Here is a 50,838-nt window from a genome sequence, read left to right on the forward strand (position 1 = left end):
CGACCGCGAGGTCGGTGCCGAGGGTGAGCGCCTCGGCGCCGGTGGCCTTGAAGTCGGCGAACACGCGCCACGTCCCGGGCGTCAGCGCGAGGTCGGTGGACCAGGTGCCGTCGCCGTCGAGGGTCGGGTGCACGTGCTGGAAGCCACTGAAGTCCCGTCGTACGGCGATCAGGTGGAGCCGCTTCTCGTGCTGGACGTCGTACGACGTCACGGGGGCGCCGTCGGGTCCGGTGATGGTGAAGCTCACCGGGACCGCACTGCCGGCAGCAGCCTGCGCGTGGTCGAGGGTGAGGGTGTAGCCGTCCTGCGACGTCATGAGTCCTCCCGGTATCTCGGTCGTCGCCCCGGCGGTCTCGTGCTCGGCGTGGCCCCCGGTGGCGTCGCCTGCGTGCGTGTCGTGGGTCGGCTCCTCCACGTCGACCGGGCCGAGGGCCCGGCCACCGAGGAGGGCGACGCCGAACACGACCGCGGCGACGGCACCGAAGCCAGCCAGCCGCGTCGGGGTATTCATGCGAGCTGGTAGCCGGCCTCCTCGAGGGCCGCCTTCACGGCGGACTCGTCGAGGGGGGCGGCGCTGGTGATCGTGACCGCACCGGTGGGCAGGTCGACCGCGACGTCCTCGACGCCGGAGATCTCCTGCACCTCCTCGGTGACGGAGGCGACGCAGTGGCCGCAGGTCATGCCGGTGACGGTGAAGGTCTGGGTGGTGCTCATCGGAGGATTCCTCTCGTTGGGGATGGACGGGACCGGGACGCGTCAGGAACGGACCAGGCGGGCGATGGCGTCGGAGGCCTCCTTGAGCTTGATGTCGGCCTCCTCACCTCCCTCTCGGGCGGCGTTCACGACGCAGTGCGCCATGTGCTCGTCGAGCAGGCCGAGGGCGACGGACTGGAGGGCCTTCGTCATCGCGGAGACCTGGGTGAGGATGTCGATGCAGTACTGCTCCTCCTCGACCATCCGCTGCAGGCCCCGCGCCTGGCCCTCGATGCGACGCAGCCGCTTGAGGTAGTCGTCCTTGGTGCGGTTGGCGATGTAGCTGTGCTGGTGCTCCGCGCCGGAGTCGCTGTGTGCCATGGCCCTCTGGTCCTTCGTGTGCTGGGAATCGACCTACCTCGGAAGGATACCCCCCTGTGGTATTCCGTGATAGCGTCCCGATCTGTCCGATACCGTACCCCCCTAGGGTACCAAACGCAAGAGGAGATGGAGATGTCAGTCCTCACCCCACCGCAGACCGGTCGCGGCAATCGCCGCTGGCTCGGCCTCGCGGTCATCGCCGCCGCCCAGTTCGTGGTCATCATGGACACGTCGATCATCGGCGTGGCCCTGCCCGGGATGCAGCGCGACCTCGGCTTCACGCCGGAGAACCTGTCATGGGTGTTCAACGCGTACGTCGTCGCCTTCGGCGGCCTGCTGCTCCTCGGCGGCAAGGTCTCCGACGTGCTCGGCGCACGCACCGTCTTCGCCGCAGGCTGGGTCGTGCTCGCGGCCGGCTCACTCGTGGCCGCCGCGGCCGGCAACGTCGAGGTCGAGCTCGCCGGCCGCGCCATCCAGGGCGCCGGCGCCGCGCTGATCGCACCCTCGGCACTGACCCTGCTGATGATGCTGTTCGGCGGCAATCCGCGCGAGCTGACCAGGGCGCTCGCCCTGTACGGCGCCGCCGCACCGGCCGGAGGCACGGCTGGCGTCTTCCTCGGCGGCGTGATCACTGAGTACCTCAGCTGGCCGTGGGTGTTCGCGATCAACATCCCGATCGCACTGCTAGTCCTCGCGCTCGTCCCCTTGTCCATGCCCGCCGGCGCCACGGGCGGCTCACGTCGCGTGGACGTCCTCGGCGCCGCCACGGTGACCGCCGGCCTGGCGGCACTCGTGTACGCCGTCGTCCAGGCCCCCGAGGTCGGCTGGGGCGCCGCTCGCACGTGGTGGGTCCTCGGGGCCGGCGCCGCGCTGCTCGCCGTCTTCGTCGTCCAGCAGGCCCGCGGCGGCGACCCGCTCCTGCGTCTGGGCATCCTCAGAGCACCCGGCCTCGCCGCTGCGAACCTCACTCAGCTCCTGCTCGGCGCCGCGTGGATCCCGATGTGGTTCTTCCTGAACCTCTACCTCCAGCAGGTGCTCGGCTTCACCGCCTTCCCCAGCGGAGCGGCGTTGCTGCCGATGACCCTGCTGATCATGCTCGGCATGGTGGTGCTGGCACCGAAGGCCCTCGCCGCGCTCGGCGTACGCACCACCACCGTCACCGGTCTGGTCCTGCTCGCCGCGGGCATGGCGTGGCTGGCGATGATCGACGCTGACGGCAGCTACGCCGTCGACGTCCTCCCCGCCTCGCTGGCCGCTGCTCTCGGCATGTCCCTGGCCTTCATCCCGACCCTCGGCACCGCGATCTCCGCCGCCCCGCCGGAGGAGGGTGGTCTCGCCTCGGGCATCGTCAACACCAGCTACCAGGTCGGCTCGGCCCTGGGCCTCGCCGTGATGACCGCCGTCGCAGCGGGAGCGGGCGCCGACCAGCTCGGCGACGCCGTGGCGCTGACGGAGGGCTACTCCGCGGCCTTCGTCGGCGCGGCCATCGTCGCGGCGGTTGCAGCACTGGCCACCGCCGCGCTGCTGCGCGGCCCGAAGAGCTGAGTCGGCGACGTCAGGCGGGCGGGCGCGAGACGCCCAGGATGCGATCGATCTCGTCGAGCGGGAGCCGCTCGTCGGAGGCGCTGGCCGCGATGATGAGGTTGGTGGTCAGCTCGACCTCGACCAGGAGGTCGCGGTCCTCGAGGGTCACGTCGAACTGATCAGCCATCAGTTCCTCCCTCGGGCCCAGACCGGAACGGTCAACTGATCCCATCTTCCCCCCTCGACCAACCCCTAAACCTCAAAGTTCAGCAAAAATTCGTGGAGCCCCGCCGACCGGCGGGGCTCCACGTGAAGACGAGGGTCTCCTCGATCAGGCTGGGCCTGGATCAGAGGGGACGAACGTTCTCCGCCTGCGGGCCCTTCGGGCCCTGGGTGACGTCGAACTCGACCTTCTGGTTGTCCTCCAGCGACTTGTAGCCGTTGGTCTGGATCGCCGAGTAGTGGACGAAGACGTCGTCGCCGCCACCCTCCTGCTCGATGAAGCCGAAGCCCTTCTCGGCGCTGAACCACTTCACGGTGCCCTGAGCCATTGTGCTCGTTACTCCTTGTGTCGGGGCGAGAGCCGCCACCTCGGCGACCCACAGCAGATGGAATGACACGTCGCTCCGACCCGTGATGGACACCACAAACCAGAATCGCCGTCGGCCACAATCTCCGCAGGCGTTGAACCTTCCGAAACTGCATCCGCTGCAAACACGACATTACCAATCCGCGCAGACAACGGAAGTCTCCCGCTGCATCGATCTCGCGATCTGCGATGAAGGTTCTGCTACGCAGCCGTGACGACGGCGGAAACAAGGGACGGGGTAGGCCGTGTCGGGCTCGAACCGACGACCCTCGGATTAAAAGTCCGGTGCTCTACCAACTGAGCTAACGGCCCGGGGGAACTCTAGTTCCCCGCCTTCGCGGCGCTGCAGTCGGCGCACAGGCCGACCAGCTCGACGGTGTGCGCGACGTCGGTGAAGCCGTGCTCGTCGGCGACCGCGTGCGCCCACCTCTCGACCGCCGAGCCGGTGATCTCGACGGTGCGCCCGCAGGAGCGGCACACCAGGTGGTGGTGGTGCGAGGTGCTGCAGCGGCGGTACGTCGCCTCGCCGGCCGGACTGTGCCGGACGTCGACCTCGCCGGAGTCCGCCATGGCCTGGAGGGTGCGGTAGACGGTGGCCAGGCCGACCTTCTCCCCCGACTGGCGGACGGCGTCGTGGACCTCCTGCGCGCTCTGGAAGTCGACGGACTCGCGCAGCGCCGCGGTGATCGCGATCCGCTGACGGGTCGGCCGCAGCGCGGTCGGTCGCTCGTCGGTGTCGGTCACGCGCCCTCCTCTGGGAGCCGGAAGTTTGGGAATCACTCTCAATCTACCGCGTCGCGCACGGTCCGTCCGGGTGGTGCCCACTGGCCCGAACGAACCATCGAACCGGGGACGGGCAACCGGGGACGCAGGACCGGGCGCCGGAGTACGCTCGAGCGCGGGAGAGGGAAAGGGAGGACTCTGCCCATGGGGAGCAACGACGAGTTCGGGCCGGACACGGAGACCATCCGGGCCTGGCTGGCGAAGCGCGCCACCTACGCCAAGGACGCGCGCGTCATCGCCGCACCCCGCGGCACCCTCGGCACCCTCGGCACCGACGTCCCGCGCGACCCCGGACCCTCACGCCCGACCCCCTCCCCCGTCGCCGAGGCGGAGCCCGAGGAGCAGGCGGACCCGCCCGCCGAGGTGGTCGACGCGCTTGCCGTACGCCGCCGGGCCGACGGCCCGCGCCCCGACAGCCGCGACGCCGGCCGCTCCGTGCTCGACGCCCTCGGCGCGAGCCCGCCGAGCCCGCCCACGCCGGCCCCCTCCGCCACGCCGACCGATGCCACCGCGGCCGGCCGCTCGGTCGTCGACGCCCTCGGCACCGACCAGCCGCCGGCCCGCAAGCAGCGCCGCGACCGCGCGAAGCCGGCGACTCCCCCCGTGCCCGCTGCCCCCGAGCCGCCGCGCACCACGGTGACCCGCCCGTCGAGCACGGTCCGGGTCAGCGCTCCGGCCGCCCGGTCGTCGTACCAGCCCTCGACGCGGAGCGCGCCGACGCCGCCGCCGCGCCAGGAGCAGCCGGTGCGCCGCGGCCGCTGGACCGAGCCCGAGGAGCACCGCCAGGCGATCGAGGCCACCACCGACGTCGAGTTCCCCGTCCGCAGCGGCATCCGCAGGTTCCTCGGCTTCGTGCTCCTCGGCGCGCTGCTCGCCACCGGCGCGGCGTCGTACTTCGCCAACAAGGACCGCAGCATCGCCGCGATCGGGATCGCCGGCGTGCTGGCCTTCCTCACGCTCGTCGTGTGGGCTGTCCGGGCGAGCTGCGTGACGACGAAGCTGGCCATCCAGCGCGGTCAGCTCATCGTGACGCGGGCCGGGCACGCGCAGCGCGTCGACATCAGCGGCGGGCACACCGTGATCGCGATCGTCGGCGAGCCCGGCGACCGTCGCTGGACCGTCCTCTTCGAGCGCCCCGGCCTGCCACTGGTCGTCGTCAACGCCGGCATGGTCGACCCGCACTGGTTCACCAGCGCGCTCTACCGACTCCGCCCCGAGCTGCGTCCGGGGTGGTCCGACCCCGAGGTGTCCGACGAGTACGCCGGGGTCACGCCGTAGCGATCCAGTAGCGCCGCTTGCCGTTGCGCACGTCCTCGAGGACGCCGCCGTTGGCCTCGATCGTGCGCCGGGACGCGTCGTTGTCGTCCTCGCAGGTCACCAGCACGCGGTCGATGCCGAGGCGGGCGGCAGCGGCGACCGCCAGGGCCAACGCGGCCGAGGCGTGGCCGCGGCGACGGGCGGCCGGCCGGATCGAGTAGCCGATGTGGCCACCCTCCTCGAGGAGGAAGTCGTTGAGCACGTGGCGCAGGTTGAGGAAGCCGACCACCTCGTCGTCCGGCCCGCCGTCCCCGTCGGTGATCCAGAAGTACGACGACGGCACCCGGGTCCCGTCGAGGTCGCCGGGCGCGGTGAGCTCGGTCATCAGGACGAACGCGGCGCAGCCCGCCTCGGTCGGCACCGGGTCGCCCTCGAGGAACCAGTGGCCGGAGCCGTGCATCTCCGTCGTACCGCCGAAGTCCTCGACCATGGCGGCCCAGCTCTGCCAGCGGGCGGTGTCGGGGTCCACGAGTGCCGTCATGGCACCCATCCCACCATCGGCCGGGCGGTCCCGGCGAACGGGATTCCGGCCCACCCAGAACAAGAACGTGTTCTACCCTGAGTGCCATGAACTGGCCGTTCCCGCCTGACGAGACCCCCGACCACGTCGTCGAGCACGAGACGGCCATCTGGGGTCCGCTGGCCGAGGCGGCCCGCGAGCTCGTCGACCTGTGCGTCATGTCGGACGTCGACCCCGAGGAGGTCGCGGCCGCGACCGCCGACGTCGAGGCCGCCGTCGCCCGCCTGCGCAAGGTACGACGCACGCAGACCCTCGGCCAGGAGCACCTGCCGGCCGGGCGTCGGCGCCCGTGGGGCAACCCCGTCATCGGGCTGCGGAACCCGATCGCTCCCCCGCTGCAGGTCCACAGCGTCCCCGAGGGCCGCTCGGAGAGCGACTTCCACTGCGGTCCCGCGTACGAGGGCCCGCCGGGGCTCGTCCACGGCGGCGTCGTGGCGCTCATCCTCGACCAGGTGCTCGGCCATGCCGTCGGCGCGAAGGGGCGCCCCGGCATGACCGGGACGCTCACGATCGTCTACCGGCAGGGCACCCCGCTCGGCGACCTGCGCGTCGAGGCGTGGGTCGAGCGCGAGGACGGGATCAAGACCTGGGCGAAGGCGCAGATGATCGGGCCCGACGGCGTCACCGCGGAGGCCGAGGGCGTGTTCATCCTGCCCCGGGCGATCCGGGAGCAGCTCGCCTGACTTGTCAGGCTGTTCCTGCACTTGTCAGGCGTTGCAACGCCTGACAAGTGCAGGAATCCCCGGTCGACCGGGGATTCATGCAGCAGCCGCGGGTTTCGACCCCGCGGTCACAGGCGCCCGCAGGCTCAGACCTTGACCCCGCGCTTGTTCTCGTCGCTGAGCCGGGCCTCCTCGGCCGCCTGCGCCTCGAGCTCGGCGCGGCGACGCTCGGCGTCGGCGTACTCACCGGGCTCGGAGACCAGGTCGGTCGCGCCACGGGCGAGCCGCTGGAGCGCGACCCGCGCGAAGATCTGCTGCTCGGTCGAGGTCCGCTCGGAGCGGCCCTTGCCGAGGAAGGAGACGGCCCACCGGATCACCGCGGTGACCCGGTTCTTGAAGCCGGTGATGTAGAAGAGGTGGACGACGAGCCACATCAGCCAGGCGATCACGCCGGTGAGGCGGAGCTTGCCGACCATCGCCACGGCGCGGAAGCGGCTGATGATCGCCATCGAGCCCTTGTCGAAGTACTTGAATGGCGGCTGCGCGGGCTTGCCCTTGAGGCGGCCGTCGATCTCCTTCGCGGCGTACTTGGCGCCCTGGATCGCGACCTGCGCGACACCCGGCAGGTTGTCGAGGGAGATCATGTCGCCGACGACGAAGACCTCGGGGTAGCCCGGCAGCGTCAGGTCGGGGTTGACGCCGATCCGGCCGGCGCGGTCGAGCGGGGCGCCGGTCTGGGCGGCGAGCTGCTGGCCGAGCGGGTTGGCCTGGACACCGGCGGCCCACACCTTGGCGACGGCCTCGATCCGCTCGGAGCTGCCGTCCTTGTACTTCACGGTCAGGCCACGCTCGTCGACCTCGGACACCAGCGCACCGAGCATGACCTCGACGCCGAGCTTCTCCAGCTTCTCCTGGGTCCACTTGCCGAGCTTCGCGCCGAACGGCGGCAGCACCTGCGGCGCGGCGTCGACGAGGATGACGCGGGCCTGACGGCTGCTGATGGCCCGGAAGTCGCGGGTCAGCGTGCGGTGGGCGAGCTCGGCGATCTGGCCGGCCATCTCGACACCGGTCGGGCCGGCACCGACGACCACGAAGGTCAGCAGGTGGTCGACGTTCTCACCGCGGGCCGCACCGAGCTCGGCCATCTCGAAGGCGCCGAAGATGCGGCCCCGCAGCTCGAGGGCGTCGTCGATGCTCTTCATGCCGGGGGCGAACTCGGCGAAGTGGTCGTTGCCGAAGTACGACTGGCCGGCTCCCGCGGCGACGATGAGCGAGTCGTACGGCGTCACGAGCTCGCGTCCGAGCACGTGCGAGGTGATCTGGCGGTTCTCCAGGTCGATCGCCGTGACCTCGCCCAGCAGGACCTGGGCGTTCTTCTGGTTGGCGAGCACCTCGCGGGTCGGGGGCGCGATCTCGCCCTCGGAGAGGATGCCGGTCGCCACCTGGTAGAGCAGCGGCTGGAAGAGGTGGTGCGTCGTCTTCGCGATCATCGTGACGTCGACGTCGGCGTGGCGCAGCGCCTTGGTGCCGAACAGGCCACCGAACCCGGAGCCGATGACCACCACCTGGTGCTTGTCGGACCGGGGGACGATCACGCGGTCGGACTGCTCCGGCTGGGTGTCGCCTGCTGCCATGACTTCCTCCTGGACGGCGTGGACGGATGTCGACGGCCGTCCACGGGGGTGCTTCGCGAGCGGCCTCGGTGCCGCTCGGTACCCATTCTCCCGCTTCCTCTCCGCGGGTCCCAACCCGCGACGACGGTCTGGTCGGTCACACTCCTTGGTGAGCCCTTCACGACCGTCACCAAATCAGCTCGGATCTGTTGGTTTGGTTGCGAGTTCAACCGGGTATCGCACTCGGGATCAGGCCTCACCGTCGACCACCACCCCTCGGGCACTGACACCGCGAAAGGTTCCTCCGTGCAGCACCGGCAGACCCTGGAGCTGGCCCCCGGGCCGCGCAGCGTGCACGACGCACGCCGCTGGGTCGTCGCCACCTGCCGCGAGATCGGTCGCGAGGACCTGGTCGACTGCGCCGAGCTGGCGATCTCCGAGCTGGTCACCAACGCCGTGCTGCACGGCGAGCAGCCCGTGCGGATGCAGCTGAGCGGGACCGCCGAGCACCCCCGCTTCGAGGTCCACGACGGCTCCACGATCCCGCCGCAGCCGGTCACGCAGGCGGGCGGCTTCGACATCGACGCCTTCGACCTCGACGCCTTCGACGCCCTCGACGAGGAGCAGCTCGCCGCGCTGACCACTGTCGGCCGCGGCCTCGACATCGTCGCCCGCGCCTCGTTCGTGTGGGGCGCCGAGATCGACGACGAGGGCAAGGCGGTCTGGTTCGAGCCGGCCACGGAGCTCTCCGAGACCGGTGGCACCGACATCCAGATCACCTACGCCAGCAGCCCGTTCGCGGAGGACCACACCCGCGTCGGCGAGGTCGCGGTCCAGATCAACGGCGTGCCGGTCGTCGCCTTCGGCCGCTTCCAGCGCCACTACCGCGACCTGCGCCGTGAGATCCGGCTGCTCGCCCTCGCCCACGAGGACGACTACCCGCTGGCCAAGGTCCTCTCCGAGCACTTCGACGCGCTCGAGCGGCCGCTGCGCTCCAACATGGGCCGCGAGCAGGTCGACGAGGCCAGCGGCGAGGGCCGCAACAGCGTCGACCTGCGCCTGCGGATGCCGCGCGAGACGGCGCGCCAGATCGGTGGCCTGATCGACCTGCTCGACGCGGCCGACGAGTTCAGCCGCGCCCAGCGCCTGTTGACGGCGCCCCGCGGCGCCGAGCAGCGCGCCTTCCAGATCTGGTTCCTCGGTGAGTTCCGGCGGCAGTCGGCCGGGGCCCCCCCGGTGGCTTGGCAGGGCGGCGCCGGGTCCGGCGCCCCGTCCCGCGCACTCTGACGCCGCGGCACTAGCCTCGGCCCATGACCCCGGGACCGCGGCACTTCCTCGCCGTGGCCGCGGGCGGAGCCTGCGGAGCCGTCGTCCGGTACGCCGCCACGCAGGCCCAGCCCGACGGGGCCGGGTTCCCGTGGACCACCTTCGCGATCAACGTCGTCGGGTCGGCGCTGCTCGCGGGCCTGCTCCTGCTGCCGGTGGCCCGCCGCTCGCCGGTCTGGGCCGCCGCGCTCGGCCCCGGGGTGCTCGGCGGCTTCACCACGTTCTCGGCCACGTCGGAGCAGGCGCGCTCGCTGCTCGCCGACGGCCGCACTGGGCTGGCCGCGGCCTATGTCGTCGGCACCCTCGCCGCCGGGCTGGTCGCCGTGGTCGTCGTGGGTGGGCTCGCCCCGTCACTGCCGGCGGAGGACGAGCTGTGACGGCGCTCCTGGTCGCGCTGGGCGGCGCTCTCGGCTCGGCGCTGCGCTACGCGCTCGGCCAGCGGTACGACGACCGGTGGCACCACGGGACCCTGGCGGCCAACACCGTGGCCAGCCTCCTGCTCGGAGCCTGCGCGGGCTGGGCCCTGCACGGCAGCGCCCTCGCGCTGGTCGGCACCGGGTTCTGCGGCGGCCTGTCGACGTACTCCTCGCTGATGGTGCAGTCCCGCGACCTGGGTCCGGCGCGCGGGGCGGCGTACCTCGTCGGGACGATCGCGCTGGGCCTCGGTGCCGCCACGCTCGGATTCACCCTCGCGGGGTAGTCCGCAGCTCGTCAGGCGTAGCCGAGGTCGTGCAGGCGGTCGTCGTCGATGCCGAAGTGGTGGGCGACCTCGTGGACGACGGTGATCCGGATCTCCTCGGTGAGCTCCTCGACGTCCTCGCACATGTCGAGCAGCGGGCCGCGGAACAGGAAGATCCGATCGGGCAGCTGCGGGAGCAGGCCGCCCTCGCGCTCGGTGAGCGCCACGCCGTCGTACAGGCCGAGGAGGTCGTCGGGCTCGCCCTCCGGCGGCTCGTCCTCCACGAGGACGACGACGTTGTGGACCAGCCGGGCCAGCTCCTCGGGGATCTCGTCGAGGGCGGCGTCGACGATGGCGTCGAACTCCTCGGGGCTCATCTCGACCGGCACGCGCGCCATTCTCGCCGACCGCGCCAACGACGCGACCCGCGCGCTGGCAGGATGCGTGCCATGTCGTCCTACGAGCCCCCGGCGGAGTATCCCGGCTACCCGAACCAGCCCGGCTACGGACAACCCGCGTACGGCCAGCCCGCCTACGGACAGCCCGGTTACGGACAGCCCGGTTACGGCTACGGGCCGCCGGCGGGCCCGTGGCAGGCCGGCGCCCAGCTGGGCCTGCCCGACGGCGTGGTCATCGCCTCGCAGGGGCGCCGGGTCGGCGCGTACTTCCTCGCGATCCCGCTCGCGCTGCTCACCTGCGGCATCGGCTACCTGGTCTGGGGCGCGATCGTGTGGGGCAAAGGCACCAGCCCGGCGCTGCAGGTGCTCGGCATGCGGGCGTGGAAGCCGGAGCGGCGCGGCGTGGCCGGGTGGGGCGACATGGCCGCGCGCAACGGGCTCGACTGGCTGATCTCGATGATCACCTGCGGCATCTCGAGCATCGTGTCGTTCGTGATGTTCCTCAGCGACGAGCCGCTGCACCGCACGTTGGCCGACCGCGTCGGCGGCACGGTCATCGTGCACGACCCGCACCGCCGCCTCGGCTGAGCACGGCGGCCCGGCGCAGAACGGGCGAAAACGACAAGAACCGCTCCGGTGATCCGGAGCGGTTCCTCTCTTCTGCGACCCCGACGGGACTCGAACCCGCGGCCTCCGCCGTGACAGGGCGGCGCGCTAACCAACTGCGCTACGGGGCCAGGTGCTCTCCGTGCAGTTTCCTGCGCGGCGAAGCGGATGGAACTCTAACCCATGGCCGTCCCCGGCTCCCAATCGGGAGCGAACCCGGCGCACGACCCGCACCCCCAACCGGATTCGAACCGGCGTACCCGCCGTGAAAGGGCGGTGTCCTGGGCCGCTAGACGATGGGGGCCCTCCGCTGCGGGACGAGGCCCGCAACGGCTCGGTCAGCATAGTGCGCGAGTCCCGGCACACGCCCATCCACACGGGCCCGCGGGACACCTGCCGTCCACGAGGTGCCGCCGCTTTCGTGACTTCCGAGTCCCTCCGGTAAGGTGTGCGACTGCCCGGCCAGGTAGCTCAGTTGGTACGAGCGACCGACTGAAAATCGGTAGGTCGGCGGTTCGACCCCGCCCCTGGCCACGCGCAACCGAAGGGCCCCGCAGCAGTGCTGCGGGGCCCTTCGGCATTCCCGGCCGGACGCCGGCTCGCCGCCCCTTGGACGGACTGTGCGCGCTCACAGTCGGCATCCCTATTATCTCGATCGTCTTGATCGACTAACAAGGAGATGCACCCATGCCGGACCCGTCCCCCCGTCCTGCCGGCCTGTCGCGTCGCGGGCTCGCCGGCGCTGCCGTCGGCGCGCTCGGCGCCGCTGCCGTGGTGAGCGCGACCAGCGAGACCGCCCACGCCGAGCAGCCGTTCCAGGCCATCGCCCGCAAGGGTCCCCGGCCGCGGCCGAACTTCCTCGTCATCCTCGCCGACGACCTCGGCGCCGCCGACCTGAGCGTCTACGGCTCGCCGGACATCAAGACCCCGAACCTCGACGCCCTGGCCGCGACCGGCGTGCGCTTCACGCAGGGCTACTCGGCCGGCGCGGTCTGCTCGCCGACCCGGATCGCGCTCTACACCGGCCGCCACCCGGGCCGGATCCCCGGCGGCCTGCAGGAGCCGATCGGCCAGGTCAACGACCGCGACGGCATCCCGCCGGAGCACCCGACGCTCGCCTCGCTGCTCAAGGGCGCCGGCTACTCCACCCACATGGTCGGCAAGTGGCACGGCGGCTTCCTGCCGACCTTCGGCCCGCTCAAGTCCGGCTGGGACAGCTTCTACGGCAACTACTCCGGCGGCATCGACTACTTCAGCAAGTACGCCCACACCGGCGCCTACGACCTGTACGACGGCGAGCAGCTCGTCGAGGACCCGCGCTACTACACCGACATCCTCACCGAGAAGGCGATCGGCGTGCTGCGCTCGGTCAAGGACCAGCGCGAGCCGTGGCTGTTCAACCTCAACTTCACCTCGCCGCACTGGCCGTGGGAGGGCCCGGGCGACAAGGCGGTCAGCGACGAGATCACCGCGAAGGTCAAGGCGGGCAACCCGCAGGCGCTGTTCCACTACGACGGCGGCTCGCTGGAGAAGTACAAGGAGATGGTCGAGAACCTCGACAGAGCGATCGGCAAGGTGCTCGCCGAGCTCCGGCGCACCGGCCAGGACCGGGACACGGTCGTGCTCTTCGCCAGCGACAACGGCGGCGAGCGGTACAGCTACAACTGGCCCTTCACGGGCGTGAAGGCGAGCGTCAACGAGGGCGGCATCCGGATCCCCGCGATCCTGTCGTGGCCCGGCCGGCTCCCGAAGCGGACCGTCGACGACACCCCCGTCTCCACGACCGACTGGACCGCGACCTTCCTCGAGCTCGGCGGCGCGGAGCCGGACGCGGCGTACCCGCTCGACGGCACCAGCCTCGTGCCGCACCTCTTCGAGGGCGAGGAGGTGCCCGAGCGCGACCTGTTCTGGCGGACCCGCAACGGGCGCGCGCTGCGGCGCGGCGACCTCAAGTACGTCCGGTCGGGCAGCACCGACTACCTCTACGACCTCGGCGTGGACGCACGGGAGCAGGCCAACCTGGCCGCCAGGCGACCGGCGGACCTCGCCGAGCTGCGGACCGCGTGGGAGAAGGTGAACGCGACCCTGCTCGCCTACGCCTGAGCGGTGGCGGCGCCCGCCCTGCGCAGCGCGGGGCGGGCGACCAGCCAGTAGAGCAGGGTGCCGAGCAGGCCCAGGAGCACCATCAGCAGCACGTAGACCAGCTTGCTCTGGTCGGCGGCCTCCCACGTGGAGTCGGGGATCCGCAGCGCCTGGACCAGCACGGCCAGCCAGAGCACGAAGAGCCCGACGACCGCGAGGCCGATCAGCAGCCCCCCGAGGACGACGGCGAGGCCGAAGGCGTCGCCTGAGCGGTCACCGCGCTCCTCGGCGGCGACGGGGACCAGCAGGGTGAGGGAGCTCGCGATCACGAGCCGCATTCTGCTCCTCAGCGGGCCGGGAAGGCACGCATCTCGGCCAGGACGGCGGCGCGGTCCTCCGCCAGCACGAAGCCGGCGGCGATCGCCGCCTCCGTCGCCGCCGTGTACGACGCCCGGTAGTCCTCCGGCGAGGCCCACCGCCGACGCAGGTCGGCCTCCGGCAGGGCCAGGGTCCGCCCGAACAGCCCGCAGATCACGGACGCACCGGGCGCGTCGCCGGCCAGCACCTCCACGGCCGCCTCGACGACCGGCGTGCGGACGCCCCCGCGGACGTTGCCGACCTCGTCCCTGACGAACGCGCCGTCGCGCACCTCGATCGGCGTCGCGGACGGCGCCGCCGGGCCACCGCGCGCCCAGACCACCAGGTGGCGCAGGGCCGCCCGGACGACGTACACCTGCTGGCCGCGGTTGACCGGGTCGGGGCAGCCGAGGAAGGCCTCGAACTCGCCGATCTGGAAGAGGTCGGCGTGCGCGGCGCCCGCGACCTCCCAGACACGCAGCAGCGGACCGTCGGGCTGGCGCGCGGGCAGGTAGTTCATCCGGCCGAGCAGGTCGCCCTCGGTCTGCACGACCATGACGGGCACGTCGAGGTCGCGGCGGATCGGCGTCGGGACGCCGCTCTCGCGGGCGGCCAGCAGGTCGATGCCGCAACCCGCCTTCCCTGCCGGTGCCGCGACGTCGCCGCGGCTGTGGATGAGGAAGCCGTCGAAGAAGCGGTCGTGCGGGTGGACCTCGTTGACGTGCGTCGTGAGCAGGTACGCCGACTGGGACTCCCCGATCGCGAGCACCTGGTCCGCGCCGACCAGCGCCGCGACCGCGCGGGCGGTCTCCGTGAAGATGCCGTGCGCGTGGAGGTCGCCGGGGTGGTGGAGCCCGCCGTAGCGGTCCGGGTCGACGCCCTTGAGCCCCTGCAGCGCGGCGCCCTCGACGGCGACCACGGCGGAGCCGCCCTCCACGCCGTTGAACTGCGCCGAGACGCCGGCCCACGCGTGCCCCTGCCGCACGAGCTCGTCGGCGAGATAGGTCCAGTCCGGAGCCGCGTCCGCGCCCGAGCTGACGTTGAGCCACTCCACGACGAGGGTACCGCTCGCGGGCGCGGACTCCGGTCGCCGGAGGACCACGCGGGTGCTGAACGGGGCGGGAGTGGTGCCGCTGGCGGCGTACTCGACCTCCGACCAGCCGGCGGCCGCGAGGTCGGGTCCGGGGCGCGCGGAGGTCAGGGCGAGACCGTTGCCGCCGGTGAGCGGGGTGAGGGTGACGCGGGGCACGGGGAGATCATGCTGCATCGCCGCCTGCATGGGATCCTGCGCGGGTGCTGCCCGCGTTCGAGATCGTCGCCCGCCACCGCCCGGTGGAGGTGGTCGGGACCCCGCTCCTCACCGAGGTGTACGACGACCCGGCGGCTCAGCAGTCGAGCACCGGGAAGCTGCCCCTGCTGGCGCCGTTCGCGGCGGTCGAGGTTTCGCTCTCGTCCCGCGGCGGCGGGACCGCGGCGAGCCTCGCCGGCCCGGACGGCTCCCAGTTCTCGTCGGTGATCGACCAGGGCCGGGTCTGCATCACGGTGCGCTCGGGCGACCGGGAGAGCATCCACCGCAGCCGGCGCCACGGCAGGACCCGCTCCCCCGGCCGCCTCGCGCTCGCGCTGACCGGCACGCACGTCTCGGCGCTGACGCTCGAGGGCGGCGCCTGGGTGGTCCGGGCGCGGGTCGACCTGTCGGCGTCCGGCACGGGCGCGATCCCCGACGTGCGCGACCCCGGCTGGCTGGCCGGGGTGACGGCCTCGTGGTCGTCCACGGAGCCCGGCGCCGTCACCGGCTGGACGGCCGGGACGTTCGGGCAGCTCGGGTTGCGCGACATCAGGCTGGTGACCTGGGCCGACGGCTCGGCGTACCGCACGGACGACGGCTCGGTGCTGCTCTCTGCGACCGCTGCGGGACCGGGGTTCTTCGGCACGGCACACACCTCTACGTGGACTCTCAACGCACAAGGGGGGGTGCGGCGCGGTGCCGAGCTGTACTTCCAACGACCCGACCGTCCGGGAGGCTACGGCGACCATGCGACCCACGTGGTCCGCGACGGCGACCGGTGGCTGGTCGCCACCAGCACGTGGTCGGACTTCCCCGCCGACCCGGGGGCGCGCGCGGACGCGCGGGTCGCGGTCACGCTCGCCGAGACGACCGCCGACCTCACCCGCGGCCAGCACCTGCTGACGACCCGGGCGCTCGACCTGCCGACCGACGGCCCGAGCGTCGGCGTCTGGGACCCGCACCTGGTGCGCGACGACGACGGCTCGTGGCTGGTCGGCTACGTGAGCGCGCGGCGGTTCTTCGACTTCCACCCGGTGCTCGCGGCCGGACCGTCGCTCGACGAGCTCACCCTGCGCGGTGCCGCGACCGACCGTACGGCGACCGAGGGCACCACGCTGGCGCGCCTGGACGGCGCGTGGCGGGTCCTCGCCAGCGACGGGCGCGACAACAGGCGCGCCGTGCGCGGGCGGTTCCCCGTGTTCGACACGTCGATGCGCGAGGTCGGCACCGTGGACGCGCCGTACCCGACGAACATCCCGTGGCCGACCATCGTGCCGCCGGACCCCGACGAGCCGGGAGACCGCTGGCGGCTGGTGACCTTCGACGGGACGCCGTCAGGAGGCGCGCTCGTGGGCTACGGGACCCACGGTGACCTGCTGGTGCTGCGGGGCACTCGATGAGTGCCGCCACGCATCACTTGCGCGGGTCGTAGTCCGCCCACTTGTCGAGCACCTCGTCGTCGACCTCGTCCTCGACGCGGTCAACGGGCTCACCGTGGAGCTCAGCGGCCAAGGCCGAGAGGTCCGTGTCGTGAGTGCGGTACTTCAGGTCGCGTGCGACCTTCGTCTGCTTGGCTTTCGCTCGGCCGCGGCCCATAGGGTCCAGCCCCCTCGCACACTTGGCCGGGAACCCTCCGGGCCCCGGACTGCTGAATCAGAGTCTCGTGGGCACAACGGTACATGGCCGGTGGCTGTTCCCGCACGTCAGGGCGCCCGTTCGGACGCGCCGTGCGGCGAAGGTCACCAGCGGGGTCACCAGCCGGGGTGCTGACCCACCAGCTCGACGGTGCCCTGCTGCGCCGGGTCGACCCCGACCTCGCCCGCGACCCAGCTGTCGATGCCGAACTCGCCGAGCCGCGCCAGGGCCGCGTCGACGGAGTCCGGCGCCACCAGGGCGACCATGCCGACGCCGCAGTTGAGGGTGGCCTCGAGGTCGGGCTGGGCGACCTCGCCGACCCGGCGGACCACGTCGAAGACGGGCGCCGGGGTCCAGGTGGAGCGGTCCAGGGTCGCCTTCAGCTCCGGCGGCATGACTCGCGCGAGGTTGTTGGCGAGGCCACCACCGGTGATGTGGGCCATCGCGTGGGTCTCGGTCTCGCGGGCGATCGCCAGGCACGGCTTGGTGTAGATCCGGGTCGGCTCCAGGAGCTCCTCGCCGAGCGTGCGGCCGAACTCCTCGACGTGCCGGTCCACGGTCCAGCCGGCCTGCGTGAAGAACACGTGGCGGGCCAGGGAGTAGCCGTTGGAGTGCAGGCCGCTCGCCGCCATCGCGATCACGACGTCGCCCTCGCGGACCAGGGAGGCACCGAGGAGCGCGTCGGCCTCCACCACGCCGGTAGTGGCGCCGGCGACGTCGTACTCGTCGGGGGCGAGGAGGCCCGGGTGCTCGGCCGTCTCCCCGCCGACCAGCGCGCAGCCGGCCTCGACGCACGCCTCCGCGATGCCCTTGACGATCGCGGCGATCCGCTCGGGCACGACCTTGCCGGTCGCGATGTAGTCGGTCATGAAGAGCGGCTCGGCGCCGCAGACGACGAGGTCGTCGACGACCATGCCGACGAGGTCGAAGCCGATCGTGTCGTGCTTGTCGACCATCTGCGCGACCGCGACCTTGGTGCCGACGCCGTCGGTGGAGGTCGCCAGCAGCGGACGCTTGTACGACGTCAGGGCGCTCGCGTCGAAGAGGCCGGCGAAGCCGCCGAGGCCGCCCAGCATCTCGGGCCGGCGGGCCTTCTCGACCCATTCCTTCATCAGGTCGACGGCGCGGTCCGCGGCCTCGATGTCGACGCCGGCACGGGCATAGGCGTTCTCAGCCACGGTTCCCCTTGGTTCGCTCACGGGTTGTTGAAGACAGGAAGCGCCTCGCCGTGCGTGCTCGGCTTGAGCGTCGCCTCCAGGAGGTGCTTGCCGAGCAGGCTCTCGTCGGGCAGCTCGATCGGGTACTCACCGGTGAAGCAGGCGGTGCACAGCGTGCTCTGCTGCTGGCCGGTCGCCTCGACCATGCCGTCGAGCGAGATGTAGCCGAGGCTGTCGGCACCGACACTGGCGGCGATCTCGTCGACGTCGAGGCCGTTGGCGATCAGCTCGGCGCGGGTGGCGAAGTCGATGCCGTAGAAGCAGGGCCACTTGACCGGCGGGCTCGAGATCCGCACGTGGACCTCGGTCGCCCCGGCCTCGCGCAGCATCCGGACCTGGGCGCGCTGGGTGTTGCCGCGCACGATCGAGTCGTCGACGACGACGATCCGCTTGCCGCGGATCATGTGCTCCAGCGCGTTCAGCTTGAGCCGGATGCCGAGCTGGCGCAGCGTCTGGCTGGGCTGGATGAAGGTGCGCCCGACGTACGCGTTCTTGACGAAGCCCTGGCCGAACGGGATGCCGCTCTCGAGCGCGTAGCCGGAGGCAGCGGGCGTGCCGGACTCGGGGACCGGGATGACCAGGTCGGCGTCGACCGGGAACTCGCGGGCCAGCTGCCGGCCCATCTCGACGCGCGCCTCGTGGACGCTGCGGCCGGCGATGGTGGCGTCGGGACGGGCGAGGTACACGTACTCGAACACGCAGCCCTTGCGGCGCGGCTCGGCGAACTTGTGGGAGCGCAGGCCGTCCTCGTCGATGACGAGGAGCTCGCCCGGCTCGACCTCGCGGACCACGCTGGCACCGACGGTGGCCAAGGCGGCGTCCTCGCTGGCGACGACCCAACCGCGGTCGAGGCGGCCGAGCACCAGCGGGCGGATGCCCTCGGGGTCGCGGGCGGCGTACAGGGTGTTCTCGTTCATGAAGACGAACGAGAACGCACCCTCGACCTGCGGCAGCAGCTCCAGGGCGCGCGACTCCAGCGACTGGTCCGGGTGGTGCGCGAGCAGCGCGGTCACCAGGCTGGTGTCGTTGGTCGACGTCTCGAGGTTGCGGGCGTGGATGTCGAGCTCGCCGTCGTCGCTCGGCAGGTCCTGCACCATCTCCGCGAGGGCGGCGGTGTTGATCAGGTTGCCGTTGTGGCCGAGCGCGATCGAGCCGTCCTCGGTGGGCCGGAAGGTCGGCTGGGCGTTCTGCCACGTGCTCGCACCGGTGGTGGAGTAGCGGCAGTGGCCGACCGCGAGGTGGCCCGCGAACGACTCGAGGGTGTTCTCGTCGAAGACCTGGGACACGAGGCCCATGTCCTTGTAGACGAGGATCTGGCGCCCGTTGCTGACCGAGATGCCGGCCGACTCCTGCCCGCGGTGCTGCAGGGAGTAGAGGCCGAAGTAGGTCAGCTTGGCGACGTCCTCACCCGGGGCCCATACGCCGAAGACTCCGCACACGGCTCCAGCGTACCGGCGAAGTGGCCCCAGACCTCAGTTGGCGAGGCTGCGGCGAGACGAGCGCTCCACCACGGCCGTGGCGACCTGCGCGGCCTGGGCGCGGATCTCGGGGATGGCGGTCGACTCCCACAGCGTGCCCTTGCGCGGCGGACCGACGAGGTGGAGGTCCGGGACCGGGTTGCCGGCGGCGTCGACGACCTGCCCCTCGGCGGTCGTGTCGAGGCCGAGCGCGAGGCGGTCGGGACGGACCGTGCCGCGCGCGAGGAGCGACTGGAGCAGGGGGTCCGCGCTCTGGCGGACGTCGGAGAGGGGGCCGGTGCAGTTGACGACCGCGTCGACGTCGTACGACGTGGCGTCGGTGGTCGTCACGCGACATCGCTCGCCCCGGTCCTCGGCCGTCGCGATGCTGCTGGCGCGGACGTGGAGGCGGCCCTCGTAGCGGTAGCGCTGCAGGCGCAGGGCGACGTCGGGCGCCATCCGGTGGCGGCGCACCTCCCAGTCCCGGGCGTAGACCTCGAGGAAGCGGACCCGCTCGGCGTGCGGCAGCCGGCGCCACAGGTCCTGGGTCGCGGGCCGGACGCCGTCGACGACGGCGCGCCAGTTCACGCCGCGCTCGGCGGCGGCCGCGCACTCCTCGGCCAGCGCCGTGGCGATCTCGTCGGCGCTCACCGGGCCGGGCCCCTCGGGGACCTTCGTGACCCACGCCGTGTGCGCCTGGCCGACGTGCGGCTTCGGCAGCAGGCCGTTGCGGCTCAGCATGGTGACCTCGCGTCCGGGGCCGTCCTCGAGCAGCGTGATCACGGTGTCGACGGCGGTCAGGCCGGTGCCGACGACCACGACGGAGGCATCGGCGGGCAGCGCCCGCAGGCGGGCCAGCTCCCACGGGTTGGCGACATGCCACGGCGCCTCAGGGAGGGCCTCGCCCGTGGTCGAGGCGACCAGCGGACGGGGCGGCTGGTTGCCGTGGGCCAGCACGACGGCGGAGGCCTGGCTGCGCGAACGCTCGGTGACGATCTCGAAGCCGGTCTCCGTCGGCACGACGTCGAGCACCCGGCCGGCACGCACCCGGAGCCGGTCGTCGGCGACGTCGGCCAGCCGGTCCTGGAGGTAGATCGCGTAGTCGGCCCGGGGCAGGAAGCCCTGCGGGTCGCTGCTGCGGCCGGTCCGCAGCGCCCAGTCGAGGAGGTCGGACGGCGAGTCCGGGAAGGCGCTCATGTGCCGCGCCCGGACGTTGAGCAGGTGACGTTGGTCGTTGGTGCCGTAGGCGATCCCGCGCCCGACGATGCCGCTGGCCTCGTGGATGACCACCTCGAGGTCCGGGTCGTCGGAGCGCACCAGCAGGTTGATCGCGGTCAGCACGCCGCTGGCGCCGCCACCGATCACCGCCACCCGGTTGCGCTGGCCGACCTGCCCGGGCTGCGGCGTACCCGCCTCCGTCACCGTCATGCGAGTGAGTCTAGCGAATCACTTGACTTTGGGCCGAGTTGCCAGTTTGGCGCGTTGACTTGCCGATATGGCGGCTTGAGTTGCCAGTTCTGTCGACCCACGCAGGCAGAACCGGCAACTCGGCGGACCAGACCGGCAAGTCGACCGGCCAGACCGGCAACTCGGCCGGCCAGACCGGCAAGTCGGCGGGTGGGGGTCAGGCGCCGAGGTTGCGGAGGAGGAGGGCCTCGGCGAGCAGGACCTTCTCGAACTCGGCCAGGTGCAGGCCCTCGTTGGGGCCGTGGGCGCGGGTGTCGGGGTCCTCGACGCCGGTGACCAGCACCGACGCGGCAGGGAAGCTCTCGAGGAACTCCGCGATGAACGGGATCGAGCCACCGACGCCCATGTCGACCGGCGGGGTGCCGTCCCAGGCCTCGGTGAAGGCGGCGCGGGCGGCGTCGTACGCCGGGCCGGTGGCGTCGATCGCGATCGGCTCGCCGGTGTCGACCACCTTGGTGGAGAGCTCGGCGCCCCAGGGGACGTTCTTCTCCAGGTGGGCCTGCAGGCAGGCGACGGCGTTCTCGCCCGTGTCGCCCGGCGCGATCCGGACGGTGACCCGGGCGCGGGCGACGGGCGAGAGCGTGTTGGAGGCGCCGTCGACCTTGGGGGCGTCGAAGCCGGTGACGGTCACGGCCGGCTTGGTCCACAGCCGCTCGACGGCGGGGCCGCTGCCCACCCAGGACAGGCCGGGGATGGCGCCGGACTCGGCGCGCAGCCGCTCCTCGGGGTAGTCGACGTCGGCGGCCGGGCCGCTGACGAGGCCCTCGATGGCGGAGCCGCCGTCGGCGTCCCAGAGCGTGTCGAGCAGGCGGACGAGCGCCATGATCGCGTCGGGCTCGAGGCCACCCCACATGCCCGAGTGGACGGCGTGGGTGAGCGTGCGCAGCTCGACGTCGACGCGGATCAGGCCGCGGAGGCTGGTGGTCAGGGCGGGCACGCCGATGTCCCAGTTGCCCGAGTCGGCGATCACGATGACGTCGGAGCGCAGCCGGTCCTCGTACTTCTTCAGCAGCTGCGGCAGGGTCGCCGAGGCGACCTCCTCCTCGCCCTCGATGAAGAGGCGGACGGTCACCGGCAGCTCGTCACCGAACGCCCGCAGCGCGGCGAGGTGGGTGATGATGCCGGCCTTGTCGTCGGCGGCACCGCGGCCGTAGAGGCGGCCGTCGCGCTCGGTGGGCTCCCACGGCGGGCTGTCCCAGTCGGCGTGGTCGTTCTCGGGCTGGACGTCGTGGTGGGCGTAGAGGAGCACCGTCGGCGCGCCCTCCGGTCCCTTCTTCTCGCCGATCACGGCGGGCGGGGCGCCGTCGAAGGCGCGCACGATCTCGACGTCGACGCCCTCGGCGGCGAACAGCTCGGCAGTGACGCGAGCGCTCTCCTCGACCTGGTCGAGGCGGGCGGGGTCGGCGCTCACGGACTGGATGCGGACAAGTGCCTCGAGGTCCGATCGGACACCCGGCATGAGGCCGGCGAGACGCGTACGCAGGTCGGTGGTGGTGACAGGTCCGGTCATGGGCCCAACCTATGACAGCCCCGTCCTCGCGCCACATCCGGCATGATCGACCGATGACGCTTTCTCGGGGCATCATCGCGACCGCCGTCGGCACCCTCCTCCTGCTGGGCCAGACGGCCTGCTCGGGCGGCGAGGACAGCACCGACGACGACGGCGACGGGGACCGCGGTCCGACCTCCTCCACCGCCGGCGACCAGGAGCCGGCGCAGTTCCGCAAGGTCGTCGCCGCAGGCGATCCCTCGGCCTGTACGACCAGCCCGACCGCCCAGCCCGCGCCGGACTCGACGACGACCGCCTGCGACCTCGAGGGAGTGGCCCACCAGCTCGGCCCCGCCGAGCTCGTGGGCGGTGTCGACCGGGCCGAGGCCGCCGAAGGACCCGACGGCGGATGGCTGATCACGATCGACCTCGACACCGAGGCGGCGGCCACCTTCGCCGACCTGACGACCGAGCTCTCGGGCACCGGCCAGCAGGTCGCGATCGTCTCCGGCGGCACGATCATCAGCGCACCGACGATCCAGGCCCCGATCACCGACGGCCGGGTGCAGATCGCCGGCCCCGAGATCTCCCAGGTCGAGGCACTCACGCTCGCCGACGCCCTCGAGGCCGACTGAGCGACCCGTCAGAGCGGGAAGTACGACGACAGGTCGGTCCGCTCGCCGCTCGCCCGGACCCCGCCGGACTCGACCGCGGTCGGCCAGGCGAGCGCGCCGGTCGCCAGCGCGATCCACGTCGCGGCGTCGGTCTCGATGACGGCGGGCGGCGTACCGCGGGTGTGGCGGACGCCCTCGATGACCTGCACCGCGGCGTAGGGCGGCACCCGGACCTCGACGGACCGGCCGGGCGCGCGCTCCTCGAGCACGGCCAGGAAGTGCTTCACGAGCAGCTTGAGGTCGGCCCGCTCGGCGGCGCCGGCAGCCACCCGGTCGAGCGCCTCGGCGACGGCAGCGGGGTCGGCGGGCTTGAGTCGCGCGGGCATCAGTCACCCTCGGGGAGGTCGGGATAGGGCTGCACGAGCAGGAAGACCGAGTAGGTGTCGCGGTCCTCGCCCTGCGGCGCGGCGCGGCCGGCGTCCCGGAACCGCTCGACGACCTCCTCGACCTCGCGGGCGAGCTGGTGGGCCTCGTCGGCGGTCAGTCGCACCGACCACTCGGAGATGTTGCGGCGCTCGCTCTCCCCCTCCGTCTCGGCGAAGGCCCGCTCCACCAGGTGCTGGCCCCACTCGACGGCGTTGCGGCGGAACACGGTGTACGCCGCCCGCCCGCCCGGCTGCGCGAGCATGTCGGCGGTCCGGAACCGGATCCCGTCGGGGTCGACCAGCCGCCAGACCCGGTCGCGGCGGTCGCGGCCGGCCTCCGGGTCCTCCTCGACGAGGCCGTACTTCGCGAGCTGGCGCAGGTGGAAGCTGGCCTGGTTGGCCGGCACGTCGATGCGGCGGGCGATGTCGGCGGCGCGCAGCGAGCCCGCGGCTGACAGCTCGTGGAGGACCCGGTTGCGCGTGGGGTGCGCGATCGCGCGGAGGATCCGCGGGTCGTCGTACAGGACCATGGCGGCAGCCTACCGGCGATGCGCACCACTAGTTGCGCAACAACTCTTGCGCAATTGTTGTTGCGCAACATACGGTGCGGGTATGCCGTCGTACCGGACCCTCGCCCGCAACCGCGACTTCACCGCGCTCTGGGTCGGGGCGACGGTCTCCGAGCTCGGCAGCCGGGTCACCACCTTCGCGATGCCGCTCGTCGCCTACGCGATGACCGGGTCGGCGCTGTGGGCGGCGGCGGCCGAGGCCGTCTTCCTGCTCGGCATGGTGGCCATGCTGCTGCCGGCCGGGGTCCTCGCCGACAGGCGGCACCGGCTGCGCATCATGCGCTTCTCGCTCGGGTCGGGTGCCCTGCTCTACGCCTCGCTCGTCGTCGCGGGCGCGACCGGACTGCTCACCCTCCCCCACCTGCTCGCGGTGGCCCTGCTGACCGGGATCGCGACCGGCCTCTTCGCCCCCGCCGAGTACGCCGCCATCCGCACCGTCGTGGCCACCGACGAGCTGCCGACCGCGCTGAGCCAGCAGCAGGCCCGCCAGCACGTCGCCGCCCTCGTCGGCGGCCCGGTCGGCGGCGCCCTGTTCGGCCTCGCCCGCTGGGCGCCCTTCGCCGCCGATGCCGTCACCTACGTGCTCGGCTGGCTGCTCCTCGGCCGGGTCCGCGCCGACCTCTCCCCGACCTCCCCGACCTCCCCGACCTCCCCGACCTCCCCGGCCGACCGGGCGCGCCCCCTGCACGACCTCGGCGACGGGCTCCGCTTCCTCTGGGGGCGCCCCTTCCTCCGGGTCCTGCTGCTGTGGTCGCCCGCGGCCAACCTGGCGATCAACGCCCTCTTCTTCACCGCCCTGCTGCGGCTCGTCGAGGCGGGCTTCCCGGCGTGGCAGATCGGCCTCGTCGAGACGGCGATCGGCGCCTGCGGGATCCTGGGCGCGATCGCGGCACCTTGGCTGATCGACCGCTTCCGCACCGGCCGGCTGACCGTCGCGATCGCGTGGAGCTTCGTGCCGCTCTCGCTCCCGCTCGCCCTGTGGAACCATCCGTGGGCGATGGCGCTCGCGGCGTCGTTCGGCCTGTTCCTCAACCCGGCGGGCAATGCCGGGGTCGGCTCGTACCGGTTGGCGATCACGCCGCCGGAGCTGGTCGGCAGGATGCAGTCGACGATGCAGTTCGCCTCGATGGTCACGATGCCGCTCGCCCCGGCCCTGGCCGGTGGCCTGCTGGCGGTCATCGACGGCCGCGACGCGGTGCTGGCAGTGACCGGCCTGACCGCCCTGGTCGCGCTGATTCCGACGCTCTCGCGGTCGGTCCGCTCGGTCCCGCGCCCCGCCGAGTGGCCGCGGCTGCCCGATCCCGAACCGGCGCCCGAACCGGCGCCCGTACCGATCGGCTGAACCCACCCGGACACCCGCACCGTTGCTGCCACAATGACGCCCATGCGTCTCCGTCGCCCCGCTGCAGCCGTGCTCGGCCTGCTTGCCGTCCTGCCCACCCTCGCCGCCTGTGGGAGCGACGGGAGCGAGGTCAAGGTGGGCGACATCGTGGACGCGCGCACGGACGACCAGTTCGTGTCCGACGGCAAGGCATCGTCGATCGCGCTGCCGATCGGCCGGCTCGAGGTCAGCGCCGGGCGGCCCACGACCAAGCTCGCCGCCAACGACACGGCCCAGCTCGAGGCGGTCGACGCGCCCGACGGCAGCACCTTCGTGCCGATCACCTGGCAGTACGACGCCGGCACGTTCGGCGACTACGACGACTACCTCGAGTCGGACGCCACCCCGGTCGTCGACCTGGTGGCCGACAAGGTGACCTACCGCATCCCCGCGCCGGAGCCGAGCGGGACCGGGGCCGACTCCTTCTACGTCCTGGTGGAGGGCGACGGCAAGGACGCCAGCCTGGAGGTCGACTTCGACGGCGTCAGCCAGAGCGTCGACCTCGCCACCGGCGACCGCGACGAGGGCGCGGCGGCCGGCCTCTACGACCTCAAGCCCCGCCGGGAGCGCACGGCCTCCTGCACGGCCGACTCCGAGTTCGACATCGAGCCGCCGTCCCGGCTGTCCGACTACGCCTGCAGCGTCACCCGCACCGCGCGACTCCCGTACGCCGGCGGGCAGTGGGCCGAGGACGGCGAGACCTGGCTCGCCGTGACCGTGCGCACCACCCTGCGCCGCTACGACCAGATCAACACCGACCGGCGCTCGGGCGCGGTCTACCTCGCCGGGTCGGTCGAGAGCACCTTCCGGATCGGCAAGACCAAGCCGACCGCCGTCCTCGAGGACAAGTCACTGACGACCTGCCCGGACGAGGTCCGCGGCGGCTGCGTCGTGGTCTACCACCTGATCTTCAAGGCCGGCGAGGACACCCCGTCCCGGCTGAGGATGGACCAGACCTACGTCCTCGCCCTGAGCGGCGTCTGGGGCGGCTCCGAGGGCAAGGACTCGGTGAAGCTGACCAACGAGGCCAGCATCAAGCTGCGCTGACGGATCAGCCGGCCGGCCAGGTCAGCTGCAGGACCACCGGCCCTGCCGACGAGGCGAGCTCGAGCTCGGCGTCGATCGGACCGCCGTCGGGTGTCCAGCCATCGTCCTGGGGCCACGGGATCGGGCTGGCACCAGCGCCACCCACACCGGCGACGGTCTTCGTCGTCCAGTGCTCGCAGGCGGGGCACTCGTTGCTGCCCGAACCGGTCCCTCCCAGTGCGACCGTGCTTCGCCGGAACTCGAAGTACTGACCCGGATCCGGGTAGACGACCGCGATCAGCGCGGCCTCGACACGGTCCCGCACCTGCTGGACGTCCAGTCGCACGCAGGCCCGCCCGGCGGCAGTCTCCGCGCAGGTGACGGCCGCTCGCGCCTCGGCGACCCCCGTCCGCACCGAGCTGGCGAGAGCGAACTGGCGCAGCCCCCGGTCGGTCTGGACGACCCAGCCGTCGACCATCCGCGCCGACGAGGCACGCCAGGGCCCGACCCAGCGCGCCGTCGACCGCGGGCAGGCCGACGCACCGCAGGCGGGCCGGTCGACGCTCGCCCCGGGACTGCGTTGGCGCAGCGTGAGCGGCTGCGCCCAGTGTCCGGCGGACGGTGTGACGCTCACCCGGCTCCGGTAGTGCCAGGCACCGCCGTAGCGGGCCTTCTGCTTGACCGCGCAGATCTGCATGCCCGGCTCGCTGGCGCACCGGTAGTCGGAGACGTCCCAGCGAACGGCCGCCTGGGCTGCCGCGGCCGGCAACAGGAGGGCGACGAGCGGCAGCAGGAGGACGACGAGCAGACCGGGACGGCGACTCACACCACCACGATAGCCTCGGTCAGCGGCCGAGCGCCGCCGGCAGCGTCGCGGTCCAGGCGGCCCGCAGCTCGTCGAGGGCGACCTCGAACTGACCCTCGACCGCGAGCAGGTCGCCACCCGTCGTACCGAGCTCGGTGGCGGGCACGCCGTGGCGGGCCGCGACCGTCATGAGCTCCTCGACCTTGTCGGCGGGCACGGTGACGATCGCGCGGGCGGTCGACTCCGAGAACAGGCCGACGAAGGCGTCACCCTCGAGCGCCACGCGCGCGCCGACGCCGCTGACCATCGCGGCCTCGGCCAGCGCCTGGGCGAGACCGCCGTCGGACAGGTCGTGCGCGCTGGTGGCGACGCCGACGAGGTCGCGCAGGGCGAGGGCGAGGTTGTGCTCGTTGGCGAGGTTGACCGCCGGCGGCCGGCCGCCGAGGTGGTCGTGGACGACGTGCGCCCACTCCGAGCCGGAGAGCTCCTCGTGGGTGGTGCCGAGCAGGACGATCCGCTCGTCCGCGGCCTGGAAGGCCGAGGGGGTACGACGGCGCACGTCCTCGATCACACCGAGGACCGCCACGACGGGCGTCGGCAGGATCGCGGTCTCGCCGGTCTGGTTGTAGAGGCTCACGTTGCCGCCGGTGACCGGGATGCCGAGCTCGAGGCAGGCGTCCTTGAGGCCCCGGCAGGCCTCGGCGAACTGCCACATCACGGCCGGGTCCTCGGGCGAGCCGAAGTTGAGGCAGTCGCTGACCGCCAGCGGCTGCGCGCCGCCGGTGGCGACGTTGCGGTAGGCCTCCGCGAGCGCGAGCTGCGCGCCGGCGTACGGGTCCAGCTTGGCGAAGCGGCCGTTGCAGTCGGTCGAGATGGAGACACCGAGGTGGGTCTCCTCGTCGACGCGGACCATGCCCGAGTCGGCCGGCTGCGCGAGGACGGTGTTGCCCTGGACGTAGCGGTCGTACTGGTCGGTGATCCACGACTTGTCGCAGAGGTTCGGGCTGGCGACCATCTGCAGGAGGGTCGCGCGGAGCTCGTCGCCGGTGGCCGGCCGGGCGAGCACCTCGGCGCCGTCGGCCTGCAGCGCGTCCTGCCAGTCCGGGCGGGCGAACGGGCGCTCGTAGACCGGGCCGTCGTGCGCGACCGTGCGCGGCGGGACGTCGACGACGGTCTCGCCGTGCCAGTCGATGACCAGGCGGCCGGTCTCGGTGACCTCGCCGATGACCGAGGCCTCGACGTCCCACTTCGTGGTGATCGCGAGGAAGGCGGCGATGTCGTCGGGCTCGACGACGGCCATCATCCGCTCCTGGCTCTCGCTCATGAGGATCTCCTCGGGCGAGAGCGTCGAGTCGCGCAGCGGCACCTTGTCGAGGTGGACGTGCATGCCGCCGTCGCCGGCGGACGCGAGCTCGGAGGTCGCGCAGGACAGGCCCGCGCCGCCGAGGTCCTGGATGCCGGCGACGACGCCGGCCTTGAAGAGCTCGAGCGTGCACTCGATGAGCAGCTTCTCCATGAACGGGTCGCCGACCTGGACGCTGGGGCGCTTGGCCGGGCCGTCCGCGTCGAAGGTCTCGGAGGCCAGCACCGAGACACCGCCGATGCCGTCGCCGCCCGTGCGGGCGCCGTACAGGACGACGAGGTTGCCCTCGCCGGACGCCTTGGCGAGGTGCAGGTCCTCGTGGCGCAGCACGCCGATGCAGCCGGCGTTGACGAGCGGGTTGCCGAGGTAGGTCGCGTCGAAGACGGCCTCACCGCCGACATTGGGCAGGCCCAGGCAGTTGCCGTAGCCGCCGACGCCGGCGACGATCCCGGGCAGCACCCGGTGGGTGTCGTCGGCGTCGAGCGGGCCGAAGCGCAGCGGGTCGACGACCGCGACCGGCCGGGCGCCCATCGCGATGATGTCGCGGACGATGCCGCCGACACCGGTCGCGGCGCCCTGGTAGGGCTCGACGTACGACGGGTGGTTGTGGCTCTCGACCTTGAAGCTGACGGCGTAGCCCTGGCCGATGTCGATGACGCCGGCGTTCTCGCCGATGCCCGCGAGCATCGGGCCGATCGGGGTCTCCTGGGGGATCTCGCCGAACTGCCGCAGGTGCACCTTGGACGACTTGTAGGAGCAGTGCTCGCTCCACATGACCGAGTACATCGCCAGCTCGGCCCCGGTGGGCCGGCGGCCGAGGATCTCGCGGATCCGGGCGTACTCGTCGGCCTTCAGGCCCAGCTCCGACCAGGGCTGCTCCCGGTCCGGGTCACCGGCCGCCACGGCCACGGTGTCGAGGGTCGAACGAACGGGTGCGGAAGCGGTGTCGGCCACGGGCGCCAATCCTATCGCCGCTCCCGGCGGATCACTTCTTCCGCTCCCCCATGAGATCGCCCACCGGCCGGGTCGCGAGCTGCCGGAGCACCTCGTCGCGGTCGGCGGCGCTGTGGCCGTACACCGTCACCGACCACGGCGCGTCCCGGTAGAGCAGGGCGACCTTGTACTCCCAGTCGCCGCGACGCGGCGAGATGTACCACCGGAAGAAGTCCCGCCAGCGGGTGACCGCGCCCTGCACGTCCTGGGCCGAGTACTCCGCGTGGGCCGCGTCCCAGTCCGACCACTCCGAGTAGTGCACGCGGACCTGGCCGCCCGACGACGCACGCACCCGGCAGTCCGCCTCCGCGCCACGGTTGCCCATCGTGGCGCTGCAGCGCGGCCCGTCGGCGTCGGGGAAGACCCACACCAGGCCCTCGGCGCCCCGCGGCTTCCCGCAGTCGGCGACGTCCTCGGCCGGCCCACCGTCCCAGCACGTGTACGACGCCTCGCCGGCCGTCTGCGTGACGGGGTCCTCCGCCCCGGCTCCGGTCGGCGTGGCGTCGGCCATGCCGTCGGCGTCGGACGCCCGCTCCCCTCCCCCGGCCGCGGGGTCGTCGTCACCGCCCGCCAGCAGCAGCGCGGTCCCGACGCCGACCACGACTGCGAGCACTGCGGCCAGGAGCACCAGCAGGACCGACCGTCCGCGGCGGCGCCCGCCCGGCGGGCCGACCGGCGGACCGCCCGGGGGCGGCGGCGCTGCCGGGAGCGGGACGACCGGAGGCGGCGCGAACGGCTGTGGTGCCGGGGGCGGCGGGGGCGGAGCAGCGCCCGGGGACGCCGGGAGGGTCACCTCGGAGGCCTTCTCGAAGGACACCGGCTGCGTCGGAGCCGCCGGCGCGACGCCGCAACGCGAGCAGGGCTGCACGAGGTCGGCTCGCGGCGCCCCGCAGTGGGTGCAGAAGTTCATGGTCGTCCCCCTGGTCCGGCCTGCACGTCGAGGTCCTGGAGCGCGTCGACCTGGCTGCCCGGCACCGGGCCGAGGCCGAGCAGGTCGGTCACCAGGTTGGCCACGGCCGCGTTGCGCACGGGCGGCACGGCGTCGTACGACGGTTGTGCGTCGCCCGGATCGGCGTAGTCCGGGTTGAGGACGTACAGGTCCTCGGCGGCGACGCCCGGTCCCCAGACCACGAACGGCACCTGGAAGTCCACGAGCGCGCTGGCGTCGCCGTGGTCCTTCCCGCCGGGCGGCCCGCCGTGGTCGGCCGTCACCACCACGATGGTCTGCGCGGCCCGCCTCGGGTCCTCCTCGATCGCGTCGACGACCCGCCCGATGGCGTCGTCGGCCCGGGTGACCGCGGCGTCGTAGGCGGGGCTGTCCCACCCGCTGGCGTGGCCGGTCGCGTCGGTGAGGCCGATGTGGAGGAAGACGAGGTCGCGGCGGGCGCCCTCGAGGTCGTCGACCACGGCGTCGGTGAGGGCGGCGAGGTCCTCGTCGACGACGAACTCGTCGATCGTGCCGGGCCACGAGCGGTCCCACATCCGGAACTTGGTCTTGCCGGCGAACACCGCCGAGCTGCCGCCGGCCGCGTGGATGACGGAGAAGACCGAGGGCACCCCTGGGCGGACGTTGCGCGGCGAGTCGACATTCCAGGTGACCCCGTGACCACCCGCGGCGGCGTCGATCCGGCGGCCGGTGACCATGCCGGTGTGGTTGGGCAGCGTGACGGTGCGCTCGACGGCGGTGCGGGCGTTCAGGGTCCCGGCCCCGCCCTCGAGGAGGCCGGTGAGGACGGGCATCTGCTGCGGTGTCACGGCGTACGACGCCAGCCCGTCCACCGACACGACGACGACCCGGGGGTGCCGGGGCAGCCGGGCGGGGCGGCTCTCCGGTGCGGGGCCGCTGGCCGTCGTACCGCTGGGCGCGGAGCCGGCCGGGACGTCACCGCCACCCTGCGCCGGTGCGTCGTCGCGGGACCACCAGAACGCGGCGCCGACGAGCAGCAGGACGAGCGCGACGAGGGCCGCCACGTGGAGGGGCCTGGCCTCCGGAGCCTTCGAGGTCGCCGGCACGGGCGCGAGCGTATCGATCAGGATGCGCGGGCGCTGGCCGACGGGGAACCTCGCGGGAAGTCACCTCCCGGCCGGAGGATTTCCGGCCGCGAATGAACTACACGGTTGTAGTTCGCCCCGAACCCTGTTACTGGTGTGAAAGTTGTGGTTATCGTGACGTGGCTTCCGACAGCCTGATCCGTCTTCCCCTGGAGTTGTCCGCCATGTCTGCCCGGCTCGCCCCCTTGTCCGCCCTGCTCGCAGCGGTGCTCGCAGTGACGCTCCTGGGACCCCTGCGCGGTGACCGCGAGGACGCGACGGACCAGCCCGTCGACCTGCTCGCCGCGAGCACCAACCGGCCGACCCCCGGCAGCTTCCGGGGCTACGGCTTCGACCAGTGCCTGGCGCCCAGCCAGGCCAAGATGGACGCCTGGATGGAGCACTCGCCGTTCATGGCGGCGGGCATCTACATCTCCGGCAACTCCCGCGCCTGCCGCGACCAGCCCAACCTGACGGCGACCTGGGTGCGCAACCAGCTGGCGCGCGGGTGGCGGCTGCTGCCGATCACCCTCGGCCCGCAGGCGAGCTGCTCCACGCGCTACCCGAAGTACGGCTCCCGGGTCGACCCGGTGATCAGCGCCGACCCGACCGACGGCTACGCCCGGGCCAAGGCGCAGGGCAAGCTCGAGGCCGAGCGGGCCGTGACGGTCGCCAAGGGCCTCGGCATCGTGCCGAGGAGCACGCTCTTCTACGACCTCGAGGCCTTCGACATCGGCAACGGCGCCTGCAAGGCCTCGGCCATCCGGTTCGTGCACGCGTGGACGCAGCGACTGCACCAGCTCGGCTACAAGTCGGGCTTCTACTCCAGCGCCGGCTCCGGCATCAAGATGATCGACTGGGTCTACCAGAACTACCCGGAGACCTTCGCCCTGCCGGACACCCTCTGGATCGCCCGCTGGGACGGCAACGCGAACACCTCCGTCAGCACCGACTACCTGTCCTCGAAGGCCTGGCTGCCGGGCGGCCGGCTGAAGCAGTACCAGGGCGGCCACAACGAGACCTGGGGCGGCGTGACGGTCAACATCGACCGCAACTTCCTCGACCTCGGCACCGGCATGCGGGTCGCGGGCGAGACCCACTGCGGCGGCGTGGCCGTCGACCTGCCGGCCTATCTCGCGATCAAGATGCCCACGTCGACGTACACGCCCCCGGCGGACCGGGTGAAGGCGCTGCAGTGCCTGCTCACCGAGAAGAAGCTCTACGCCGGCACCATCAACGGCCGCTACGACCTCGCCACGCGCCGGGCGGCGTACGCCTGGCAGCGCAGGCGCGGCTTCGCGACCAACTCGACGTGGGGTCGCCGCGACTGGATCACGCTCACCACGGCCGGGGCGACGCCGGTGCTGAAGTACGGCTCGACCGGCGCCTACGTGCGCCGCGTCCAGCGGGCCCTCAGCGCGGCGATGCCCGACCGCAAGGTCCAGGTCACCGGTGTGTACGACGCCGCGACGGCGGCCCACGCGGGTGCCTACCGGCGCCAGGTCGGCATGTCGTCGTACAACATCGTCAACACGGCGACCTGGGCGAAGCTCCAGGCCGGGAGGTTCTGAGCCGGCGGCCCAGGATCAGGCGAAGGCCTTCTCGACGAGCGAGGTGAAGAAGCCGAGCCCGTCGAGGCCGCTGCCGGTGAGCTCCTCGACCGCGTGCTCGGGGTGCGGCATCAGGCCGACGACGTTGCCGCGCTCGTTGGTGACGCCGGCGATGTCGTTGAGCGAGCCGTTGGGGTTGACCTCGAGGTAGCGCGCGACGACCTGGCCCTCCCCCTCGATCCGGGCGAGCGTCTCGGCGTCGGCGACGAAGCCGCCCTCGCCGTTCTTCAGCACGATCCGGATCTCCTGGCCCTGCGTGTAGGCGGAGGTCCACGGGGTCGTGGCGTTCTCGACGCGGAGCAGCTGGTCGCGGCAGACGAACTTGCGGTGGTCGTTGCGGATCAGCGCGCCCGGCAGCAGGTGGGACTCGCAGAGGATCTGGAAGCCGTTGCAGATGCCGAGGACGGGCATGCCGCCGTTGGCCGCCGCGACGACCTTCTCCATGACCGGCGCGAACCGGGAGATGGCGCCGCAGCGGAGGTAGTCGCCGTAGGAGAAGCCACCCGGCAGGATGACCGCGTCGACGCCCTTGAGGTCGGCCTCGCCGTGCCAGAGGGCGACGGCCTCGTTGCCGCCGATGCGGACCGCGCGCTGCGCGTCGACGTCGTCGAGCGAGCCCGGGAAGGTGACGACGCCGACCTTCACTGCTGGCCCTCGACGCTGACGGTGTAGTTCTCGATGACCGGGTTGGACAGCAACGTCTCGGCCATCTTCTCGACCTCGGCGATCACCGCGTCGGTGACCTCGCCGTCGATCTCGATCTCGAACCGCTTGCCCTGGCGGACGTCGGTCACGCCGGTGAAGCCCAGCCGGGGCAGTGCGCCCTGGACGGCCTTCCCCTGGGGGTCGAGGATCTCGGGCTTCGGCATGACAGCTACGACGACTCGGGCCACGGCCTGCAGTCTAGGGCCACCGCCGCTCGCGGCTCGATTCGGCGGGGTTTTCGGACGCCGCACGCGGGGATGACATCGGTCGTCGTACTCAACGTCCCGGGGGGAGAGAACATGGCCACCGAGCTCGCCGTCGAGCTGTCCGACCTGCGCGGCTGGAGCCGCCAGGTCGACCGCGCCGGAGATGACTGCACCACGTTGTCGTCGTACATCGCGACCCAGGTGCCCGATGGCGACTTCGGTCGCATCCTGTCGCTGATCAAGGGCGACTACGAGTCGATGGCCCGCACGGTCGAACAGGCGCTCGCCACCGACGGCACACGGCTCGGCCTGACCGGCGACTCGCTCGGCAAGACGCTGCGCCACTACATCGACACCGACGAGCACGTGTCGCAGAGCTTCGGCGTCGGCGCCCGCATCACCGACGACGGCAACGTGGCCGCGGCCTTCACCGACACCGGCGTCAGCACGGCCGCTCCGCCGACCGTCAGCGGGGAGACGCTGCCCGAGGTCAGCTTCGGCTGGCTGTTCGACAAGGCGTGCGAGCTGATCAGCTGGGTGGGCGGCCCCGACCTGCGCGCGTGGGTCACCGAGCAGATCGCCGGAGACGTCGCCAAGGCCTCCACGCAGGCCTCGGCGTGGGCCAACGCCGCGACCGCGATGCGCGCCGTGCAGGGCAACCTCGACCGCGGGGACGGCGCGATCGCGCTGACCTGGAAGGGCGACGCGTCCGTCGCCGCCGGCGCCTATCTCGACCAGTGGATCAGCTCGCTGCGCGAGCAGGCGGCGTCGATGCACCAGATCAGCCAGTACCTGCTCGACATGGTCGAGCAGTCGGTCGAGATGGCCCAGGTCGTCGTCGACATCGTCAAGGAGATCATCAGCATCATCAGCGCGGGCTGGTCGATGGCATCGATCCCGATCTACGGCCAGATCAAGCTCGTCGACAAGGTCAAGGACGCCATCAAGCTCGTCAACGACGCACGCAAGGTGATCACCGTCTTCTGGAACACGATCAAGCTGGTGGTCGACAGCATCAAGCTGACGATCACGGTGTTCGAGAGCGAGTCCCTGCCGGCTGCGCCCTCCCTGCCCGGGGTGCCCGCGTGAGCATGCCCTACCCGCAGCCGGCGGCCGAGCGGGCGTGGCAGGAGCTGCGGGCGACGCTGCACCGGGCCCGCGCGAACCTCGACCGGGTCCGGGCGGTGCCCACGACCACGCCCGAGGAGCGCCGCGAGCTGCAGCGGGTGGCGGCCTCCGGCGAGCTCGGGCCCGAGATGCGCGAGCTGGCCCGCCACGTCGAGGCCGGGCGCACGACCTGGGCCGACGTGTTCGAGGGGACGTCGCCGTACACCGACCTGCTGCGCCCGCACCTGGACCGGATGGTCGCGCTGCACGGCGAGAGCGTGCGGCGACAGATCGAGGCGGATCCCGAGTTCGACCCGATGGCCCCGCACGATGACATGTGAGGATGGCGCGGTGTCGACCGAAGACGGCCGCCGGACCGGACCGCTCGCCCAGGCCGGGGCGGCGATCGCCAGCCTCGCCGAGGCGTGGCTGCGCGACACCGCCTACGTCGCGGTCGGCCTGCTGGCCCTCGTCACCGTGGTCTGCGGCTTCACCGCCGCGGACGACCTCGCCTACGGCGTCCTCGGCCTCGTCGCCGGCCTCGGCGCCTTCGGGGTGCCCACCGCAGCGGTGGTGCGTCGGGCCACGGCGAGCCAGGTGTGGGTCGCCCTCCTGATCGGTGCTGCGATCGGCGGCGGCGGGCTGGCCGTCATCCTCTCGGCCTGACCGGGCCGACCGAGCGTGTGCTGTCCGGCCCACCGGCAAGGCAGACTGGCCGCATGAGCACTCCCTCCCGCCCCGCGCCCGGCGCGTCCCCGCTCACGCTGGAGTTCCCCCAGTCCCTGGCCGTGTACGACGACTACGAGTCCGCGCAGCGCACGGTCGACTTCCTCGCGGACGAGAAGTTCCCGGTCGAGCACTGCATGATCGTCGGCACCGACCTCAAGCGGATCGAGCGGATCACCGGTCGGCTGACCACGGGCCGCGTGGCCGTCGGCGGGATCATGTCGGGGCTGTGGCTCGGCCTGTTCGTCGGCCTCATCTTCAGCATCTTCACCGAGGAGAACACCCTCGCGGTGATCGTGTCGACGGCCGTGATCGGTGCCGCCTTCGGCGTGATCATGGCGCTCGTCGGCTACGCCCTCTCGGGCGGCCGCCGCGACTTCTCGTCGGTCAGCGCCGTCGTCGCGACCCGCTACGAGGTGCTGGTCGAGCACAAGGTGGCCGCGCAGGCCCGGGAGCTCCTCGCGAAGCTCCCGGGCGCGCTGCCGAATCCGTTCAGCTGAGAAGGCGGCGTCCGCCCACCCGTCGCTGTCGGCCTGCCGCCAGACCGAGGTAGGACCTACGGAGGGCAACCGCGACACGCTCGCGCGATTGAGCTAGCTCAGCTCGCGCTTGAGGATCTTGCCGGTGGCGGTCATCGGCAGGGCCTCGACGATCTCCACGATGCGCGGGTACTTGTACGCCGCCATCTGCTCCTTGCCCCAGGCCACGATCTCCTCGGGGGTGGCGGAGGCACCCGGCTTGAGGATGACGTGCGCCTTGATCTCCTCGCCGTGGCTCTCGTGCGGGACGCCGATGACGGCCGCGAGGGAGATCGCCGGGTGGGTCAGCAGGACCTCCTCGATCTCGCGCGGGTACACGTTGAAGCCGCCGCGGATGATCATGTCCTTGGAGCGGTCGACGATGTAGTACCAGCCGTCGGCGTCCTTGCGGCCGAGGTCGCCGGAGCGGAACCAGCCCTCGTCGTTGATCGCCTCGGCGGTGGCGTCGGGCCGCTTGTAGTAGCCCTTCATGATGTTGTGGCCCTTGATCGCGATCTCGCCGATGCCGTCAGGGTCCTTGACCTCCTCCCAGCTGTCGGGGTCGATCAGCTTCATCTCGACGCCGGGGATCGGCGTACCGATGGACCCGACCCGGATGTCCTGGCCCAGGCGCGAGAAGCTCGCAACCGGCGAGGTCTCCGAGAGGCCGTAGCCCTCGAGGATGGTCACGCCGAAGCGCTCCTCGAACTGGTGGTGGACCTCGACGGGGAGTGCGGCACCACCCGCGACCGCGACGCGGAGGTTGGCGGCGAGGGTCTTCACGTCGACCGTGTCGTCGAGCGCGTTGAGCAGGCCCCAGTACATCGTCGGGACGCCGGCGAAGAAGGTCACCGACTCCTTGAGCATCAGCGCGATGGCCGGCGCGGCCTCGAAGCGCGGCAGCATCACGACGGTCCCGCCGAACGCGAAGCCGCCGTTCTGGATGACGGTCTGGCCGAAGGAGTGGAAGAGCGGGAGCACGCACAGGAAGGTGTCGGGCCGCTCGGGGTCCGCGCCGAAGAGGTCGGTGCCGGCGAGCGCGTTGTCGCGCATGTTTCGGTGCCGCAGCTCGGCGCCCTTGGGCTGGCCGGTGGTGCCCGAGGTGTAGAGGATGACGGCCGTGTCGTCGTCGTCCACGTCGACGGTGTCGAAGGTCGGCGCCTGGCCGGCGAGCGCCTGGCCGAAGGTCTCGGTGCCCTCGATCGGCGACGGCGCGGTGGGGTCGGCGGTGACGACGAAGAAGTGCTCACAGCCGTCGGCCTGCTCGAAGCCGGCGTGGGCCTCGGCGCCGATCGGCAGGTCCGGGGTGCCCTGGAAGGCGAAGTACGCCTTCGCGTCGGAGTCGCCCAGGTGGTACGCGACCTCGCGGCCCTTGAGCAGCACGTTCAGCGGTACGACGGTCGCGCCGGCCTTGAGGATGCCGTAGTAGATGATCGTGAAGTACGGCAGGTTCGGGCAGCTGATGGCGACCTTGTCGCCCGGCTGGATGCCCCGCGAGACCAGCAGGTTGGCCACCTGGTTGGCGGCACCGTTGACCTGCGGGTAGGACAGGCGGGTGTCACCGAAGACGATGGCGGTGCGGTCGGGGTAGTTCTGGGCACTGTTCTCGAGGAATCCGGCGAGGTTCGTCATGGCGCACAACCTACGTGCCGCCCGTGACCGCGGTCACTGTGCGCGGGACCAGACCGTGCCGACGGGCGATGTGCCCGGGACCAACCCGGGCCGCGCTCAGAAGGTGGTACCGGTGAGCCGCTCGTAGGCCTCGATGTAGCGCGAGCGGGTCCGCTCGACGACCTCGGGCGGCAGCGGCGGCGGGGCCTCGCCCGACGCCTTGTCCCAGCCGCTCTCGGCGGACAGCGCCCAGTTGCGCACGATCTGCTTGTCGTACGACGGCTGCGCGCGACCCGGCTGCCAGTCGTCGGCGGGCCAGTAGCGCGAGGAGTCCGGCGTGAGCACCTCGTCGGCGAGCACGATCGGACCGCCGGCGCCGGCGACGCCGAACTCGAACTTGGTGTCGGCCAGGATGATCCCCTGCTCGCGGGCGATCCCCTCGGCGCGGCCGTAGACCTGCAGCGTCAGGTCACGCAGCGCGGCGGCGGCGTCGGCGCCGACGGTGGCGACCACGGCGTCGTACGACACGTTCTCGTCGTGGTCGCCGAGGTCGGCCTTCGTGGCCGGCGTGAAGATCGGCTCGGGGAGGCGGCTGCCGTCCTCGAGGCCGGCCGGGAGCGCGATGCCGCAGATCTCGCCCGACGCGCGGTAGTCGAGCAGGCCGGAGCCGGTGAGGTAGCCGCGGGCGACGCACTCGACCGGGAACATGTCCAGCCGCTCGCAGACGACCGCGCGACCGCGGACGGCCTCCGGGACGTCGGTGGAGACGACGTGGTTGGGGACGAGCGAGGCGAGCTGCTCGAACCACCACAGCGACATCCGGGTGAGGATCTCGCCCTTGTCGGGGATCGTCGTCTCAAGCACGAAGTCGAAGATCGAGAGCCGGTCGCTCGCGACCATCAGCAGCTTGCCGGTGTGCGGGCCCTCGGTGACCTCGTAGAGGTCGCGCACCTTGCCGGAGTGCAGGTGGCGGTGGCCCGGGAGCTCCGGGGCGGGCGGGATGTTCGCGAGCGTCACGGGCGACAGCCTATTGACCGTCCGCCGCCTCAGTCACAGCCGAGCCCCTGCTGGTACTCCGCCGGCACCCGGCCCCGGCCCACCTCCGCGGACATCTCCCAGACCACCTCGGGGTAGTCGCCCTCGGCGTTCATCGCCCGCAGGACCGGCCACTGCCGGCTCGTGCCCAGCGCGTCCTGGGCGCGCTCCACCCCGGCCGCGTCACCGCGGTCCCTGGCCTCGATGAAGGTCTCGATCCAGCCGCACACCACCGCACCGGCGACGTCGGCGCCCAGGTGGTACGGGTCGGCCTCGGTGGACTCGATGTCGCCGGCGGCCAGGCCGGGCGGGAGGGGAACTCCCGCCAGCGCCTGTCCGATCGCGTCGTCGCGCTCCGCGCCGGTGACGAACCTGGCCGGCAGGTGGTCGTCCAGGTCGGCGGCGGCGATCGCGGTCAGCCGCGTGAGCAGGGCGTCGAACGAGGCCCGGTCCATGCCCGAGCCGCGGACCTCGAGGAAGACGTCGCCGTCGGGCCGGCGGATGACGGTGTGGTCGGTGGCGTCGTAGGCCCACAGCAGGGCGGGCAGGCCCAGCAGCGTGACCTGCTCACCGGGGTCGACCTTCGGGTCGGCGATCCGCTCGCGGTCGGCGACGTACTGCTGGTGCAGGTCCGCCTCCTTCCAGCGGATCTCCACCTGCTCGTCGCCCTTCTCGTAGTCCAGCGAGCCGTAGCCGGGCTGCACCGTGGCCGACTCCAGCTCCCAGCCGGGCTGGTCGAGCACCGCCAGGGTCCCCTTGCCGGGGGCGGCGAACGGGGGCTCGGTGACCAGGTCGGGGCCGTCCGCGAGCAGGCGCGGCAGACCGATGGCGCCGGCGATCACGACGGCGGCGGCCACGGCACCGGCGGCCGGCAGCAGCCAGCGGCGGCGCGCGGTGGGCTCCACCTCGGGGGCGGTCTCGGCGGACAGGCTCATGATCTCCTCCAGCAGCTCGGCGCGGCCCTCGGCGAGGGACAGGCCGGCGACGCCGGCATCGGTGATCGGGCGGTTCATCGGATCCCCTCCTTCGGGCCGATCGGGGCGGTGTCGCTGGGGAGATGTCCGGCCGGCGCCGGATCGTTGCCGAGCAGGTCGCGCAGGCGCGCCTTCGCTCGGGATAGTCGGGGGCGTACGACGGTGCCGGGCAGGCCGAGGACCTCGCCGATCTCGCGCGGCTCGAGCCCCTCCCACAGGTGCAGCTGCAGCACCTCCTCGTCGCGGGCGCTGAGCCGCGCCATCGCGGCCGTCACGTCCGCCCGGTGCACGACCTCGTCGTCGAGGTCGGCCATCGCCTGCGCGACCTGCACCCGCAGCCGCTGGCCGAGGGCGGCGCGGCGGGTGTCGCCGCGGCGCTGGTTGGCGAGCGTGCGCCGGGCGACGCCGTAGAGCCACGGGCGGGCGGCGTCCCCGGCCGGCACGTGGGCGAGGCGGCGCCAGGCCACGAGGAAGGTGTCCGCCGTCGCGTCGGCGGCGTCCTCGGGACGGTCGGTACGACGCAGCGTGAAGCCGAGCACGGCGTCGAAGTGCGCGGCATAGAGCCCTCGAAAGTCGTCCTCGCGGGCGGCGGTCTCCCTCATGCCCCTCCCATGTCCGGATCGAGGACGATCGTTGCACCCCCTCTTAATGTGTATCTAGACTTGGTTACATCACTTAGCCCGTTGGAGGCGCAGATGACCCGGCAACCCCGCCCCGACTTCCTCCTCGTCGGCGCCCCCAAGGCCGGCACGAGCGCGCTCCACCTCGCCCTCGCCGCCCACCCCGACGTCTTCGTGACGACACCCAAGGAACCGAAGTTCTGGCTCTGCGAGGGCGCGCCGCCCCCGCACTGGGGCGGGCCCGGTGACCGCCACTCGCAGCAGGAGTGGGTCTGGCACGAGGAGGCCTACGCCGACCTCTTCCGCCCGGCGCCACCGGGCAGCGTCCGGGGCGAGTCGACTCCCTTCTACCTCTGGCACCGCGGCGCCCAGCGGCGGATCGCGGATGCCCTCCCGGACGTCAGGCTCGTGGCCGTCGTACGGGACCCGATCGACCGGGCCTACAGCAACTGGATGCACCTCTGGTCCGACGGCCTCGAGCCGGAGGCGGACTTCGAGACGGCGTTCGCCCGGCAGGACGAGCGGATCGCCGCCGGCTTCGCGCCCTTCTGGCGCTACCGCGACCTGGGCCTGTACGGCGAGCAGCTGCGCGACCTCTTCAAGCTCGTCGACCCCGCGCGGGTGCTGATCGTCCGCTACCGCGACATCGTCGACCACCCGGTCGAGACCGTGGACCGCACCTGCCGCTTCCTCGGCATCCGCGAGGGGCAGGTCACCGGCATCCCGCGCGACAACTCCCGGCCCTATGTCGCCCCCGGCTGGCGCCCTCGCGTCTTCGGGCCGGCGGTCCGCGCCGGCGCGTGGGCCGGGCAGTTCGCGCCGCCGGAGGTGTGGCGGCGGCTCAGCGTTCCGGTGGTGGCGCGCCTGCAGACCGCCGACGCGCACCGCCCGTCACTGACGCCGGCCCAACGCGAGCGCCTGCTGCCCGCCTTCGCCCGCGACATCGAGCTGCTCTCGGACCTGACCGGCGAGGACTTCTCCGACTGGCTCTCGACCCGCGACCGGGGCTCCTTCGCCCAGCGCGCCGCCGCCCGCTGACCCACCCCCGCGCCGAGTTGGCCGTTTGGCCCGCCGAGTTGGCCGTTTGGCCCGCCGAGTTGGCGATTTCGTCCGCCGAGTTGGCGGTTTCGCGCGCCGAGTTGGCGATTTCGTCCGACGGAACGGCCAAGTCGATCGTCCGAACGGCCAACTCGTCCGACCGAACGGCCAAGTCGACCGACCGAACGGCCAAGTCGACCGACCGAACGGCCAAGTCGACCGACCGAACGGCCAACTCGACCGACCGAACGGCCAACTCGACCGACCGAACGGCCAAGTCGGCAGGCTGGGTCAGCGCACGACGGTGACGAGGTCGTGGGCACCGTCCGGCCGGGCAGCCTCGACGTAGAAGCGCACCCGCCCGTCCGGGAGCGGTACGGCGGAGGCGTAGCGCCAGGCGCCGTCACTGTGCGGCGACGAGATCGGCGGGCCGTCCACGGCGACGTAGCGGGCGCCGTCCCAGGTGGCCACGCCCGTGGTCTCGAACCAGTTCGAGGCGGCGTCCGGCCGGCCGTCGTACAGGATCGTGCGGGGGCGTCCGTCGACGTCGGGCAGGACAGCGGTGGCGCGGGCGCCGCGGGCGTCCCACTCCCCCGGCCGGCCGGCGAGCACCTCACCGTGGTCGGTCCAGGAGAGGCCGTCGGGGCTGCGCAGCAGGCGGCTGGTCATCCGGTCCTCGTGGCCGGTGTCGGTGAGCGGGTGACAGCACAGGAGCATCTCCCAGCCGTCGGCGCCGTGGGTGACCACGGGGTCCTTGACGGCGACGGTGTCGTCGCCCGGGAGCACCAGGACCCGCTCCCCACCGGGCAGCTCCTCGGGGGTCGCGGCGGTGAGGCTGTCGACCCACCAGTGCTTGGAGCCGGGCGTCGCGCAGGACAGGTAGAGCCGCCAGCCGACGCCGGGGACCGGCACCAGGACGGGTCGCTCGAAGGACTCGCAGCCGAACGCGTCGCGGTGGACCTCCGCGACCGGCGTGAACCGCTCCCCGTCGTCCGAGCGCGCGACGACAACGCTGACCCCGCGGCCCTCGTCGAGCGGTCGGCGGACCCGGTAGGTGAGCCAGAAGGTGCCGTCGACCAGCACCGCGCTGGCCGCACCGGCCCAGTTGCCGGCGCCCGGCGCCGGGGCGGGTACGACGACCCGCGCGTCGTCGTACGTGGGCACGGTGAGGGCAGCCAGGCTCATGCGCCCATGATACTCGACCGAACGACTCGACATTGGGGGTCGATGCACGGGCCCCGAAGGGCGAATGGCACAGTGTCGCCATGACGGAGTCCGCGCAGACCCCCGACAGCACGCTCGCCCACGGACCGGTGGTCTGGGAGGACGAGGTCTGGATCCTCGCCCGGCACGACGCCGGCGACCTGCTCGGCCTGACCCTCCACCACCGTGAGGACGAGGGCCTGGGCCAGCTGTCCGACGAGCACGCGTCGCAGCTGGGCCGCATCGGCAACCGCTTGATCCGGATCATCGAGCACCTCCCCGAGGCCGGCCGGGTCACCCTCGGCCGCGTGCCCGGGGCCCACGTCCAGCTCACCTTCGAGGTCGCCGGCGTCTCGGTCGACCAGCTCCACGACGTCGCCGTGAAGCTCGCCAACTGGGGCGGCGACGCCCGCGCCTGAGGAGGCCACCACCATGTCGGTCGTCAAGATCAACGCCATCCACGTGCCCGAGGGCGCCGGCGCCCAGCTCGAGGAGCGGTTCGCCGCCCGAGCCGGCGCCGTCGAGGGATCGGCCGGTTTCCTCGGCTTCCAGCTGCTGCGGCCGACGGCCGGCGAGGACCGCTACTTCGTCGTCACCCACTGGGCCGACGAGGAGTCCTTCGCCGCGTGGCGCGACGGCCAGGGCCAGGCCGCGCACGCCGAGAAGCCCGGCGAGGCGCCGCGCAAGCCGGTCGCGACCGGCGCCGACCTGCTGGAGTTCGAGGTCGTGCTGGACGTGAAGCCGGCCTGATCCGGCCGTCCGCGCTCAGGCCCCGCCGGCCAACTGCGCCGCCCGGCGCAGGTCCGCGGCGACCGCGGCCCTGCTGGCGAGGGTGACCAGTCGCCCGACGCCGATGCCCCGCACGCTGAACTCGGCGACGACCGCGGACCCGTCCTCGGCCGGCGAGAAGAAGAGCGCCAGCTCGGCACGGAACGGGCCGCACCGCCCCTCCTCCACCCACCGCACGCCCGGCTCCGCGAGGGTCGTGCGCATCCGCGGCCGGACGCCCGGCACCACGGTGACGTCGGTCCAGGTCGTGCCTGCGGCCGTCGCGTCGCCGTCCACGGGTACGACGTCCGCGACCGCGCGCAGCGACGACTGCCACGCAGGGCGGTTGCGCGGGTCGGCGAGGTAGGCGAACGCCCGGTCCGCCGGGACCGGGAAGGCGACCTGGATCCGGCTCAGAGGATCGCGCCCGGGTTGTACGCCGCCGCCGCGGGGTTGGCCTCGACGATCGCGGCGACCTTGCGGACCACCGCCTGCGTCTGGGCGACGGCCGCGCCGGTGAAGGTGATCGGCTCGGCGACCAGCGACTGCAGCTGCTCGGCGGTGAGCCCCAGGCGCTCGTCGGCGGCGAGCTTGTCGAACACGTCGTTCTCGGCCTGGCCCTGGCGCACGGCCAGCGCGGTGCCGACGGCCGCCTCCTTGATCGCCTCGTGGGCGACCTCGCGGCCGACGCCGTTGCGGACGGCCGCCATCAGCACCTTCGTGGTCGCGAGATAGGGCAGGTAGCGCTCGAGCTCGCGCTGGATGACCGCGGGGAAGGCGCCGAACTCGTCGAGCACGGTGAGGAAGGTCTGGAACAGGCCGTCGACGGCGAAGAACGCGTCGGGCAGCGCCACCCGTCGTACGACCGAGCAGGAGACGTCGCCCTCGTTCCACTGGTCGCCGGCGAGCTCGCCGACCATGGAGAGGTAGCCGCGGGTGACGACGGCGAGGCCGTTGACCCGCTCGCAGGAGCGGGTGTTCATCTTGTGCGGCATCGCGGAGGAGCCGACCTGACCCTCCTTGAAGCCCTCGGTGACGATCTCGTTGCCGGCCATCAGCCGGATCGTGGTGGCGAGGTTGGACGGGGCGGCGGTCAGCTGGACCAGCGCGGACAGCACGTCGAAGTCGAGGGAGCGCGGGTAGACCTGGCCCACGCTGGTGAGCACCCGGTCGAAGCCGAGGTGGCGCGCCACGCGCTGCTCGAGGTCGTCCAGCTTGGCGGCGTCACCACCGAGCAGGTCGAGCATGTCCTGCGCGGTGCCCATCGGGCCCTTGATGCCGCGCAGCGGGTAGCGCCCGAGCAGGTCGTCGACCCGCTCGATCGCGATCATCAGCTCGTCGGCGACGGTGGCGAAGCGCTTGCCGAGGGTGGTCGCCTGGGCCGCCACGTTGTGCGACCGGCCGGCCATGACGAGGGTCTCGTACTCACCGGCGAGGCGGCCGAGCCGGGCGAGCGTCGCGATCGCGCGGTCGCGCAGCAGCGCCAGCGACTGCTTGACCTGCAGCTGCTCGACGTTCTCGGTGAGGTCGCGCGAGGTCATCCCCTTGTGGATGTGCTCGTGGCCGGCGAGGGCCGCGAACTCCTCGATCCGCGCCTTCACGTCGTGGCGGGTGACCCGCTCGCGGGCGGCGATGCTGGCGAGGTCGACACCCTCCTCGCCCTGCGCGGCGACCTTCTCGTAGGCCTCGATCACGCCGTCCGGGACCTCGATGCCGAGGTCCTTCTGCGCCTTCAGCACGGCGATCCAGAGCTGCCGCTCGAGGACGATCTTGTGCTCGGGCGACCAGATCTCGGCGAGGTCGGCGGCGGCGTAGCGGGTGGCGAGGACGTTCGGGACGGTCACGGTGCGCCATTCTCCCATGCCCGCGGCGCCACGAGGAACGAGCGGCGGCGGCCCGGACTCAGCGCAACGGCCGGACGAGCACCATCTCGCCGTCCTCGTTGGCCCCGCGCACGCCGGTGAACCCGGCCTTCGCCGCGACCCGGAGACTGGCGGCGTTGTCGGGGGCGATCGAGGCCCGCACCCGTACGCCGGCGGCGTCGGCCCGCTCCAGCAGGGCACCGAGCGCCTCGGTCGCCAGGCCGTAGCCGCGTGCGGGCGCCACCAGGCCGTAGCCGACCTCCACCTCGGGCACCCCGTCGTCGGCCGGCTCCGGCGGCCCGAAGAAGCCGATCGAGCCGATGACGAGCCGCTGCTTCAGCGACACGATCGAGCGCGGGCCCCACGGGTCGCCGTCGCGCCAGAGCGACGCGGCGCCGAGGTCGTCCTCGCGCGGGAAGTCCGGGTGCCAGTCGGGCTGCCGCTCGCCCGCGCGCAGGGCCGTGACGGTGGCGGCGTCCCACAGGACCAGCGCCAGCCGCGCGGTGGTGACGCCGACCGGAGCGCCGGCGGGCTCAGTCATCGAGGCCCACCGCCCTTCCGTCGTACGACGCCAGGGCGGTGGCGAGCGCGACGAGGTCCTCGCGCCACGGCTCCTCGGGGCCGGCCGGGAGGATGTCGTCCCAGTCGACGGCGAACGAGCCGAGCACCGAGGGCAGGCCGGCGGTGCGCGCCATGAACCAGACGTGCAGGTGCTCCGCACCGTCGCCGACCCGCATCACGTGGCAGCGCCCGATGTTGGGGAGACCTTCGACGATGCGGGCGATCCGGACGGCGAGCCGGCCGTACTCGGCCGCCATCGCGTCGTCGAGGTCGTCGAAGTCGAGGTGCTCCCACGGCTCGAGCATCACGACGAGCGGCAGCCCGCTGCGCTCGGCGAGGTGCTTGAGCCGCCACCGGTCGTTGGTCCAGATCAGCCCGGCCGGCTCGGGCGTGCAGATGGTGCAGTCGACACCGTCCTCCCCCATGCGCGGCTTCTCCGGGGCCGGCGCGGCCAGCGGCTTGGCGGCCAGCGCGCCGTCGACGACCTCCCACGGGAAGACGTCCCACTCCGCGACGGACGGCAGCGGCATGCGGCCGTCCTCGTCGGCGGCGGCCATCACCCGGGCGTGGACCTGTTCGGCGGACTCAGCCATGGCGCCACTCTGCCAGTCCGCGCGGCGCGTCAGTCAGCCAGGATCCGCTGCCACCACACGACGTCGATCCACCGGTCGAACTTCCGGCCGACCTCGCGGAGCACGCCCTGGCGCTCGAACCCGCACGCGCGGTGGAGGCCCTCGCTGGCGTCGTTGGGCAGGGAGATGCAGGCCAGCGCGGTGCGGACGCCGCCGGCCGCCATCCGGGCCAGCAGCTCGTCGTACAGGGTCCGGCCGAGGCCACGGCCCGAGGCGGCGGGGTCGAGGTAGATGGTGACCTCGCGGGTGCCGTCGTAGGCGCCCTTCGGGCGGAACTCCGAGGAGTAGGCGAAGCCGAGGACAGTGCCGTCGTCGTCCGCCGCCACCAGGAAGTGGTCGCCGGGGTGCGACGAGGCGAGCAGCCCCTCCCACTTGCCGCGCGGCGGCGGGACGAGGTCGAAGGTCGCGGTGCCCTCGCGGACCTCGCGGGCGTAGATGGCCGCGACGGCGTCGAGGTCACCGTCCGTGGCGACCCGGATCGTGACCAAGGCTGTCAGTCCTCGGTGAGCGAGGCGCCCTCGACGACGCCGAGCGGCTCGGCGGCGATGTCGGAGCGGCGCTGCAGGCCGTCGAAGCTGATCAGGTCGGCGGCGGCGTAGGCCCGGGCGCGGGCGTCGGCGACGTCGTACCCGACCGCGCGCACGGCGAGCACGCGGCCACCGGCCGTGACGAGCCGGGGGCCGTCGGGACCGTCGGCGAGGGCGGTGCCGGCGTGGATCACGTCGACGTCGGAGACACCGTTGGCCGCGCCGACGCCGGTGATGACGTCGCCCTTCGAGGACGACTCGGGGTAGCCGGCAGAGGCGAGGACGACGGTCACCGAGGCGCCGTCGCGGAAGGTCGGAGCGGGTACGTCGGCGAGGCGGCCCCGCGCGGCGGCGGACAGCAGCTCCCCGAGGGGCGACTCGAGGACGGCCAGCACCGGCTGGATGTCCGGGTCGCCGAAGCGGCAGTTGAACTCGATCACCCGTGGGCCGCTCTTCGTCAGCGCGAGGCCGACGTAGAGGCAGCCGACGAAGGGCGCTCCGCGGCGGCCCATCTCGTCGAGGGTCGGCTGGACGACCTGCTCCATGACCACGGACGCGAGGTCCGCGGGCGCCCAGGCCAGCGGCGAGTAGGAGCCCATGCCCCCGGTGTTGGGACCGCGACCGCCGTCGAAGATCCGCTTGAAGTCCTGGGCGGGCTGCAGCGGGTACGCCGTCGTGCCGTCGCAGACCGCGAACAGCGAGACCTCCGGTCCGTCGAGGAACTCCTCGATCACCACGGTGCCGCAGGCCGCGGCGTGCTCCTCCGCCTCGGCCCGGTCGCGGGTCACCACGACGCCCTTGCCCGCGGCGAGGGCGTCGTCCTTCACGACGTACGGCGCCCCGAACTCGTCGAGCGCGGCGGCGACCTCCTCGGGGGTCCGGCAGGTGCGCGAGCCGGCGGTCGGCACGCCCGCAGCGGCCATGACCTCCTTGGAGAAGGCCTTGGAGCCCTCCAGCTGCGCAGCGGCGGCCGACGGCCCGAAGACCGCGATGCCGGCGGCCCGGACGGCGTCCGCGACACCGGCCACGAGCGGCGCCTCGGGGCCCACGACCACCAGGTCGGCGCCGACCTCGGTCGCCAGCGCGGCCACGGCGTCGCCGTCCATCGGGTCGACCTCGTGCAGCGTCGCGAAGGCACCGATGCCCGGGTTGCCCGGCGCCGCGTGCACCTCGCTCACCGCGGGGTCGCGGGAGAGAGCGAGGGCGAGCGCGTGCTCGCGGCCACCGGTGCCGATCACGAGGGTCTTCACGGGGGTCGATCCTATTCGGGAGCGGCCGGGCGTCAGGCGCCGAGTCCGTTGCGGGACAGGAAGTCCAGCGCGGCGTCGGCGACCTCCTGCCAGTGGCTGTCGATCACCAGCGAGTGGCCGACGCCGGGGATCTCCACGATCTCGGTCACGTGGTGCTGGTTCTTGCGCTGCTTCTTGAACGCCGCGTTGGCCATCGCGAAGGGGACGATGTGGTCCTTCTCGCCGGTCACCACCAGGAGCGGGCCGCGGTCGGCGTTCTTCTTCGCCGCCTTGGTCTTCGCCGCGGGGTTGAAGTTGGCGGTCGCGGCCTGGAAGAGCGGCCGCCCGGGGGCCGGGGTGTGGAAGCCGTCGTAGAGGGCGCGAGCCTCCTCCTCGGAGACGGCGTTGGCGAAGCCGTAGCGGAACTCGTCGAAGGTCAGGGTGACCGTGCGGCCGTAGTTCAGGGGGTTGCCCAGGACCGGGAAGGCCGCCTTGAGCGAGGAGAAGGGCAGCGGCAGGACGCCCTGGCTCGGGGCCGGGTCGATGGTCACGGTGCCGGCGGCGATCCCCCGGCCGGCGATGATCTGGACGAGCAGTCCGCCGAACGAGTGCCCGATCACGATCGGCTTCCGGTCGAGGCCCTCGATGACCTCCTGGACGTGGTCGGCGACGTCGCGCACCGAGGTTCCGGCGAGCGAGCCCTCGTTGGCGAGGGCGGCGGCGACGTCCGCCTCGTCGCCGGGCCAGTCGACGGCGACGGCGGCGTACCCGCGGTCCTCGACGTAGGCCTTCCAGGCGTCCCAGCTGCTGTGCAGCAGCCAGAGGCCGTGGACGAAGACGACGGGCTGGCGGCCGGAGGCGTTGGCGGCGGCGACCTCGGCGGCCTCGCGGGGGGTGACGGTGCTGGCGGTGGTGTTCATGGCTTCCTCCTGTAGGATGTAGAAAGAACGTTCGTTCTTTTTCTTGTCCAACTGTGGAGGATCGCGATGCATTCCGTCAAGAGGGGAATTCGTAGGATCGGTCCCGTGCCCGACGCTGCGCCCCCGACCACCAAGGTCTCCGAGCCCCGCGAGCGCCTGTTGCGTACGGCGACCCGGCTCTTCTACGAGGAGGGCATCCACGGCGTCGGGGTCGACCGGGTGCTCGCCGAGGCCGGGGTCACCCGGGCCACGATGTACCGCCACTTCCCGGGCAAGGAGGCGCTCGTCGTCGCCTACCTCGAGCACGAGGACGCGGTGATCCGCGGGCTGTTCGCCGCCGCGGCCGAGGAGGCCGCGGCCCGCGACGCCGCGCCGGCCGAGCTGCTCGCCCTCGTCATCGACGGGGTCGCGCAGGATGCCACCCGGCTGCACACGCGAGGCTGCCCGTTCATCAACGCCAGCGCCGAGTACCCCGACGCCGAGGGGCCGGTGCGGGCCGTCGTACGCACGCACCGGGAGTGGTTCCGCGGCACCCTGACCGAGCTGGCGACGGCAGCCGGCTCGCCCGATCCCGCCGCCACCGCCGCGTCCCTGGTGCTGCTGCGCGACGCGATGCTCGTGGGCGGCTACCTCGACGGCCAGGACGTGGCGACGGACTTCCGCGCGACGGCCCGGAAGGTCGCAGGCCTCGACGCCTGACCCGGCTGCCGGGTTGCGCGGCGCCGGGTTCGGGCAGACTTGCGCCACACCGTTCCACCACAGTCACCAATCTCGGGGGTTTCCATGCGCGTGCCGAATGTCGGCGAGGAGTTCGGCCGGTACCGGCTCGACCGGGTGCTCGGCCAGGGCGGGATGGGCATCGTCTTCGCGGCGACCGACCCCCGACTGGGCCGCACCGTCGCCCTGAAGGTGATCACCGGGGTGCTCGCGCAGTCGCCGGAGTTCCGGGCGCGCTTCCAGGCGGAGGCGGCCGCGCTGGCGCGCCTCGACTCGCCGTACGTGATCGCGATCCACGACCACGACGAGGTCGACGGGACGCCGTACATCGTCACCCAGTACGTCGACGGCGCCGACCTCGGCACGCTGCTGAAGGACCAGGGCCCGATGCCGGCCCGCCAGGCGCTGCTGCTGTGCGCCCAGCTCGCGCGCGGGCTCGGCGACGCCCACCGGGTCGGCGTCATCCACCGCGACGTGAAGCCCGGCAACGTGCTGCTCCGCGGCGCCGGGACCGACGACGTGCACGCCTACCTCTGCGACTTCGGCATCGCGCGCTCCGACGGCATCGACGGCCCCGCGCCGACCGCGACCGGCATGGTCGCCGGCACCTGGTCCTACCTCTCCCCCGAGCGCACCGCCGGCCTTCCCGCGTCACCGGCCAGCGACCTCTACGCCCTCGGCTGCCTGCTCTGGACCTGCCTCACGGGGCACGAGCCCTACCAGGGCACCGACGTCCAGGTCGCGCTCGCGCACCAGACGGCGCCGATCCCGCAGCTGCCCGGCTCCGGCCAGCTCGTCGACGGCCTCAACGCCGTGGTCGCCAAGGCCCTCGCCAAGGACCCCGCCGAGCGGTACGACGACGCGGCGGTCCTCCGCGCCGATCTCGAGCGCCTCGCGGCGCTGGCCACCGACGAGACCATCGAGGCGCCGGTCTCCGCGCCGGGCGCGGTCACCGCCGTACGGCCGACCGGGCCCGCCG

The 50,838-nt window shown here is 72.6% G+C and carries 58 protein-coding genes and 4 tRNA genes (1 of these 62 running past the window's edge); 23 read left to right on the top strand and 39 right to left on the bottom strand.

Annotated features, from left to right (window positions below; translation table 11 throughout):
- The 3 genes in view from AC2YHB_RS15575 to AC2YHB_RS15585 are tightly spaced (at most 42 nt apart) and all read right to left on the bottom strand, a layout consistent with a single transcriptional unit that may run on beyond the window.
- A protein-coding gene (locus AC2YHB_RS15575; RefSeq protein ID WP_179648072.1) for a hypothetical protein crosses the window boundary here: on the bottom strand, window positions 1-511 show its 5' portion. The gene continues 431 nt to the left of window position 1, outside the view; only the first 511 of its 942 coding nucleotides appear in the window; it begins with the start codon at window positions 509-511; its stop codon lies off the left edge, out of view.
- Complete coding sequence (locus tag AC2YHB_RS15580; protein ID WP_179648073.1) at window positions 508-714, bottom strand: heavy-metal-associated domain-containing protein; 207 nt, start codon at window positions 712-714, stop codon at window positions 508-510. Before AC2YHB_RS15580 ends, AC2YHB_RS15575 begins: the two co-directional genes overlap by 4 nt.
- A gap of 42 nt (window positions 715-756) precedes the next feature.
- Window positions 757-1,074 (bottom strand): metal-sensitive transcriptional regulator, encoded by a 318-nt coding sequence (locus tag AC2YHB_RS15585; protein WP_036550838.1) that lies wholly within the window; start codon window positions 1,072-1,074, stop codon window positions 757-759.
- 132 nt (window positions 1,075-1,206) lie between these two features.
- Here AC2YHB_RS15585 and AC2YHB_RS15590 point away from each other — a divergent pair, with 132 nt between their 5' ends.
- On the top strand, window positions 1,207-2,619 hold the full coding sequence (locus AC2YHB_RS15590; protein WP_179648074.1) for an MFS transporter: 1,413 nt from the start codon (window positions 1,207-1,209) through the stop codon (window positions 2,617-2,619).
- 10 nt (window positions 2,620-2,629) lie between these two features.
- Here the strand turns inward: AC2YHB_RS15590 and AC2YHB_RS15595 are convergent, their stop codons facing one another.
- The 4 genes from AC2YHB_RS15595 to AC2YHB_RS15610 form a co-directional block, all read right to left on the bottom strand.
- Window positions 2,630-2,785, bottom strand: a complete 156-nt coding sequence (locus AC2YHB_RS15595) for a hypothetical protein (RefSeq protein WP_179648075.1) — start codon at window positions 2,783-2,785, stop codon at window positions 2,630-2,632.
- Between the two features lie 160 nt (window positions 2,786-2,945).
- A complete protein-coding gene (locus AC2YHB_RS15600) occupies window positions 2,946-3,149 on the bottom strand; it encodes a cold-shock protein (protein ID WP_036550836.1) in 204 nt (67 codons plus the stop codon).
- 277 nt (window positions 3,150-3,426) lie between these two features.
- Window positions 3,427-3,499 (bottom strand) — tRNA-Lys (locus tag AC2YHB_RS15605).
- A gap of 9 nt (window positions 3,500-3,508) precedes the next feature.
- The gene (locus AC2YHB_RS15610; RefSeq protein WP_308645493.1) at window positions 3,509-3,931 is read right to left on the bottom strand and encodes a Fur family transcriptional regulator; all 423 of its coding nucleotides are present in this window, start codon (window positions 3,929-3,931) and stop codon (window positions 3,509-3,511) included.
- A gap of 183 nt (window positions 3,932-4,114) precedes the next feature.
- On the opposite strand from AC2YHB_RS15610, the gene AC2YHB_RS15615 reads away from it, so the two are divergent.
- The gene (locus AC2YHB_RS15615) at window positions 4,115-5,248 is read left to right on the top strand and encodes a hypothetical protein (RefSeq protein WP_487354244.1); all 1,134 of its coding nucleotides are present in this window, start codon (window positions 4,115-4,117) and stop codon (window positions 5,246-5,248) included.
- Here the strand turns inward: AC2YHB_RS15615 and AC2YHB_RS15620 are convergent.
- Window positions 5,238-5,768 carry a GNAT family N-acetyltransferase gene (locus AC2YHB_RS15620; protein ID WP_036551437.1) on the bottom strand — a complete coding sequence of 177 codons (531 nt, stop codon included), beginning with the start codon at window positions 5,766-5,768 and terminating at the stop codon, window positions 5,238-5,240. The genes AC2YHB_RS15615 and AC2YHB_RS15620 overlap by 11 nt on opposite strands.
- Window positions 5,769-5,854: 86 nt before the next feature.
- On the opposite strand from AC2YHB_RS15620, the gene AC2YHB_RS15625 reads away from it, so the two are divergent.
- Complete coding sequence (locus tag AC2YHB_RS15625; RefSeq protein WP_179648077.1) at window positions 5,855-6,490, top strand: PaaI family thioesterase; 636 nt, start codon at window positions 5,855-5,857, stop codon at window positions 6,488-6,490.
- A 125-nt stretch (window positions 6,491-6,615) separates the two neighbouring features.
- On the opposite strand, the gene AC2YHB_RS15630 is transcribed toward AC2YHB_RS15625, so the two are convergent.
- Entirely contained in the window at window positions 6,616-8,103 is a 1,488-nt protein-coding gene (locus AC2YHB_RS15630) for an NAD(P)/FAD-dependent oxidoreductase (protein ID WP_036550833.1), read from the bottom strand.
- A gap of 285 nt (window positions 8,104-8,388) precedes the next feature.
- Here AC2YHB_RS15630 and AC2YHB_RS15635 point away from each other — a divergent pair, with 285 nt between their 5' ends.
- From AC2YHB_RS15635 to AC2YHB_RS15645, 3 genes are read left to right on the top strand one after another with little or no spacing between them, the layout of a single operon-like run.
- Window positions 8,389-9,369 carry an ATP-binding protein gene (locus AC2YHB_RS15635; RefSeq protein ID WP_487354245.1) on the top strand — a complete coding sequence of 327 codons (981 nt, stop codon included), beginning with the start codon at window positions 8,389-8,391 and terminating at the stop codon, window positions 9,367-9,369.
- Window positions 9,370-9,392: 23 nt separating this feature from the next.
- Window positions 9,393-9,785 carry a fluoride efflux transporter FluC gene (locus AC2YHB_RS15640; protein WP_051932964.1) on the top strand — a complete coding sequence of 131 codons (393 nt, stop codon included), beginning with the start codon at window positions 9,393-9,395 and terminating at the stop codon, window positions 9,783-9,785.
- The gene (locus AC2YHB_RS15645) at window positions 9,782-10,108 is read left to right on the top strand and encodes a fluoride efflux transporter FluC (protein ID WP_487354246.1); all 327 of its coding nucleotides are present in this window, start codon (window positions 9,782-9,784) and stop codon (window positions 10,106-10,108) included. The genes AC2YHB_RS15640 and AC2YHB_RS15645 overlap by 4 nt, the downstream gene beginning before the upstream one ends.
- Window positions 10,109-10,119: 11 nt before the next feature.
- Here the strand turns inward: AC2YHB_RS15645 and AC2YHB_RS15650 are convergent, their stop codons facing one another.
- Window positions 10,120-10,485, bottom strand: coding sequence for a metallopeptidase family protein (locus AC2YHB_RS15650; protein ID WP_207006815.1), 366 nt, complete (start codon window positions 10,483-10,485; stop codon window positions 10,120-10,122).
- A gap of 51 nt (window positions 10,486-10,536) precedes the next feature.
- Here AC2YHB_RS15650 and AC2YHB_RS15655 point away from each other — a divergent pair, with 51 nt between their 5' ends.
- The gene (locus AC2YHB_RS15655; protein WP_487354247.1) at window positions 10,537-11,073 is read left to right on the top strand and encodes an RDD family protein; all 537 of its coding nucleotides are present in this window, start codon (window positions 10,537-10,539) and stop codon (window positions 11,071-11,073) included.
- Between the two features lie 75 nt (window positions 11,074-11,148).
- Here AC2YHB_RS15655 and AC2YHB_RS15660 read toward each other — a convergent pair.
- Both AC2YHB_RS15660 and AC2YHB_RS15665 read right to left on the bottom strand, forming a co-directional pair.
- Window positions 11,149-11,222: transfer RNA gene (locus AC2YHB_RS15660), tRNA-Asp, on the bottom strand.
- A 100-nt stretch (window positions 11,223-11,322) separates the two neighbouring features.
- Window positions 11,323-11,395 (bottom strand) — tRNA-Glu (locus AC2YHB_RS15665).
- Between the two features lie 156 nt (window positions 11,396-11,551).
- On the opposite strand from AC2YHB_RS15665, the gene AC2YHB_RS15670 reads away from it, so the two are divergent.
- Window positions 11,552-11,625 (top strand) — tRNA-Phe (locus AC2YHB_RS15670).
- A 153-nt stretch (window positions 11,626-11,778) separates the two neighbouring features.
- Entirely contained in the window at window positions 11,779-13,194 is a 1,416-nt protein-coding gene (locus AC2YHB_RS15675; RefSeq protein WP_487354248.1) for a sulfatase-like hydrolase/transferase, read from the top strand.
- Here the strand turns inward: AC2YHB_RS15675 and AC2YHB_RS15680 are convergent.
- The gene (locus tag AC2YHB_RS15680; RefSeq protein WP_179648081.1) at window positions 13,185-13,502 is read right to left on the bottom strand and encodes a PLDc N-terminal domain-containing protein; all 318 of its coding nucleotides are present in this window, start codon (window positions 13,500-13,502) and stop codon (window positions 13,185-13,187) included. The two genes, AC2YHB_RS15675 and AC2YHB_RS15680, sit on opposite strands and share 10 nt — an antisense overlap.
- A gap of 17 nt (window positions 13,503-13,519) precedes the next feature.
- A complete protein-coding gene (locus AC2YHB_RS15685; protein ID WP_487354249.1) occupies window positions 13,520-14,779 on the bottom strand; it encodes an alpha/beta hydrolase domain-containing protein in 1,260 nt (419 codons plus the stop codon).
- A gap of 44 nt (window positions 14,780-14,823) precedes the next feature.
- Between AC2YHB_RS15685 and AC2YHB_RS15690 the strand changes: the two genes are divergently transcribed.
- A complete protein-coding gene (locus AC2YHB_RS15690) occupies window positions 14,824-16,218 on the top strand; it encodes a hypothetical protein (protein ID WP_179648083.1) in 1,395 nt (464 codons plus the stop codon).
- Window positions 16,219-16,231: 13 nt separating this feature from the next.
- Here the strand turns inward: AC2YHB_RS15690 and AC2YHB_RS15695 are convergent, their stop codons facing one another.
- The 5 genes from AC2YHB_RS15695 to AC2YHB_RS15715 form a co-directional block, all read right to left on the bottom strand.
- Window positions 16,232-16,414 (bottom strand): DUF3073 domain-containing protein, encoded by a 183-nt coding sequence (locus tag AC2YHB_RS15695; protein WP_036550799.1) that lies wholly within the window; start codon window positions 16,412-16,414, stop codon window positions 16,232-16,234.
- Window positions 16,415-16,569: 155 nt separating this feature from the next.
- The gene (gene purM / locus AC2YHB_RS15700) at window positions 16,570-17,631 is read right to left on the bottom strand and encodes a phosphoribosylformylglycinamidine cyclo-ligase (RefSeq protein WP_036550798.1); all 1,062 of its coding nucleotides are present in this window, start codon (window positions 17,629-17,631) and stop codon (window positions 16,570-16,572) included.
- Window positions 17,632-17,648: 17 nt separating this feature from the next.
- On the bottom strand, window positions 17,649-19,109 hold the full coding sequence (gene purF / locus AC2YHB_RS15705; protein ID WP_242530357.1) for an amidophosphoribosyltransferase: 1,461 nt from the start codon (window positions 19,107-19,109) through the stop codon (window positions 17,649-17,651).
- Window positions 19,110-19,142: 33 nt separating this feature from the next.
- Complete coding sequence (locus AC2YHB_RS15710) at window positions 19,143-20,555, bottom strand: FAD/NAD(P)-binding protein (protein WP_487354250.1); 1,413 nt, start codon at window positions 20,553-20,555, stop codon at window positions 19,143-19,145.
- A gap of 196 nt (window positions 20,556-20,751) precedes the next feature.
- Window positions 20,752-22,104, bottom strand: a complete 1,353-nt coding sequence (locus tag AC2YHB_RS15715; protein ID WP_036550796.1) for a dipeptidase — start codon at window positions 22,102-22,104, stop codon at window positions 20,752-20,754.
- Window positions 22,105-22,157: 53 nt separating this feature from the next.
- Between AC2YHB_RS15715 and AC2YHB_RS15720 the strand changes: the two genes are divergently transcribed.
- Complete coding sequence (locus AC2YHB_RS15720; RefSeq protein WP_487354251.1) at window positions 22,158-22,718, top strand: SecDF P1 head subdomain-containing protein; 561 nt, start codon at window positions 22,158-22,160, stop codon at window positions 22,716-22,718.
- Window positions 22,719-22,726: 8 nt separating this feature from the next.
- Here AC2YHB_RS15720 and AC2YHB_RS15725 read toward each other — a convergent pair whose 3' ends face one another.
- Both AC2YHB_RS15725 and AC2YHB_RS15730 read right to left on the bottom strand, forming a co-directional pair.
- Complete coding sequence (locus tag AC2YHB_RS15725; protein ID WP_487354252.1) at window positions 22,727-23,083, bottom strand: sterol carrier family protein; 357 nt, start codon at window positions 23,081-23,083, stop codon at window positions 22,727-22,729.
- Window positions 23,083-23,652, bottom strand: a complete 570-nt coding sequence (locus tag AC2YHB_RS15730) for a winged helix-turn-helix domain-containing protein (RefSeq protein WP_179648089.1) — start codon at window positions 23,650-23,652, stop codon at window positions 23,083-23,085. The genes AC2YHB_RS15725 and AC2YHB_RS15730 overlap by 1 nt, the downstream gene beginning before the upstream one ends.
- Window positions 23,653-23,734: 82 nt before the next feature.
- On the opposite strand from AC2YHB_RS15730, the gene AC2YHB_RS15735 reads away from it, so the two are divergent.
- Entirely contained in the window at window positions 23,735-25,033 is a 1,299-nt protein-coding gene (locus tag AC2YHB_RS15735) for an MFS transporter (protein WP_487354253.1), read from the top strand.
- A gap of 42 nt (window positions 25,034-25,075) precedes the next feature.
- Window positions 25,076-26,119, top strand: a complete 1,044-nt coding sequence (locus tag AC2YHB_RS15740) for a hypothetical protein (RefSeq protein WP_487354254.1) — start codon at window positions 25,076-25,078, stop codon at window positions 26,117-26,119.
- A 4-nt stretch (window positions 26,120-26,123) separates the two neighbouring features.
- Here the strand turns inward: AC2YHB_RS15740 and AC2YHB_RS15745 are convergent, their stop codons facing one another.
- Genes AC2YHB_RS15745 through AC2YHB_RS15760 form a run of 4 tightly spaced genes read right to left on the bottom strand, consistent with a single transcriptional unit; the run spans window position 26,124 to window position 31,272 of the window.
- A complete protein-coding gene (locus tag AC2YHB_RS15745) occupies window positions 26,124-26,924 on the bottom strand; it encodes a hypothetical protein (RefSeq protein ID WP_179648092.1) in 801 nt (266 codons plus the stop codon).
- A gap of 19 nt (window positions 26,925-26,943) precedes the next feature.
- Window positions 26,944-29,220 (bottom strand): phosphoribosylformylglycinamidine synthase subunit PurL, encoded by a 2,277-nt coding sequence (gene purL, locus AC2YHB_RS15750; protein ID WP_487354255.1) that lies wholly within the window; start codon window positions 29,218-29,220, stop codon window positions 26,944-26,946.
- Window positions 29,221-29,251: 31 nt separating this feature from the next.
- Window positions 29,252-30,169 (bottom strand): hypothetical protein, encoded by a 918-nt coding sequence (locus AC2YHB_RS15755; protein WP_487354256.1) that lies wholly within the window; start codon window positions 30,167-30,169, stop codon window positions 29,252-29,254.
- On the bottom strand, window positions 30,166-31,272 hold the full coding sequence (locus tag AC2YHB_RS15760; protein ID WP_487354257.1) for an alkaline phosphatase family protein: 1,107 nt from the start codon (window positions 31,270-31,272) through the stop codon (window positions 30,166-30,168). The genes AC2YHB_RS15755 and AC2YHB_RS15760 overlap by 4 nt, the downstream gene beginning before the upstream one ends.
- A 203-nt stretch (window positions 31,273-31,475) precedes the next feature.
- Here AC2YHB_RS15760 and AC2YHB_RS15765 point away from each other — a divergent pair, with 203 nt between their 5' ends.
- Window positions 31,476-32,861 (top strand): glycoside hydrolase domain-containing protein, encoded by a 1,386-nt coding sequence (locus AC2YHB_RS15765; RefSeq protein ID WP_487354258.1) that lies wholly within the window; start codon window positions 31,476-31,478, stop codon window positions 32,859-32,861.
- Window positions 32,862-32,876: 15 nt separating this feature from the next.
- Here the strand turns inward: AC2YHB_RS15765 and purQ are convergent, their stop codons facing one another.
- Both purQ and purS read right to left on the bottom strand, forming a co-directional pair.
- Entirely contained in the window at window positions 32,877-33,545 is a 669-nt protein-coding gene (purQ, locus tag AC2YHB_RS15770) for a phosphoribosylformylglycinamidine synthase subunit PurQ (RefSeq protein WP_487354259.1), read from the bottom strand.
- Window positions 33,542-33,793, bottom strand: a complete 252-nt coding sequence (purS, locus tag AC2YHB_RS15775; protein WP_036548646.1) for a phosphoribosylformylglycinamidine synthase subunit PurS — start codon at window positions 33,791-33,793, stop codon at window positions 33,542-33,544. Before purS ends, purQ begins: the two co-directional genes overlap by 4 nt.
- A gap of 111 nt (window positions 33,794-33,904) precedes the next feature.
- Here purS and AC2YHB_RS15780 point away from each other — a divergent pair, with 111 nt between their 5' ends.
- The 4 genes from AC2YHB_RS15780 to AC2YHB_RS15795 are packed head-to-tail and all read left to right on the top strand — an operon-like array spanning window position 33,905 to window position 36,144.
- On the top strand, window positions 33,905-34,900 hold the full coding sequence (locus AC2YHB_RS15780; RefSeq protein WP_487354260.1) for a WXG100 family type VII secretion target: 996 nt from the start codon (window positions 33,905-33,907) through the stop codon (window positions 34,898-34,900).
- Window positions 34,897-35,259, top strand: coding sequence for a hypothetical protein (locus tag AC2YHB_RS15785; protein ID WP_487354261.1), 363 nt, complete (start codon window positions 34,897-34,899; stop codon window positions 35,257-35,259). Before AC2YHB_RS15780 ends, AC2YHB_RS15785 begins: the two co-directional genes overlap by 4 nt.
- A 10-nt stretch (window positions 35,260-35,269) precedes the next feature.
- The gene (locus tag AC2YHB_RS15790; RefSeq protein ID WP_487354262.1) at window positions 35,270-35,584 is read left to right on the top strand and encodes a hypothetical protein; all 315 of its coding nucleotides are present in this window, start codon (window positions 35,270-35,272) and stop codon (window positions 35,582-35,584) included.
- A 53-nt stretch (window positions 35,585-35,637) separates the two neighbouring features.
- Window positions 35,638-36,144 (top strand): YflT domain-containing protein, encoded by a 507-nt coding sequence (locus tag AC2YHB_RS15795; protein WP_487354263.1) that lies wholly within the window; start codon window positions 35,638-35,640, stop codon window positions 36,142-36,144.
- 93 nt (window positions 36,145-36,237) lie between these two features.
- Here AC2YHB_RS15795 and AC2YHB_RS15800 read toward each other — a convergent pair whose 3' ends face one another.
- From AC2YHB_RS15800 to AC2YHB_RS15815, 4 genes are all read right to left on the bottom strand, one after another.
- On the bottom strand, window positions 36,238-37,794 hold the full coding sequence (locus AC2YHB_RS15800; protein ID WP_207006832.1) for a long-chain-fatty-acid--CoA ligase: 1,557 nt from the start codon (window positions 37,792-37,794) through the stop codon (window positions 36,238-36,240).
- Window positions 37,795-37,890: 96 nt separating this feature from the next.
- A complete protein-coding gene (locus tag AC2YHB_RS15805) occupies window positions 37,891-38,790 on the bottom strand; it encodes a phosphoribosylaminoimidazolesuccinocarboxamide synthase (RefSeq protein WP_487354264.1) in 900 nt (299 codons plus the stop codon).
- Window positions 38,791-38,819: 29 nt separating this feature from the next.
- Window positions 38,820-39,821 (bottom strand): hypothetical protein, encoded by a 1,002-nt coding sequence (locus AC2YHB_RS15810; protein WP_487354265.1) that lies wholly within the window; start codon window positions 39,819-39,821, stop codon window positions 38,820-38,822.
- Complete coding sequence (locus AC2YHB_RS15815) at window positions 39,818-40,384, bottom strand: RNA polymerase sigma factor (protein WP_487354266.1); 567 nt, start codon at window positions 40,382-40,384, stop codon at window positions 39,818-39,820. The genes AC2YHB_RS15810 and AC2YHB_RS15815 overlap by 4 nt, the downstream gene beginning before the upstream one ends.
- Before the next feature lie 93 nt (window positions 40,385-40,477).
- Here AC2YHB_RS15815 and AC2YHB_RS15820 point away from each other — a divergent pair, with 93 nt between their 5' ends.
- The gene (locus AC2YHB_RS15820) at window positions 40,478-41,440 is read left to right on the top strand and encodes a sulfotransferase family protein (RefSeq protein ID WP_036548668.1); all 963 of its coding nucleotides are present in this window, start codon (window positions 40,478-40,480) and stop codon (window positions 41,438-41,440) included.
- A gap of 291 nt (window positions 41,441-41,731) precedes the next feature.
- Here AC2YHB_RS15820 and AC2YHB_RS15825 read toward each other — a convergent pair whose 3' ends face one another.
- Window positions 41,732-42,625, bottom strand: coding sequence for a hypothetical protein (locus tag AC2YHB_RS15825; protein WP_179648105.1), 894 nt, complete (start codon window positions 42,623-42,625; stop codon window positions 41,732-41,734).
- 80 nt (window positions 42,626-42,705) lie between these two features.
- Here AC2YHB_RS15825 and AC2YHB_RS15830 point away from each other — a divergent pair, with 80 nt between their 5' ends.
- Window positions 42,706-43,062 (top strand): hypothetical protein, encoded by a 357-nt coding sequence (locus tag AC2YHB_RS15830; RefSeq protein WP_036548673.1) that lies wholly within the window; start codon window positions 42,706-42,708, stop codon window positions 43,060-43,062.
- A gap of 13 nt (window positions 43,063-43,075) precedes the next feature.
- On the top strand, window positions 43,076-43,393 hold the full coding sequence (locus AC2YHB_RS15835; RefSeq protein WP_036548675.1) for an antibiotic biosynthesis monooxygenase family protein: 318 nt from the start codon (window positions 43,076-43,078) through the stop codon (window positions 43,391-43,393).
- Window positions 43,394-43,408: 15 nt separating this feature from the next.
- On the opposite strand, the gene AC2YHB_RS15840 is transcribed toward AC2YHB_RS15835, so the two are convergent.
- Genes AC2YHB_RS15840 through AC2YHB_RS15870 form a run of 7 tightly spaced genes read right to left on the bottom strand, consistent with a single transcriptional unit; the run spans window position 43,409 to window position 49,142 of the window.
- Window positions 43,409-43,828, bottom strand: a complete 420-nt coding sequence (locus AC2YHB_RS15840; RefSeq protein ID WP_179652033.1) for an SRPBCC family protein — start codon at window positions 43,826-43,828, stop codon at window positions 43,409-43,411.
- The gene (gene purB, locus AC2YHB_RS15845) at window positions 43,825-45,255 is read right to left on the bottom strand and encodes an adenylosuccinate lyase (protein ID WP_308645495.1); all 1,431 of its coding nucleotides are present in this window, start codon (window positions 45,253-45,255) and stop codon (window positions 43,825-43,827) included. Before purB ends, AC2YHB_RS15840 begins: the two co-directional genes overlap by 4 nt.
- A gap of 58 nt (window positions 45,256-45,313) precedes the next feature.
- The gene (locus AC2YHB_RS15850; RefSeq protein WP_179648107.1) at window positions 45,314-45,814 is read right to left on the bottom strand and encodes a GNAT family N-acetyltransferase; all 501 of its coding nucleotides are present in this window, start codon (window positions 45,812-45,814) and stop codon (window positions 45,314-45,316) included.
- Window positions 45,807-46,427 (bottom strand): HIT family protein, encoded by a 621-nt coding sequence (locus AC2YHB_RS15855; RefSeq protein WP_487354267.1) that lies wholly within the window; start codon window positions 46,425-46,427, stop codon window positions 45,807-45,809. The genes AC2YHB_RS15850 and AC2YHB_RS15855 overlap by 8 nt, the downstream gene beginning before the upstream one ends.
- A gap of 29 nt (window positions 46,428-46,456) precedes the next feature.
- The gene (locus tag AC2YHB_RS15860; protein ID WP_487354268.1) at window positions 46,457-46,954 is read right to left on the bottom strand and encodes an N-acetyltransferase family protein; all 498 of its coding nucleotides are present in this window, start codon (window positions 46,952-46,954) and stop codon (window positions 46,457-46,459) included.
- Window positions 46,955-46,959: 5 nt separating this feature from the next.
- Window positions 46,960-48,243 carry a phosphoribosylamine--glycine ligase gene (purD, locus tag AC2YHB_RS15865; RefSeq protein WP_487354269.1) on the bottom strand — a complete coding sequence of 428 codons (1,284 nt, stop codon included), beginning with the start codon at window positions 48,241-48,243 and terminating at the stop codon, window positions 46,960-46,962.
- A gap of 32 nt (window positions 48,244-48,275) precedes the next feature.
- The gene (locus AC2YHB_RS15870; protein WP_179648111.1) at window positions 48,276-49,142 is read right to left on the bottom strand and encodes an alpha/beta hydrolase; all 867 of its coding nucleotides are present in this window, start codon (window positions 49,140-49,142) and stop codon (window positions 48,276-48,278) included.
- 105 nt (window positions 49,143-49,247) lie between these two features.
- On the opposite strand from AC2YHB_RS15870, the gene AC2YHB_RS15875 reads away from it, so the two are divergent.
- Window positions 49,248-49,841 carry a TetR/AcrR family transcriptional regulator gene (locus AC2YHB_RS15875; protein ID WP_218864619.1) on the top strand — a complete coding sequence of 198 codons (594 nt, stop codon included), beginning with the start codon at window positions 49,248-49,250 and terminating at the stop codon, window positions 49,839-49,841.
- Between the two features lie 84 nt (window positions 49,842-49,925).
- A partial coding sequence (locus AC2YHB_RS15880) for a serine/threonine-protein kinase (RefSeq protein WP_487354270.1) occupies window positions 49,926-50,838 on the top strand: 913 nt, incomplete at its 3' end.

The sequence above is a fragment of the Nocardioides sp. SRI_004 genome (assembly GCF_057586415.1).

What these genes read in the sequence shown, in the direction of transcription:
- AC2YHB_RS15580 (WP_179648073.1), bottom strand. Translation starts at nt 714, where the DNA reads ATGAGCACCACCCAGACCTTCACCGTCACCGGCATGACCTGCGGCCAC.
- AC2YHB_RS15585 (WP_036550838.1), bottom strand. Translation starts at nt 1,074, where the DNA reads ATGGCACACAGCGACTCCGGCGCGGAGCACCAGCACAGCTACATCGCC.
- AC2YHB_RS15590 (WP_179648074.1), top strand. Translation starts at nt 1,207, where the DNA reads ATGTCAGTCCTCACCCCACCGCAGACCGGTCGCGGCAATCGCCGCTGG.
- AC2YHB_RS15595 (WP_179648075.1), bottom strand. Translation starts at nt 2,785, where the DNA reads ATGGCTGATCAGTTCGACGTGACCCTCGAGGACCGCGACCTCCTGGTC.
- AC2YHB_RS15600 (WP_036550836.1), bottom strand. Translation starts at nt 3,149, where the DNA reads ATGGCTCAGGGCACCGTGAAGTGGTTCAGCGCCGAGAAGGGCTTCGGC.
- AC2YHB_RS15615 (WP_487354244.1), top strand. Translation starts at nt 4,115, where the DNA reads ATGGGGAGCAACGACGAGTTCGGGCCGGACACGGAGACCATCCGGGCC.
- AC2YHB_RS15620 (WP_036551437.1), bottom strand. Translation starts at nt 5,768, where the DNA reads ATGACGGCACTCGTGGACCCCGACACCGCCCGCTGGCAGAGCTGGGCC.
- AC2YHB_RS15625 (WP_179648077.1), top strand. Translation starts at nt 5,855, where the DNA reads ATGAACTGGCCGTTCCCGCCTGACGAGACCCCCGACCACGTCGTCGAG.
- AC2YHB_RS15630 (WP_036550833.1), bottom strand. Translation starts at nt 8,103, where the DNA reads ATGGCAGCAGGCGACACCCAGCCGGAGCAGTCCGACCGCGTGATCGTC.
- AC2YHB_RS15640 (WP_051932964.1), top strand. Translation starts at nt 9,393, where the DNA reads ATGACCCCGGGACCGCGGCACTTCCTCGCCGTGGCCGCGGGCGGAGCC.
- AC2YHB_RS15650 (WP_207006815.1), bottom strand. Translation starts at nt 10,485, where the DNA reads ATGGCGCGCGTGCCGGTCGAGATGAGCCCCGAGGAGTTCGACGCCATC.
- AC2YHB_RS15655 (WP_487354247.1), top strand. Translation starts at nt 10,537, where the DNA reads ATGTCGTCCTACGAGCCCCCGGCGGAGTATCCCGGCTACCCGAACCAG.
- AC2YHB_RS15675 (WP_487354248.1), top strand. Translation starts at nt 11,779, where the DNA reads ATGCCGGACCCGTCCCCCCGTCCTGCCGGCCTGTCGCGTCGCGGGCTC.
- AC2YHB_RS15695 (WP_036550799.1), bottom strand. Translation starts at nt 16,414, where the DNA reads ATGGGCCGCGGCCGAGCGAAAGCCAAGCAGACGAAGGTCGCACGCGAC.
- AC2YHB_RS15710 (WP_487354250.1), bottom strand. Translation starts at nt 20,555, where the DNA reads ATGACGGTGACGGAGGCGGGTACGCCGCAGCCCGGGCAGGTCGGCCAG.
- AC2YHB_RS15715 (WP_036550796.1), bottom strand. Translation starts at nt 22,104, where the DNA reads ATGACCGGACCTGTCACCACCACCGACCTGCGTACGCGTCTCGCCGGC.
- AC2YHB_RS15720 (WP_487354251.1), top strand. Translation starts at nt 22,158, where the DNA reads ATGACGCTTTCTCGGGGCATCATCGCGACCGCCGTCGGCACCCTCCTC.
- AC2YHB_RS15725 (WP_487354252.1), bottom strand. Translation starts at nt 23,083, where the DNA reads ATGCCCGCGCGACTCAAGCCCGCCGACCCCGCTGCCGTCGCCGAGGCG.
- AC2YHB_RS15730 (WP_179648089.1), bottom strand. Translation starts at nt 23,652, where the DNA reads ATGGTCCTGTACGACGACCCGCGGATCCTCCGCGCGATCGCGCACCCC.
- AC2YHB_RS15735 (WP_487354253.1), top strand. Translation starts at nt 23,735, where the DNA reads ATGCCGTCGTACCGGACCCTCGCCCGCAACCGCGACTTCACCGCGCTC.
- AC2YHB_RS15740 (WP_487354254.1), top strand. Translation starts at nt 25,076, where the DNA reads ATGCGTCTCCGTCGCCCCGCTGCAGCCGTGCTCGGCCTGCTTGCCGTC.
- AC2YHB_RS15755 (WP_487354256.1), bottom strand. Translation starts at nt 30,169, where the DNA reads ATGAACTTCTGCACCCACTGCGGGGCGCCGCGAGCCGACCTCGTGCAG.
- AC2YHB_RS15765 (WP_487354258.1), top strand. Translation starts at nt 31,476, where the DNA reads ATGTCTGCCCGGCTCGCCCCCTTGTCCGCCCTGCTCGCAGCGGTGCTC.
- AC2YHB_RS15780 (WP_487354260.1), top strand. Translation starts at nt 33,905, where the DNA reads ATGGCCACCGAGCTCGCCGTCGAGCTGTCCGACCTGCGCGGCTGGAGC.
- AC2YHB_RS15795 (WP_487354263.1), top strand. Translation starts at nt 35,638, where the DNA reads ATGAGCACTCCCTCCCGCCCCGCGCCCGGCGCGTCCCCGCTCACGCTG.
- AC2YHB_RS15800 (WP_207006832.1), bottom strand. Translation starts at nt 37,794, where the DNA reads ATGACGAACCTCGCCGGATTCCTCGAGAACAGTGCCCAGAACTACCCC.
- AC2YHB_RS15810 (WP_487354265.1), bottom strand. Translation starts at nt 39,821, where the DNA reads ATGAACCGCCCGATCACCGATGCCGGCGTCGCCGGCCTGTCCCTCGCC.
- AC2YHB_RS15815 (WP_487354266.1), bottom strand. Translation starts at nt 40,384, where the DNA reads ATGAGGGAGACCGCCGCCCGCGAGGACGACTTTCGAGGGCTCTATGCC.
- AC2YHB_RS15820 (WP_036548668.1), top strand. Translation starts at nt 40,478, where the DNA reads ATGACCCGGCAACCCCGCCCCGACTTCCTCCTCGTCGGCGCCCCCAAG.
- AC2YHB_RS15825 (WP_179648105.1), bottom strand. Translation starts at nt 42,625, where the DNA reads ATGAGCCTGGCTGCCCTCACCGTGCCCACGTACGACGACGCGCGGGTC.
- AC2YHB_RS15830 (WP_036548673.1), top strand. Translation starts at nt 42,706, where the DNA reads ATGACGGAGTCCGCGCAGACCCCCGACAGCACGCTCGCCCACGGACCG.
- AC2YHB_RS15835 (WP_036548675.1), top strand. Translation starts at nt 43,076, where the DNA reads ATGTCGGTCGTCAAGATCAACGCCATCCACGTGCCCGAGGGCGCCGGC.
- AC2YHB_RS15850 (WP_179648107.1), bottom strand. Translation starts at nt 45,814, where the DNA reads ATGACTGAGCCCGCCGGCGCTCCGGTCGGCGTCACCACCGCGCGGCTG.
- AC2YHB_RS15855 (WP_487354267.1), bottom strand. Translation starts at nt 46,427, where the DNA reads ATGGCTGAGTCCGCCGAACAGGTCCACGCCCGGGTGATGGCCGCCGCC.
- AC2YHB_RS15870 (WP_179648111.1), bottom strand. Translation starts at nt 49,142, where the DNA reads ATGAACACCACCGCCAGCACCGTCACCCCCCGCGAGGCCGCCGAGGTC.